The sequence below is a fragment of the Nonomuraea sp. NPDC059023 genome (assembly GCF_042740095.1).
In the GTDB taxonomy this organism is placed as follows: domain Bacteria; phylum Actinomycetota; class Actinomycetes; order Streptosporangiales; family Streptosporangiaceae; genus Nonomuraea.
This window is the reverse complement of sequence record NZ_JBHYIO010000011.1, coordinates 1-49,964: the sequence shown is the minus strand read 5'-3', so window position 1 is coordinate 49,964 and position 49,964 is coordinate 1. Positions and strand designations below refer to the sequence as shown.

72 protein-coding genes and 1 tRNA gene (1 of these 73 running past the window's edge) are annotated in these 49,964 nt (G+C 69.8%); 49 read left to right on the top strand and 24 right to left on the bottom strand.

The genetic code is table 11. The features are described from left to right. The 4 genes in view from ACFWYW_RS20060 to ACFWYW_RS20045 are tightly spaced (at most 15 nt apart) and all read left to right on the top strand, a layout consistent with a single transcriptional unit that may run on beyond the window. Positions 1 to 2,162 carry the 3' portion of an ATP-binding protein gene (locus ACFWYW_RS20060; RefSeq protein WP_379622758.1) on the top strand. It extends 673 nt beyond the left edge of the window, so 2,162 of the gene's 2,835 nt are visible here — the last part of the coding sequence; its start codon lies beyond the left edge, outside the window; the stop codon is at positions 2,160 to 2,162. A gap of 10 nt (positions 2,163 to 2,172) precedes the next feature. Then, entirely contained in the window at positions 2,173 to 2,766 is a 594-nt protein-coding gene (locus ACFWYW_RS20055; protein ID WP_379622756.1) for a thermonuclease family protein, read from the top strand. Between the two features lie 15 nt (positions 2,767 to 2,781). Beyond that, positions 2,782 to 4,011, top strand: a complete 1,230-nt coding sequence (locus ACFWYW_RS20050; RefSeq protein ID WP_379622753.1) for a MurT ligase domain-containing protein — start codon at positions 2,782 to 2,784, stop codon at positions 4,009 to 4,011. Next, on the top strand, positions 4,001 to 4,714 hold the full coding sequence (locus ACFWYW_RS20045) for a type 1 glutamine amidotransferase (RefSeq protein WP_379622751.1): 714 nt from the start codon (positions 4,001 to 4,003) through the stop codon (positions 4,712 to 4,714). The genes ACFWYW_RS20050 and ACFWYW_RS20045 overlap by 11 nt, the downstream gene beginning before the upstream one ends. 32 nt (positions 4,715 to 4,746) lie before the next feature. Here ACFWYW_RS20045 and ACFWYW_RS20040 read toward each other — a convergent pair whose 3' ends face one another. Then, positions 4,747 to 5,109 carry a DsrE family protein gene (locus tag ACFWYW_RS20040; RefSeq protein WP_379622749.1) on the bottom strand — a complete coding sequence of 121 codons (363 nt, stop codon included), beginning with the start codon at positions 5,107 to 5,109 and terminating at the stop codon, positions 4,747 to 4,749. Positions 5,110 to 5,198: 89 nt separating this feature from the next. Between ACFWYW_RS20040 and ACFWYW_RS20035 the strand changes: the two genes are divergently transcribed. From ACFWYW_RS20035 to ACFWYW_RS20020, 4 genes are all read left to right on the top strand, one after another. Further along, positions 5,199 to 5,687 (top strand): FABP family protein, encoded by a 489-nt coding sequence (locus tag ACFWYW_RS20035; protein ID WP_379622747.1) that lies wholly within the window; start codon positions 5,199 to 5,201, stop codon positions 5,685 to 5,687. A gap of 6 nt (positions 5,688 to 5,693) precedes the next feature. Then, positions 5,694 to 5,990, top strand: a complete 297-nt coding sequence (locus ACFWYW_RS20030) for a DUF2470 domain-containing protein (protein WP_379622745.1) — start codon at positions 5,694 to 5,696, stop codon at positions 5,988 to 5,990. A 283-nt stretch (positions 5,991 to 6,273) separates the two neighbouring features. After that, a complete protein-coding gene (locus ACFWYW_RS20025; protein WP_184958251.1) occupies positions 6,274 to 6,687 on the top strand; it encodes a Fur family transcriptional regulator in 414 nt (137 codons plus the stop codon). 10 nt (positions 6,688 to 6,697) lie between these two features. Beyond that, positions 6,698 to 7,636: a YgfZ/GcvT domain-containing protein gene (locus ACFWYW_RS20020; protein ID WP_379622742.1), complete on the top strand. Its 939-nt coding sequence runs from the start codon at positions 6,698 to 6,700 to the stop codon at positions 7,634 to 7,636. 26 nt (positions 7,637 to 7,662) lie between these two features. On the opposite strand, the gene ACFWYW_RS20015 is transcribed toward ACFWYW_RS20020, so the two are convergent. Continuing rightward, a complete protein-coding gene (locus tag ACFWYW_RS20015) occupies positions 7,663 to 8,079 on the bottom strand; it encodes a hypothetical protein (RefSeq protein WP_379622739.1) in 417 nt (138 codons plus the stop codon). Positions 8,080 to 8,155: 76 nt separating this feature from the next. Next, positions 8,156 to 8,581, bottom strand: a complete 426-nt coding sequence (gene dtd / locus ACFWYW_RS20010) for a D-aminoacyl-tRNA deacylase (RefSeq protein WP_379622736.1) — start codon at positions 8,579 to 8,581, stop codon at positions 8,156 to 8,158. A 50-nt stretch (positions 8,582 to 8,631) separates the two neighbouring features. On the opposite strand from dtd, the gene ACFWYW_RS20005 reads away from it, so the two are divergent. Beyond that, entirely contained in the window at positions 8,632 to 9,543 is a 912-nt protein-coding gene (locus ACFWYW_RS20005; protein WP_379622734.1) for an asparaginase, read from the top strand. Between the two features lie 9 nt (positions 9,544 to 9,552). Here the strand turns inward: ACFWYW_RS20005 and ACFWYW_RS20000 are convergent, their stop codons facing one another. Beyond that, positions 9,553 to 10,134, bottom strand: a complete 582-nt coding sequence (locus ACFWYW_RS20000) for an ankyrin repeat domain-containing protein (protein WP_379622732.1) — start codon at positions 10,132 to 10,134, stop codon at positions 9,553 to 9,555. Positions 10,135 to 10,341: 207 nt separating this feature from the next. Then, positions 10,342 to 10,848 (bottom strand): heme-binding protein, encoded by a 507-nt coding sequence (locus tag ACFWYW_RS19995; protein ID WP_379622730.1) that lies wholly within the window; start codon positions 10,846 to 10,848, stop codon positions 10,342 to 10,344. 178 nt (positions 10,849 to 11,026) lie between these two features. Between ACFWYW_RS19995 and ACFWYW_RS19990 the strand changes: the two genes are divergently transcribed. Together ACFWYW_RS19990 and ACFWYW_RS19985 are read left to right on the top strand one after the other, a co-directional pair. Further along, positions 11,027 to 12,067: a sensor histidine kinase gene (locus ACFWYW_RS19990; RefSeq protein WP_379622727.1), complete on the top strand. Its 1,041-nt coding sequence runs from the start codon at positions 11,027 to 11,029 to the stop codon at positions 12,065 to 12,067. Continuing rightward, complete coding sequence (locus ACFWYW_RS19985; protein ID WP_379622724.1) at positions 12,064 to 12,684, top strand: response regulator; 621 nt, start codon at positions 12,064 to 12,066, stop codon at positions 12,682 to 12,684. The genes ACFWYW_RS19990 and ACFWYW_RS19985 overlap by 4 nt, the downstream gene beginning before the upstream one ends. On the opposite strand, the gene ACFWYW_RS19980 is transcribed toward ACFWYW_RS19985, so the two are convergent. Genes ACFWYW_RS19980 through ACFWYW_RS19970 form a run of 3 tightly spaced genes read right to left on the bottom strand, consistent with a single transcriptional unit; the run spans position 12,679 to position 16,317 of the window. Then, entirely contained in the window at positions 12,679 to 13,773 is a 1,095-nt protein-coding gene (locus ACFWYW_RS19980; RefSeq protein ID WP_379622722.1) for a serine hydrolase domain-containing protein, read from the bottom strand. The two genes, ACFWYW_RS19985 and ACFWYW_RS19980, sit on opposite strands and share 6 nt — an antisense overlap. Further along, positions 13,766 to 14,710, bottom strand: a complete 945-nt coding sequence (locus ACFWYW_RS19975; protein ID WP_379622720.1) for an RNA polymerase subunit sigma-70 — start codon at positions 14,708 to 14,710, stop codon at positions 13,766 to 13,768. Before ACFWYW_RS19975 ends, ACFWYW_RS19980 begins: the two co-directional genes overlap by 8 nt. After that, positions 14,707 to 16,317 (bottom strand): DUF2207 domain-containing protein, encoded by a 1,611-nt coding sequence (locus ACFWYW_RS19970; RefSeq protein WP_379622718.1) that lies wholly within the window; start codon positions 16,315 to 16,317, stop codon positions 14,707 to 14,709. Before ACFWYW_RS19970 ends, ACFWYW_RS19975 begins: the two co-directional genes overlap by 4 nt. A 60-nt stretch (positions 16,318 to 16,377) precedes the next feature. Here ACFWYW_RS19970 and ligD point away from each other — a divergent pair, with 60 nt between their 5' ends. Further along, positions 16,378 to 17,283, top strand: a complete 906-nt coding sequence (ligD, locus tag ACFWYW_RS19965) for a non-homologous end-joining DNA ligase (RefSeq protein WP_379622716.1) — start codon at positions 16,378 to 16,380, stop codon at positions 17,281 to 17,283. Here the strand turns inward: ligD and ACFWYW_RS19960 are convergent. Further along, positions 17,273 to 18,352 (bottom strand): FAD-dependent monooxygenase, encoded by a 1,080-nt coding sequence (locus ACFWYW_RS19960; protein ID WP_379622714.1) that lies wholly within the window; start codon positions 18,350 to 18,352, stop codon positions 17,273 to 17,275. The two genes, ligD and ACFWYW_RS19960, sit on opposite strands and share 11 nt — an antisense overlap. Positions 18,353 to 18,463: 111 nt before the next feature. On the opposite strand from ACFWYW_RS19960, the gene ACFWYW_RS19955 reads away from it, so the two are divergent. Genes ACFWYW_RS19955 through ACFWYW_RS19945 form a run of 3 tightly spaced genes read left to right on the top strand, consistent with a single transcriptional unit; the run spans position 18,464 to position 20,204 of the window. After that, positions 18,464 to 19,366 (top strand): TetR/AcrR family transcriptional regulator C-terminal domain-containing protein, encoded by a 903-nt coding sequence (locus tag ACFWYW_RS19955; RefSeq protein WP_379622712.1) that lies wholly within the window; start codon positions 18,464 to 18,466, stop codon positions 19,364 to 19,366. 27 nt (positions 19,367 to 19,393) lie between these two features. Beyond that, positions 19,394 to 19,993 (top strand): DUF2975 domain-containing protein, encoded by a 600-nt coding sequence (locus ACFWYW_RS19950; protein WP_379622710.1) that lies wholly within the window; start codon positions 19,394 to 19,396, stop codon positions 19,991 to 19,993. Between the two features lies 1 nt (position 19,994). Further along, positions 19,995 to 20,204 (top strand): helix-turn-helix domain-containing protein, encoded by a 210-nt coding sequence (locus ACFWYW_RS19945; protein WP_379622708.1) that lies wholly within the window; start codon positions 19,995 to 19,997, stop codon positions 20,202 to 20,204. Positions 20,205 to 20,206: 2 nt separating this feature from the next. On the opposite strand, the gene ACFWYW_RS19940 is transcribed toward ACFWYW_RS19945, so the two are convergent. Further along, the gene (locus ACFWYW_RS19940) at positions 20,207 to 20,941 is read right to left on the bottom strand and encodes an alanyl-tRNA editing protein (RefSeq protein ID WP_379622706.1); all 735 of its coding nucleotides are present in this window, start codon (positions 20,939 to 20,941) and stop codon (positions 20,207 to 20,209) included. 30 nt (positions 20,942 to 20,971) lie between these two features. Here ACFWYW_RS19940 and ACFWYW_RS19935 point away from each other — a divergent pair, with 30 nt between their 5' ends. Beyond that, positions 20,972 to 21,673 carry an SGNH/GDSL hydrolase family protein gene (locus ACFWYW_RS19935; RefSeq protein ID WP_379622703.1) on the top strand — a complete coding sequence of 234 codons (702 nt, stop codon included), beginning with the start codon at positions 20,972 to 20,974 and terminating at the stop codon, positions 21,671 to 21,673. Here ACFWYW_RS19935 and ACFWYW_RS19930 read toward each other — a convergent pair. The 5 genes from ACFWYW_RS19930 to ACFWYW_RS19910 form a co-directional block, all read right to left on the bottom strand. Further along, on the bottom strand, positions 21,658 to 22,026 hold the full coding sequence (locus tag ACFWYW_RS19930) for a DUF2516 family protein (protein ID WP_379622701.1): 369 nt from the start codon (positions 22,024 to 22,026) through the stop codon (positions 21,658 to 21,660). The two genes, ACFWYW_RS19935 and ACFWYW_RS19930, sit on opposite strands and share 16 nt — an antisense overlap. Before the next feature lie 110 nt (positions 22,027 to 22,136). Continuing rightward, positions 22,137 to 22,556: a hypothetical protein gene (locus ACFWYW_RS19925; RefSeq protein WP_379622699.1), complete on the bottom strand. Its 420-nt coding sequence runs from the start codon at positions 22,554 to 22,556 to the stop codon at positions 22,137 to 22,139. A gap of 3 nt (positions 22,557 to 22,559) precedes the next feature. Continuing rightward, on the bottom strand, positions 22,560 to 23,051 hold the full coding sequence (locus ACFWYW_RS19920; RefSeq protein WP_379622697.1) for a helix-turn-helix domain-containing protein: 492 nt from the start codon (positions 23,049 to 23,051) through the stop codon (positions 22,560 to 22,562). Positions 23,052 to 23,111: 60 nt separating this feature from the next. Next, positions 23,112 to 24,020, bottom strand: coding sequence for a M56 family metallopeptidase (locus ACFWYW_RS19915; protein WP_379622695.1), 909 nt, complete (start codon positions 24,018 to 24,020; stop codon positions 23,112 to 23,114). Next, complete coding sequence (locus ACFWYW_RS19910) at positions 24,017 to 24,373, bottom strand: BlaI/MecI/CopY family transcriptional regulator (RefSeq protein ID WP_379622693.1); 357 nt, start codon at positions 24,371 to 24,373, stop codon at positions 24,017 to 24,019. Before ACFWYW_RS19910 ends, ACFWYW_RS19915 begins: the two co-directional genes overlap by 4 nt. A 54-nt stretch (positions 24,374 to 24,427) precedes the next feature. On the opposite strand from ACFWYW_RS19910, the gene ACFWYW_RS19905 reads away from it, so the two are divergent. Then, positions 24,428 to 24,952, top strand: a complete 525-nt coding sequence (locus ACFWYW_RS19905; RefSeq protein WP_379622691.1) for an O-acetyl-ADP-ribose deacetylase — start codon at positions 24,428 to 24,430, stop codon at positions 24,950 to 24,952. Positions 24,953 to 24,991: 39 nt separating this feature from the next. On the opposite strand, the gene ACFWYW_RS19900 is transcribed toward ACFWYW_RS19905, so the two are convergent. Together ACFWYW_RS19900 and ACFWYW_RS19895 are read right to left on the bottom strand one after the other, a co-directional pair. After that, positions 24,992 to 25,777, bottom strand: coding sequence for a class I SAM-dependent methyltransferase (locus tag ACFWYW_RS19900; protein WP_379622689.1), 786 nt, complete (start codon positions 25,775 to 25,777; stop codon positions 24,992 to 24,994). Continuing rightward, entirely contained in the window at positions 25,770 to 26,513 is a 744-nt protein-coding gene (locus tag ACFWYW_RS19895; protein ID WP_379622686.1) for an SDR family NAD(P)-dependent oxidoreductase, read from the bottom strand. The genes ACFWYW_RS19900 and ACFWYW_RS19895 overlap by 8 nt, the downstream gene beginning before the upstream one ends. Positions 26,514 to 27,049: 536 nt before the next feature. Here ACFWYW_RS19895 and mshA point away from each other — a divergent pair. The 3 genes from mshA to ACFWYW_RS19880 are packed head-to-tail and all read left to right on the top strand — an operon-like array spanning position 27,050 to position 29,571. Further along, positions 27,050 to 28,333 (top strand): D-inositol-3-phosphate glycosyltransferase, encoded by a 1,284-nt coding sequence (gene mshA, locus ACFWYW_RS19890; RefSeq protein ID WP_379622684.1) that lies wholly within the window; start codon positions 27,050 to 27,052, stop codon positions 28,331 to 28,333. A 10-nt stretch (positions 28,334 to 28,343) separates the two neighbouring features. Further along, positions 28,344 to 28,823 (top strand): YbjN domain-containing protein, encoded by a 480-nt coding sequence (locus tag ACFWYW_RS19885; protein ID WP_379622682.1) that lies wholly within the window; start codon positions 28,344 to 28,346, stop codon positions 28,821 to 28,823. A 10-nt stretch (positions 28,824 to 28,833) separates the two neighbouring features. Beyond that, a complete protein-coding gene (locus ACFWYW_RS19880; RefSeq protein WP_379622680.1) occupies positions 28,834 to 29,571 on the top strand; it encodes a phosphoglyceromutase in 738 nt (245 codons plus the stop codon). A gap of 49 nt (positions 29,572 to 29,620) precedes the next feature. Here ACFWYW_RS19880 and phoU read toward each other — a convergent pair whose 3' ends face one another. Further along, a complete protein-coding gene (gene phoU, locus ACFWYW_RS19875; protein WP_379622678.1) occupies positions 29,621 to 30,265 on the bottom strand; it encodes a phosphate signaling complex protein PhoU in 645 nt (214 codons plus the stop codon). A 123-nt stretch (positions 30,266 to 30,388) separates the two neighbouring features. On the opposite strand from phoU, the gene ACFWYW_RS19870 reads away from it, so the two are divergent. Beyond that, complete coding sequence (locus ACFWYW_RS19870; RefSeq protein WP_379622676.1) at positions 30,389 to 31,567, top strand: sensor histidine kinase; 1,179 nt, start codon at positions 30,389 to 30,391, stop codon at positions 31,565 to 31,567. Beyond that, positions 31,564 to 32,256 (top strand): response regulator transcription factor, encoded by a 693-nt coding sequence (locus ACFWYW_RS19865; RefSeq protein WP_184958198.1) that lies wholly within the window; start codon positions 31,564 to 31,566, stop codon positions 32,254 to 32,256. The genes ACFWYW_RS19870 and ACFWYW_RS19865 overlap by 4 nt, the downstream gene beginning before the upstream one ends. 65 nt (positions 32,257 to 32,321) lie before the next feature. Here ACFWYW_RS19865 and ACFWYW_RS19860 read toward each other — a convergent pair whose 3' ends face one another. Further along, a complete protein-coding gene (locus ACFWYW_RS19860) occupies positions 32,322 to 32,894 on the bottom strand; it encodes a copper chaperone PCu(A)C (protein ID WP_379622674.1) in 573 nt (190 codons plus the stop codon). Between the two features lie 242 nt (positions 32,895 to 33,136). Between ACFWYW_RS19860 and ACFWYW_RS19855 the strand changes: the two genes are divergently transcribed. From ACFWYW_RS19855 to ACFWYW_RS19840, 4 genes are all read left to right on the top strand, one after another. Then, a complete protein-coding gene (locus ACFWYW_RS19855) occupies positions 33,137 to 33,619 on the top strand; it encodes a CarD family transcriptional regulator (protein WP_030451583.1) in 483 nt (160 codons plus the stop codon). Between the two features lie 17 nt (positions 33,620 to 33,636). Beyond that, complete coding sequence (gene ispF, locus ACFWYW_RS19850) at positions 33,637 to 34,098, top strand: 2-C-methyl-D-erythritol 2,4-cyclodiphosphate synthase (RefSeq protein ID WP_379622672.1); 462 nt, start codon at positions 33,637 to 33,639, stop codon at positions 34,096 to 34,098. Positions 34,099 to 34,284: 186 nt separating this feature from the next. Further along, entirely contained in the window at positions 34,285 to 34,572 is a 288-nt protein-coding gene (locus ACFWYW_RS19845; RefSeq protein WP_379622670.1) for a GlsB/YeaQ/YmgE family stress response membrane protein, read from the top strand. 73 nt (positions 34,573 to 34,645) lie between these two features. Further along, positions 34,646 to 34,921 carry a GlsB/YeaQ/YmgE family stress response membrane protein gene (locus tag ACFWYW_RS19840; RefSeq protein WP_379622668.1) on the top strand — a complete coding sequence of 92 codons (276 nt, stop codon included), beginning with the start codon at positions 34,646 to 34,648 and terminating at the stop codon, positions 34,919 to 34,921. Here the strand turns inward: ACFWYW_RS19840 and ACFWYW_RS19835 are convergent. After that, positions 34,918 to 36,087, bottom strand: a complete 1,170-nt coding sequence (locus ACFWYW_RS19835; RefSeq protein ID WP_379622666.1) for a fumarylacetoacetate hydrolase family protein — start codon at positions 36,085 to 36,087, stop codon at positions 34,918 to 34,920. The two genes, ACFWYW_RS19840 and ACFWYW_RS19835, sit on opposite strands and share 4 nt — an antisense overlap. A gap of 72 nt (positions 36,088 to 36,159) precedes the next feature. After that, on the bottom strand, positions 36,160 to 37,002 hold the full coding sequence (locus tag ACFWYW_RS19830) for a DUF2637 domain-containing protein (protein ID WP_379622664.1): 843 nt from the start codon (positions 37,000 to 37,002) through the stop codon (positions 36,160 to 36,162). 55 nt (positions 37,003 to 37,057) lie between these two features. Here ACFWYW_RS19830 and ACFWYW_RS19825 point away from each other — a divergent pair, with 55 nt between their 5' ends. The 4 genes from ACFWYW_RS19825 (at position 37,058) to ACFWYW_RS19810 (ending at position 39,955) form a co-directional block, all read left to right on the top strand. Next, positions 37,058 to 37,444 carry a PPOX class F420-dependent oxidoreductase gene (locus ACFWYW_RS19825; protein WP_379622662.1) on the top strand — a complete coding sequence of 129 codons (387 nt, stop codon included), beginning with the start codon at positions 37,058 to 37,060 and terminating at the stop codon, positions 37,442 to 37,444. A gap of 42 nt (positions 37,445 to 37,486) precedes the next feature. Further along, complete coding sequence (gene cysS, locus ACFWYW_RS19820) at positions 37,487 to 38,878, top strand: cysteine--tRNA ligase (protein WP_379622660.1); 1,392 nt, start codon at positions 37,487 to 37,489, stop codon at positions 38,876 to 38,878. Between the two features lie 23 nt (positions 38,879 to 38,901). Then, positions 38,902 to 39,861, top strand: coding sequence for a 23S rRNA (guanosine(2251)-2'-O)-methyltransferase RlmB (gene rlmB / locus ACFWYW_RS19815; protein ID WP_379622658.1), 960 nt, complete (start codon positions 38,902 to 38,904; stop codon positions 39,859 to 39,861). Positions 39,862 to 39,882: 21 nt separating this feature from the next. Next, positions 39,883 to 39,955: transfer RNA gene (locus ACFWYW_RS19810), tRNA-Thr, on the top strand. A gap of 13 nt (positions 39,956 to 39,968) precedes the next feature. Here the strand turns inward: ACFWYW_RS19810 and ACFWYW_RS19805 are convergent. From ACFWYW_RS19805 to ACFWYW_RS19795, 3 genes are all read right to left on the bottom strand, one after another. Further along, positions 39,969 to 41,615: a hypothetical protein gene (locus tag ACFWYW_RS19805; RefSeq protein ID WP_379622656.1), complete on the bottom strand. Its 1,647-nt coding sequence runs from the start codon at positions 41,613 to 41,615 to the stop codon at positions 39,969 to 39,971. A 78-nt stretch (positions 41,616 to 41,693) separates the two neighbouring features. After that, complete coding sequence (locus tag ACFWYW_RS19800; RefSeq protein WP_379622654.1) at positions 41,694 to 41,948, bottom strand: hypothetical protein; 255 nt, start codon at positions 41,946 to 41,948, stop codon at positions 41,694 to 41,696. Positions 41,949 to 42,109: 161 nt separating this feature from the next. After that, the gene (locus tag ACFWYW_RS19795) at positions 42,110 to 42,604 is read right to left on the bottom strand and encodes a hypothetical protein (RefSeq protein WP_379622652.1); all 495 of its coding nucleotides are present in this window, start codon (positions 42,602 to 42,604) and stop codon (positions 42,110 to 42,112) included. Positions 42,605 to 42,752: 148 nt separating this feature from the next. Here ACFWYW_RS19795 and ACFWYW_RS19790 point away from each other — a divergent pair, with 148 nt between their 5' ends. The 19 genes from ACFWYW_RS19790 to ACFWYW_RS19700 form a co-directional block, all read left to right on the top strand. Further along, on the top strand, positions 42,753 to 43,016 hold the full coding sequence (locus ACFWYW_RS19790; RefSeq protein WP_379622650.1) for a helix-turn-helix transcriptional regulator: 264 nt from the start codon (positions 42,753 to 42,755) through the stop codon (positions 43,014 to 43,016). Between the two features lie 64 nt (positions 43,017 to 43,080). Continuing rightward, complete coding sequence (locus ACFWYW_RS19785; RefSeq protein ID WP_379622648.1) at positions 43,081 to 43,404, top strand: hypothetical protein; 324 nt, start codon at positions 43,081 to 43,083, stop codon at positions 43,402 to 43,404. After that, positions 43,401 to 44,189 carry a hypothetical protein gene (locus tag ACFWYW_RS19780; RefSeq protein ID WP_379622646.1) on the top strand — a complete coding sequence of 263 codons (789 nt, stop codon included), beginning with the start codon at positions 43,401 to 43,403 and terminating at the stop codon, positions 44,187 to 44,189. Before ACFWYW_RS19785 ends, ACFWYW_RS19780 begins: the two co-directional genes overlap by 4 nt. Then, a complete protein-coding gene (locus tag ACFWYW_RS19775) occupies positions 44,186 to 44,650 on the top strand; it encodes a hypothetical protein (RefSeq protein ID WP_379622644.1) in 465 nt (154 codons plus the stop codon). The genes ACFWYW_RS19780 and ACFWYW_RS19775 overlap by 4 nt, the downstream gene beginning before the upstream one ends. Beyond that, a complete protein-coding gene (locus ACFWYW_RS19770; RefSeq protein ID WP_379622642.1) occupies positions 44,647 to 44,970 on the top strand; it encodes a hypothetical protein in 324 nt (107 codons plus the stop codon). The genes ACFWYW_RS19775 and ACFWYW_RS19770 overlap by 4 nt, the downstream gene beginning before the upstream one ends. Further along, the gene (locus tag ACFWYW_RS19765) at positions 44,970 to 45,128 is read left to right on the top strand and encodes a hypothetical protein (RefSeq protein ID WP_379622640.1); all 159 of its coding nucleotides are present in this window, start codon (positions 44,970 to 44,972) and stop codon (positions 45,126 to 45,128) included. The genes ACFWYW_RS19770 and ACFWYW_RS19765 overlap by 1 nt, the downstream gene beginning before the upstream one ends. Then, the gene (locus ACFWYW_RS19760; RefSeq protein WP_379622638.1) at positions 45,125 to 45,247 is read left to right on the top strand and encodes a hypothetical protein; all 123 of its coding nucleotides are present in this window, start codon (positions 45,125 to 45,127) and stop codon (positions 45,245 to 45,247) included. The genes ACFWYW_RS19765 and ACFWYW_RS19760 overlap by 4 nt, the downstream gene beginning before the upstream one ends. 10 nt (positions 45,248 to 45,257) lie before the next feature. Beyond that, positions 45,258 to 45,464, top strand: coding sequence for a hypothetical protein (locus tag ACFWYW_RS19755; protein WP_379641027.1), 207 nt, complete (start codon positions 45,258 to 45,260; stop codon positions 45,462 to 45,464). Between the two features lie 68 nt (positions 45,465 to 45,532). Further along, positions 45,533 to 45,682 (top strand): hypothetical protein, encoded by a 150-nt coding sequence (locus ACFWYW_RS19750; RefSeq protein ID WP_379641025.1) that lies wholly within the window; start codon positions 45,533 to 45,535, stop codon positions 45,680 to 45,682. Beyond that, the gene (locus tag ACFWYW_RS19745; RefSeq protein WP_379641024.1) at positions 45,679 to 46,101 is read left to right on the top strand and encodes a hypothetical protein; all 423 of its coding nucleotides are present in this window, start codon (positions 45,679 to 45,681) and stop codon (positions 46,099 to 46,101) included. The genes ACFWYW_RS19750 and ACFWYW_RS19745 overlap by 4 nt, the downstream gene beginning before the upstream one ends. After that, a complete protein-coding gene (locus ACFWYW_RS19740) occupies positions 46,098 to 46,541 on the top strand; it encodes a hypothetical protein (RefSeq protein WP_379628148.1) in 444 nt (147 codons plus the stop codon). The genes ACFWYW_RS19745 and ACFWYW_RS19740 overlap by 4 nt, the downstream gene beginning before the upstream one ends. After that, complete coding sequence (locus ACFWYW_RS19735; protein WP_379628146.1) at positions 46,538 to 46,810, top strand: hypothetical protein; 273 nt, start codon at positions 46,538 to 46,540, stop codon at positions 46,808 to 46,810. Before ACFWYW_RS19740 ends, ACFWYW_RS19735 begins: the two co-directional genes overlap by 4 nt. Further along, on the top strand, positions 46,807 to 47,088 hold the full coding sequence (locus ACFWYW_RS19730) for a hypothetical protein (RefSeq protein WP_379628144.1): 282 nt from the start codon (positions 46,807 to 46,809) through the stop codon (positions 47,086 to 47,088). The genes ACFWYW_RS19735 and ACFWYW_RS19730 overlap by 4 nt, the downstream gene beginning before the upstream one ends. Further along, positions 47,085 to 47,855, top strand: a complete 771-nt coding sequence (locus ACFWYW_RS19725; protein ID WP_379628142.1) for a hypothetical protein — start codon at positions 47,085 to 47,087, stop codon at positions 47,853 to 47,855. Before ACFWYW_RS19730 ends, ACFWYW_RS19725 begins: the two co-directional genes overlap by 4 nt. Further along, positions 47,852 to 48,091, top strand: a complete 240-nt coding sequence (locus ACFWYW_RS19720; protein ID WP_379628140.1) for a hypothetical protein — start codon at positions 47,852 to 47,854, stop codon at positions 48,089 to 48,091. The genes ACFWYW_RS19725 and ACFWYW_RS19720 overlap by 4 nt, the downstream gene beginning before the upstream one ends. Beyond that, entirely contained in the window at positions 48,088 to 48,363 is a 276-nt protein-coding gene (locus ACFWYW_RS19715) for a hypothetical protein (RefSeq protein WP_379628138.1), read from the top strand. Before ACFWYW_RS19720 ends, ACFWYW_RS19715 begins: the two co-directional genes overlap by 4 nt. Further along, positions 48,363 to 49,271 (top strand): ATP-binding protein, encoded by a 909-nt coding sequence (locus tag ACFWYW_RS19710; protein ID WP_379628136.1) that lies wholly within the window; start codon positions 48,363 to 48,365, stop codon positions 49,269 to 49,271. The genes ACFWYW_RS19715 and ACFWYW_RS19710 overlap by 1 nt, the downstream gene beginning before the upstream one ends. Next, the gene (locus ACFWYW_RS19705) at positions 49,268 to 49,774 is read left to right on the top strand and encodes a hypothetical protein (RefSeq protein ID WP_379628134.1); all 507 of its coding nucleotides are present in this window, start codon (positions 49,268 to 49,270) and stop codon (positions 49,772 to 49,774) included. The genes ACFWYW_RS19710 and ACFWYW_RS19705 overlap by 4 nt, the downstream gene beginning before the upstream one ends. Beyond that, the coding region (locus tag ACFWYW_RS19700; protein WP_379628132.1) for a hypothetical protein at positions 49,771 to 49,964 on the top strand (194 nt) is incomplete at its 3' end. The genes ACFWYW_RS19705 and ACFWYW_RS19700, both read left to right, overlap by 4 nt.

Sequence of the window (49,964 nt, the reverse complement as noted above, 5' to 3'; positions counted from 1 at the left end):
TGAGCCTGAACCTCCAGGACCCGGGCGACGGCGCCGCCGCGCCGTTCGCGGCCACCGCGGGCGCGCTGGCGGCCCTCGCCGGGCTGCCCAGGCGGGAGGTGCCCGGCCTGCGCGTGCTGGACGCCGGATTCTTCGACGTCACCTCGGAGGCCTCCGAGGCGGGCGAGCTCGACCTGGGCGAGATCCTCGACGGCCAGGACCGCGGCGTGGGCGCCTTCCGGGTGCCGCTGGCCACGCTCAACCGCCACGCCTTCGTCACCGGCGCGACCGGCTCCGGCAAGTCGCAGACCGTCCGGCACCTGCTCGAACAGCTCAGCGCCGCCAGAATCCCCTGGCTGGCCATCGAGCCGGCCAAGTCGGAGTACCAGGCCATGGCCGGGCGGATCGGCACCCCGGTCACCGTGATCAACCCGTCGGCGCCGGACGGCGTGCCGTTCAGCGTGAACCCGCTGGAGCCCGAGCCCGGTTACCCGGTGCAGGCGCACATCGACATGATCCGGGCGTTGTTCATGGCCGCCTTCGACGCCGAGGAGCCGTTCCCGCAGATCATGTCGCTGGCGTTGCAGCGGGTCTACGAGGCGACCGGCTGGGACGTCGTCACCGGCGGCGCGGTGCCCGGCTCGAAGGTGCCGCCCAGCGTGCCGACGCTGGAGCAGCTCCAGCAGCACGCCATGGACGTGATCCGGGAGATCGGCTACGGCCGCGAGGTCCAGGCCGACGTCGAGGGCTTCATCTCCCTGCGGCTGCGCTCGCTGCGCGTCGGCTCGGCCGGGCGCTTCTTCGAGGGCGGCCACCCGGCCGACATCGGCGGGCTGCTCGAACGCAACGTCGTCCTGGCCATCGAGGACGTCGCCAACGACGAGGACAAAGCCTTCCTCATGGGCACGCTGATCATCCGGATCGTGGAGCACCTGCGGATGCGCGCCCGCGGCGAGAAGTCCGGCGGGCTGCGGCACGTGATCGTGATCGAGGAAGCGCACCGGTTGCTGCGCGACCGCGGCGCGGGCCGCGCCTCCACCCACGCCGTCGAACTGCTCGCCGGAATGCTCGCCGAGATCCGCGCGTACGGCGAGGGCATCGTCGTGGCCGAGCAGATCCCGACCAAGCTCGTGTCCGACGTCGTCAAGAACACCGCGCTCAAGGTCGTGCACCGGCTGCCCGCCGAGGACGACAGGCAGCTCGTCGGCGCCGCCATGAACCTCAGCGACGAGCAGTCCCGCCAGGTCGTCTCGCTGCAGCCCGGCGCAGCGGCGGTGTTCGCCGACGGCATGGACCGGCCGCTGCGCATCATGGTGCCGCTCGGGGAGTCGCGGGAGAAGGTGCTGCCGGGACCGCCGCCGCCGATCCGGGGGCGGCGCTCGGCGGCCTGCGGGGCGGCGTGCCGTACCGGACAGGCGTGCACGCTCGTGGAGCTGCGTGAGGCTGACGTGCTCGCCGGCGCGCCCGAGTGGGCGTGGCTGCGTATCTGGTGCGACACCGTCGTGCTGGCCTTCGTCGGCAACCGGCCGCTGCCCGGGGTGCCGCGCGCGCTGGCCGGGGTCTGGGCCGAGGTTCCCGCCAGGCGGCGCGAGTGCCTGCTGGCCACGCTGGTCGAGCGGGCGGTCAGCAGGCGGGCGTGGGCGCTGCGGAGCTGGTTCGACCCGGCGCTGCTGGTGGAGAAGGCCGCGGAGACGGCGGCCAAGCTGCTGAACGCGGCCGAGGGCGGCGGCGAGCGGCCCGGCCCGTCGTGGGTGATCCCGCAGGTGCGGTGGCTGCACGAGGTGGACAGGCTCTTCCCGTTCGGACAGCCGGCTCCCGACCTGCGCGCTCCCGCGCCGGCGCTGGAGTACGCGCTGTTCGGCACCGGCGCCTCCACCGAACTGGTGCGCAGCGAGCTGCTCGGCCACCGGGCCAAGGCGCTGCGCCACCACCCGCTGTCGATGGAGATCGACCACAACCGGGCGCTGGCCTGGCGGGTCATCCTGGGCGACGACGAGAACGAGGCCGTGCAGCGCGACATCCTGACCGTCGCGATCGGGATCGAGGCCGCCGCGCGGCTGCGGCACGTCGGGCAGATGATGGGCGCGGGGTGGCTGGAGAGCGTGCTGTCGTGGCCGCGGCGGTTCGTGCTGCCGTTCGAGAACGGCGGCGCCCCCGAGATCACCTTCGCCGAGTCTGGGTAGGTCTGCCCGTGTGCGACTGACCGTGATTGGAATACTGCTGGTTGTAGCCGCCCTGGGCGCGGTGTACGTGCTGGCCGACACCTTCGTCAGGCCGCCCATCACCGGACTGATGCCCCCGAGCCCGCCGCCGGTCGAGAGCGCGCGGGTCGTGTGGGTGAACGACGGCGACACCATGGTGGTCGCGCCGGTCGACGGGGAGTACGCGGGGCATGAGCAGCGCGTCCGGCTGATCGGGATCGACGCGCCCGAGCTGCGGCCGTCGCCGGAGTGCTGGGCCAGGCAGTCGGCGGACGCGTTGCTGAAGCTGGCGCCTCGGGGGTCGATCGTCACCATGGCCTTCGATACGCAGAAATTCGATGACTACCGGAGGCAGCTGCGTTATGTGTGGAACGCCCGGGGGGTGCTGGTGAACGAGAGCCAGCTCGCCGCCGGGAACGCCTTCTTTCTTCGCGTGTGGCCGAATGTGGCGTACGAGAAGGTGTTCCGGCAGCGGGCGGACCAGGCGCGTACCGGCAAAAAGGGCTTGTGGGGCGGTTGTCCCGATCCCCGGCCGCCCGTCCATGGCGGGAATTCGGCGGTGACGCCGAGTACCGGCCAGCCTTGACTAGGATCCATAACCATGACCCAGCTTCCCCTGCGGGCTCAGCTCGCGAGTGCCCTGGGGCGCAGTGCCGCCACCCTGTCCAGGATGACCGGACGTGGCGACGGTTCGGTGATCGGCGGCCGCGTGGGCCTGATGCTGGAGCCCGACCTGCTGCGCCAGCTGGCGCGCGACCGCAGGCTGGCCCTCATCAGCGCCACCAACGGCAAGACCACCACCACCCGGCTGATCACCTCCGCGCTGCTGGAGATGGGCGAGGTGGCCACCAACGCCTACGGCGCCAACATGCCCGCCGGGCACGTCTCCGCGCTGTCGCAGCACAAGGACGCGCCCTACGGTGTGCTGGAGGTCGACGAGAAGTACCTGCCCGAGGTGCTCGACACCACCGGCGCCGGCGTCGTCTGCCTCATGAACCTCAGCCGCGACCAGATGGACCGCGCCGCCGAGATCTGGCTGCTGGCCCAGAAGTGGCGCCGGGCCCTGTCCGGCAAACCCACCCACGTCATCGCCAACTGCGACGACCCCCTCGTCACCTGGGGCGCCTCCACGGCCGCCAAGGTCACCTGGGTCTCCGGCGGCCAGCGCTGGAAGGAGGACAGCTGGTGCTGTCCCGAGTGCGGTGGTCCGCTGGATCGTAAAGATCGGCACTGGGCCTGCCGCGAGTGCACCTTCCACCGGCCCGAGCCGCAGTGGATCCTCGACGACGACGCCGTGATCGACCCGCGCGGCCAGCGCTGGGTGCTCGACATCCAGTTGCCCGGCTCCGCCAACCGCTCCAACGCCGCGATGGCCCTGGCCGTCGCCGAGGCGTTCGGCCTGCCGGTCGAGCGCGCCCTGCCGAGGCTGCGCGAGGTCACCTCCGTGGCCGGCCGCTACACCACCGTCGAGCGCGACGGCCGCCACGCCCGCCTGCTCCTGGCCAAGAACCCGGCCGGCTGGCTGGAGGCCTTCGACGTCGCCGACCCGGCGCTGCCGATCATCCTGTCGGTCAACGCCCAGGGCCCCGACGGCCGCGACACCTCCTGGCTCTGGGACGTCGACTACCGCATCCTGCGCGGGCGGCCGGTGTTCGTCACCGGTGAGCGCCGGCTCGACCTGGCGCTGCGGCTCGACGTCGCCGACGTACCGTTCGCGCTGGCCGACACGTTCGCCGAGGCCCTGGGCACGCAGCCGCCCGGCCGGGTCGACGTGATCGCCAACTACACCGCCTTCCAGCAGATCCGATCGGAGTTCGGCCGTGCCGTCTGACAGCACCCTGCGCATCGTCTGGATCTACCCCGACCTGCTCAGCACCTACGGCGACCAGGGCAACGCGCTGGTGCTGGAGCAGCGCGCCCGCCGCAGGGGCATCGACGCCGAGGTCGTCCACGTACGCTCGGCCGACCCGGTGCCGGAGACCGGCGACATCTACCTCATCGGCGGCGGCGAGGACCGCCCCCAGATCCTCGCCGCGGAACGGCTGCGCCGCGACGGCGGCCTCCACCGCGCCATCGCCAGGGGCGCGGCCATGCTGGCCGTCTGCGCCGGATACCAGATCATGGGATCCACCTTCGGCGGCGAGGAGGGCCAGCCGGTCGACGGCATCGGCCTCCTCGACATCAGCAGCACCCGCGGTCCGGCCCGCGCCGTGGGCGAACTCGTCGCCGAGGTCGACAGCGCGCTCAACCTGCCCACGTTGACCGGCTTCGAGAACCACATGGGCGTCACCCATCTCGGGCCGGGGGTCAAGCCGCTGTCCCAGGTCGTCACCGGCGTGGGCAACGGCAACGGCTTCGAAGGCTGCTACGCCGGCCACGTCGTCGGCACCTACCTGCACGGTCCCGCCCTCGCCCGCAACCCCGCTCTGGCCGACCTCCTGCTGACCTGGTCGGCCGGTGACCTCGCGCCGCTGGACGACCGCTGGTACGAGGCCCTGCGCACCGAACGCCTCTCCGCGGTCCTGCCCCGCTGACAGGCCCTGGCGATGGCGCTGGGGGTTGAAGGTCAGTAGACCAGGGCCTGGGCGCCTTCTGCCACGGCTTCCTCGACGAAGGCCGGGGCTCCGGCGATGCGTACGCCGTCGATGAGGTCGTCCACCGTGATCTCGCGGCGGGCCGCGCACTGGGTGCAGACCGTGACCCGGCCGGCGGCCAGGACCACGTCCAGGAGGTCGGTCAGGGGGGCGGCGTGGGGGAGGCTGAACTCCTTGGCCCTTCCCGGCAACCCGAACCAGGAGGCCTCGCCGGTCAGCCAGAGCGAGACCGGGACGCCGCTGGCCAGGGCGGCGGCGGCGACGGTGAAGGCCTGGTTGCACCGCTCGGGGGCGTCGGCCCCCGCGGTCACTTTGATCACCAGTGATCGTGCCATGCAGGCCACCCTACGCCTCCTCCACCTGACCTCAGAACCTCGCCCGGTACCCCGGGAACAGGGGGCGACGGAGAGTAATGTTGGGCGGCATGGAAACCCCTGAGGCGCACCCCGATCTTGAGCACATCTCCTTCCTCCTGGGCAGGTGGGAAGGCGCGGGCGTGGGCGGTTACCCCACGATCGAGAGCTTCAACTTCGGGCAGGAGATCGAGTTCGGGCACAACGGCAAGCCGTTCCTGGAGTACGTGAGCCGGACCTGGCTGCTCGACCAGGACGGGAACCGGGTGCGGCCCCTGGCCACGGAGTCGGGCTACTGGCGGGCACGGCCCGAGCGGCAGCTTGAGGTGGTGCTGGCGCATCCCACGGGCATCGTGGAGATCTACCTGGGCGAGGTCGTCTTCCACAAGATCGAGCTGCGCACCGATGTGGTGGCGCGGACGGAGTCGGCCAAGGAGTACACGGCGGGGCAGCGGATCTACGGGCTGGTCAACGGGAACCTCATGTGGGCCTACGACATGGCCGCCGTCGGACACCCGCTGACGTCCCATATGTCGGCGGAGCTGAAGAAGGTAGCTTGAGCGGATATGACTACCCCTTTCACCCCTGATGTCGTCGAGGCGATCAAGCGCCACATGAACGACGACCACACCGACGACGCGCTCATCATCGTGCGCGGGCTGGGCGGACGGCCCGAGGCCACCGAGGCGGTCACGAGTGACGTGACGGCGCAGGCGATCGAGTTCACGATCGACGGGGGCGAGAAGCTCAACGTGCCGTGGGGGGAGACGCTGACCGAGCGTCCCCAGGTGCGCAAGGCGGTGGTGATGCTCTACCGCGAGTCCTGCGAGAAGCTCGGGATCCCCTGGCGGACCGAGCACTAGGCGGGAAAGGCAGAAGGGCCCCGGGCAGGTTCCGCCCGCTTGAGCGGGCGGGCTGGATGGGCCATGGGTCGGGATGGACCTCCCGCCCCCCCAGCAGCCTCGGGGCCCCGGTGGTTGCCTCGAATTTCGCCGAAACGACGCGAGACAATGGAGTCCGCTTCGTTAGCGGACAACCACCTCGCTAGCCCAACTATGAATCACCATTGTTTGGACCACCTCCTTTCCGCGTGCAGACGACGCTATGCGAGGCCCCCGAACCCGGGCAAGCGATTATTCTCAGGGCATGACGGAGACGCAGTGGCACGAGGAACTCCGCGCCAAGGGCTACCGGGTGACGCCGCAGCGGCAACTGGTGCTGGAAGCGGTCAAGGACCTGGAGCACGCCACCCCGGAGGAGATCTGCGTCAAGGTCCGTGAGACCGCGCGGGGGGTGAACATCTCCACCGTCTACCGGACGCTGGAGTTGCTGGAAGAGCTGGGCATGGTCACCCACACCCATCTCGGCCATGGCGCGCCCACCTACCACCTGGCGGCCGACGCCGACCACGTGCACCTGGTCTGCCGTGGGTGCGGCGAGGTCGGGGAGGTGGGGCCCGAGATGGCGGAAGGCCTGGTCAAAGGGCTGGACGACCAGCTCGGGTTCGTCGCCGACGTCCATCACCTGACCGTCTTCGGGCTGTGCCGCAACTGCAGATAGCCTGGAGGGCATGCGTAGCCCTCTGCTCGATCTCCCCGGCGCGGTCGCGGCCGATGCCCCCGACGCCGACGTGGCGGCGCACTACGGCGACCTGTTCGCCGAGCAGCGCGCGCTGATCAAGGGAGAGGCGGTCGTCGACCGCAGCAATCGCGAGATCGTCCGCGTGTCCGGGGCAGACCGGCTGAAATGGCTCAACGATCTGACCTCCAACAAGCTCGACACCCTCAAGCCGGGGGAGTGGACCCAGACCCTCATCCTCGACCTGCAGGGCCGCGTCGAGCACCACCTCACGCTGGTCGACGACGGCGAGGCCGTTCTCGCGCACGTGGAGCCCGGCACCTCCGAGGCGCTGATCGACTACCTCGACAAGATGCGCTTCATGCTGCGCGTCGAGGTGTCCAGCGCCGACGACGAACTGGCCGTGATCTCCACCGCCGACGGCGACCGTTACATCCCGCGCGCCGAGCTCAACGCGGGCCTGGGCCGCATGGCCGGGATCTGGGCGTACGAGGCGCTGCGCATCGAGCGTCACCAGCCGCGCCTCGGGCTCGACACCGACCACAAGACCATTCCCCACGAGGTGGGCTGGATCGGCGAGGCCGTACACCTGACCAAGGGCTGCTACCGCGGGCAGGAGACGGTCGCGCGCGTGCACAACCTCGGCCACCCGCCCCGCCGCCTGGTCTTCCTGCACCTCGACGGCAGCGTCGACACGCTGCCGCCGCACGGCGCGCCGGTCATCTTCGAGAGCCAGGAGGTGGGCGCGGTCGGTTCGTCGGTCCGGCACCACGAGCTCGGGCCGATCGCGCTGGCCGTGGTCAAGCGGACGGTCCCGGTCGACGCCCCGCTGCTGGCGGGCGGCGTGGCCGCCACGCAGGAGATCATCGTCCCGCCGGACGCGGGCCGCAACGTCAGCATCGACCCGGCCATGCGCCGCCGCATCCGCTAATCCTGTTAGGTACGGCAGGGCCGGGCTCAGCCTTCGGCGCAGGTCACCTTCGCGGCGCAGCTGATCCCCCCGGCCGCGCCGGTGACCGTGATCCGGGTCGACTCGGGCACGGTCAGCACGTAGTCGGCCGCGCATCCGTCGTCGCACGAGTAGGCGATGCGCAGCCGCCGGGCGTCCTCCCAGGCTTCCTCGTGGTGGCGCGCGCCGGTCCAGCTGAGTTCCCGCTTGATGGCGACCCGCTGCCGTCCTCCGGCCACGACGGTGAGCCGGATGGGCCCGTCGGCCTCGATGGCCAGGTCGGTCCCCGGGAGCTCGTGGTAGCCGAACGTCGTCTCCGTCTGCGGCACGGGCGCCGGGCCGGGCTCGCGGTCGAAGGTTTGCACGGCCAGCGCGGCGACGAGGAGCGCGGCCCCGGCCGGCACTGCCCAGAGGATCTTTCGCATACCTGAACGATAGGAAGCGCCGCCCGTCCGGGGACATGGCGGAGGATGGCCGGTTATGGGTGGGGCCAGCCCCACCCTAGACGTCGATCACCAGGGTGATGGGGCCGTCGTTGACCAGGGAGACCTTCATGTCGGCGCCGAAGCGGCCGGTCTCGACGTGCGCGCCGAGCGCCCGCAGCCCGGACACCACGGCCTCCACGAGCGGCTCGGCCACCGGTCCCGGGGCGGCCGCCTGCCAGGTGGGGCGGCGGCCCTTCCTGGTGTCGGCATAAAGGGTGAACTGGCTGATGACCAGCAGCGGCGCGCCGATGTCCGAGCAGGACTTCTCGCCGTCGAGGACGCGCAGCCCCCAGAGTTTGGCGGCCAGCTTGCGCGCCTGCTCCGCCGTGTCCGTGTGGGTGACGCCCACGAGCACGAGCAGCCCCGGCTCGTCGATCGCGCCCACCGTCTGACCGTCCACGACCACCGAGGCCGTACTCACTCGCTGCACTACCGCCCGCATGGGAACTCATTCTCGCCGATCCGTAGACTCCTGCTGAAAGGGGGCGGGGAATGTCGCTCGTTGTCGAGGTTGTCCGGTCCGGGTTCGTGGAGTCCACGCATCTGGCGCGGGTGCTCACCGTGGACGCGGACGGGACGCCGGTCGACGCGCAGGGCGCGGTTCACGTGCCCGCCTCGCCGCGCTCGTCGATGAAGCCGCTCCAGGTACTGGGCATGCTCCGCAACGGGCTCTCGCTGGAGGGTGAGCTGCTCGCGCTGGCCTGCGCCTCGCACGCGGGCGAGCCGTACCATGTGGACGGGGTTCGCAAGATCTTGGCCGGGGCCGGGCTGGAGGAGTCGGCGCTGCTGTGTCCCGAGGACTATCCCGAGGACCGGACGGTCACCGACCGGAGCCGCGTGTACATGAACTGCTCGGGCAAGCACGCCGCCATGCTCGCGACCTGCGTGATCAACGACTGGCCGCTGGGCTCCTACCTGGAGCCCAGGCATCCGCTGCAACGGGCGGTCCGGGCGACGGTCGAGGAGCTGACCGGGGAGCGCGTGGCCGCCTCCGGGGTCGACGGGTGCGGGGCGCCGTTGTTCTTCGTGTCCATGCTGGGAGTGACCAGGGCGTTCCGTGCCCTGCCGCTCGGCGGGCCCGGCAGCCACGAGCGGCGGGTCTTCGACGCCATGCGCGCCTATCCGCAGTGGACGTCCGGCACGCACCGGGACGAGGCCAAGCTGATGCGGGCCGTACCGGGACTGATGCTGAAGTCGGGGGCGGAGGCGTTCGACGCGTTCGTCTTCGAGGACGGGCGGGCCGGCACCGTCAAGATCGAGGACGGCTCGTCGCGCGCCCGCACGCCCGTCACGGTCGCCGCCCTGCGCGGCCTCGGTCTGTCGGGCTCCGGCCTCGACGCCCTCGCCACGGGTGTCCTGTACGGCGGCGGCCGCCCCGTGGGCGAGATCCGTGTGCGCCCATAGGGCCGCGCGTCAGCCGCGCAGGATGTCGGCCACCTCCCGCTGGCCCTTCTTCACCGCGTGCCGCAAGGAGGTGACTCCGTCACGGTCGGCCAGCTCGCGATCGGCGCCCGCGGCCAGCAGCAGGCGGACGATCTCCTGGTATCTGGCCGAGCCGTCACCCAGGATCACCGCCTCCAGCAGGCCGGTCCAGCCGAGGTCGTTGACGTGGTTGACGTCGATGTCCGTCTTCAGCACCTCGCGGACATAGTCCACGTGACCGCGCTCGCACGCCGGGATCAGGGAGACGCCGCCGTAGCGGTTCCTGATCGTCAGGTCCGGGTTGGCGGGCAGCAGGACACGCAGCATCGCCACGCTGCCGGTCACACCGGTCACCAGCCATGGGGTGTCGTGCTGGGCGTCCAGCGCGTCCGGGTCGGCGCCGGCGGCCACCAGGATCTGCGCGACCTCCACGTGATCGGCGGCCGAGGCCAGCAGCAGAGCGGTACGCCGGCGGCCGTCACGGGCCTCGAGATCGGCCCCCTCGGTGACCGCCTCGCGCACGGCGGCGGCCTCACCTGCGGCGGCGGCGGTAAGTAGTGTCTCGTCAAGCACGTCTGATCCTTTCACGGCTGTCGGGGAGGTAACGCCCGGAGCGGTCGAAACCGCCCGGCTGCCACCTCCACCACAGGCCGCCGCAACGAGCCCTAGACCCGCGAGCAGCAGCCCGCGCCTGCCAACCCCACCCACGCCCCCATCCTCTCTCCCTTTCTCACCTTTTTGGACAGAACGGGATATATCCCGCTAAAGGGGTCGGTGGCATCAGCCCAGTCGGCCCTGGACGGCCTTGAGGCCGGCCTGGGCGATGGCCTCGTCGATGGCGCCGCTGGGCGCGCCGCCCACGCCGATCCCGGCGATCGGCGCGCCGCCCGAGGCGACCGGGACGCCGCCGGCCAGCAGCAGGGTGCCGGGGATGGCGGCCAGAGCCTGGTTCTTGGCCAGGGCGCTGGTCGGCTGGCCGAAGGACACCGCGGTGAACGCCTTGCGCTTGGCCGACTCCTCCGTCTGCGGCCCGGCCCCGTCGCCCTTGAGGATGAGGCGGGTGGCGCCCGAGCGGTCCACGATGGCCACGGTCACGCGCTGCTTCTGCTTGGCCGCCTCCTTCTGCACCGCGTCGGCGATCTTGAGGGCGGCGTCCGCCGACAGCACGTTGGTCTGGACGACCGCGGGCGCGTCCGGCGCGGCGGCCTGCGCGGCGGTGCTGGTGACGCCACCGGCGACGGCGAGGGCGGCGAGCGAGGCGGCGGCGAAGCGGGTGCGGAGCTTCATGGTGTTCCTCCAGGTCAGTGGTCGGTTCGACGAGTTCCAGACTGCCGGGGCGAACCGGCCACGCCATCGGGAGAGCGGTCGATGCGTGGGAGAGAATCGGTCGAGGGGCGGGTCAACCGATCGGTTGATGCGGGTGCCGAGGGCCCCGCCTACGCTCGCACCACGGCGAGGGGGTGAGATGGAGCGGATCTGGCTCAACCGGGCGATGCACGCCGGCTTCTTCCTGTTGCTGGCCGCCTCCGCCTCCCGCCTGGTCGTACGCCACGCGATGGACCTCACGACCATCGCGACCCTGGCCGACGCGGGCCTGCTGGCACTCGTGTACGCGGGCGGCGTCCTGCTGTGGGAGCGCCTGGGCCGCAGAGGCCGGCTGGTCTGGCTGGCGGTCGTACTCGGGTGCTGGCTGGTGCTGGTGGAACTGGCGCCGTCGTTCGCCTGGTGCGCGATTCCGCTGCTGTACCTGTGCCTGCGGCTGCTGTCGTTGCGGATGACGCTGGTCGCCGCGGCCGTGCTGACCGTCGCGGTGATCGTGGCGCAGATCAGCCTGTCCGACCGGTTCGACCCCAGCCTGGTGCTGGCGCCGATCGCCGTGGCGGCCATGACCATCGTGATCTTCTGGGAGCTGAGGAAGGCGGGAATCATGCAGGAGCGCGAGCGTCTCTCGCGGGAGATCCACGACACCCTCGCCCAGGGCCTGACCAGCCAGCGCATGCTGCTGCAGGCGGCCGAGCGGGTCTGGGAGTCCGACCCCGCGCAGGCCCGTTCCTACGTCAGGACGGCGATCGAGGCCGCGGGGGAGAATCTCGACGAGGCCCGCCGGTTCGTGCGTGACCTCGGGCCCGCGCCGCTGGCCGTACGGTCGCTGCCGGAGGCGCTGACGGCGCTGGGCGCGGAGTTCCGGCTGGAGGGCACGGAGTTCCCGCTGGCCGACGGGACGCAGGCCGTACTGCTGAGAGTGGCTCAGGGAGCGGTCGCGAACGCGCGCGAGCACGCCCGCGCGAACCGGGTGATCGTGACGCTCGCCTATCTCGACGACGAGGTGACGCTGGACGTGTACGACGACGGGGTGGGCTTCGACCAGACGATGGCCGTGACCCGCCCGGGACGCGGGTACGGCCTGCGGGCCATGCGCGACCGGGTCGCGGAGGTGGGCGGCACGCTGACGGTGGAGAGCGCGCCGGGGGAGGGCACGGCGGTGGCTGCGAGGATTCCGGTATGAAGCTGTTCCTGGTCGACGACCATCCGGTGGTCAGGGCGGGCATCGCGGCGCTGGTCGGCGGCGAGGCCGACATGGAGATCGTCGGCGAGGCGGAGAACGCCGACGACGCGCTCCGGCTGATCGCCCTGCGCCGGCCCGACGTGGTGCTCATGGACCTGCAACTCGGCGACGGCCCCGACGGCGTCGCCGCGACCAGGAAGGTGCGCGCGCTCGACGACGCGCCGCAGGTGCTGGTCCTGACGACCTACGAGACCGACGCCGACATCGTGCGCGCCATCGACGCGGGAGCCACCGGCTACGTGCTCAAGGCCTGCCCGCCGGACGAACTGTTCCAGGCGATCAGGGCCGCCGCCAGGGGCGAGACGGCACTCTCGCCCAGGGTGGCGACCCGCATGATGCGTCGCATGCGCGATCCGGGCCCGGCGCTGACCACCCGCGAGATCGAGATCCTGGAACTCCTGGCCCGCGGGGCGGGCAACAAGGAGATCGCCAAGGCCCTGTTCATCACCGAGGCGACGGTCAAGACCCACCTCAATCACGTGTACGGCAAGCTCGGCGTCGACACCAGGACCGGAGCCGTCAGCAAGGCCGTCGAGCTCGGCCACATCCGTCTATAGGATCACCTGCCCGATCCTGTCCACCGTCCCGAACGGGTCACCGGCGCCGATGCGGTTCTTGGTGATCCCGATCGAGAGCCCGGTGGCCTTGTCGGCGAAGGCCGCGGTGCCGCCGCTGCCGCCCATGCCGAAGTAGGTGGGGCGGTCGAGCACCTGGGTCAGCCCGACGGAGTACCCGAGCCCCCAGGTCGCCGGCATGCCGACGACCTCGTCGGTCCCGGTGGCCTGCACCGAGGTGGCCTCGGCCAGCCGCGCGGGCGGGATCAGGCCGTTGAGCAGGGCGTCGTACATGCGGGCCAGGCCCCTGGCGGTGGCTGTGGCGCCGGCGTCGCTGGTCAGGACGTCGGCCCGGTTGCTGAAGGCGGCGTCGGGCAGGGCCGCCATCGGCGCGGCGGTGTAGCCGTCCACGACGCGGAAGAACGGGATCTGCGCCGTCATCTCCGGCGTCAGCTCCATCGGCGGGCCCTCGGGGTCCTCGATGACGGCCAGACGCGGCAGTTCGGCGGCCGGCACGGCCAGGAAGAGCTCGCCGGCGACGCCCAGCGGCAGCGCGACCTCCTCGCGCAGGACCTGGGAGACGGTCTTGCCGGACGTCCGGCGGACGATCTCCCCCATGAGGTACATCCAGGACTGCGGGTGGTAGCCCATCGTGGTGCCCGGCTCCCACCAGGGCTTCTCGTCGGCGACGGCGGCGCACATCTTGTCCCAGTTCGCGATGTCCGCCGCCGTGGTGTCCACGGGCACGCCGGGCACGCCCGCCCGGTAGCTGAGGGCATGCCGTACGGTGGCCCGCTCCTTGCCATGGGCGGCGAACTCGGGCCAGTACTCCGCGATCGGCGTGTCGTAGGCCAGGAGGCCCTGCTCGGCCAGCAGGTGCACGACCGTGGCGATCATGCCCTTGCCGGTGGAGGTCACGTAGACCGGGGTGTCCGAGGTCATCGGGCGGCCGGTGGCGGGGTCGGCGAGACCGGCGACCGCGTCCACGACGAGCTCGCCCTCCCGGTACACGGCGACCTGAACCCCGCGCTCCACCCCGGTCTCCACGAGCTCGTCGATCGTGGCCTGAACGTTCTTCTGCAGATCAGTCATGCCCATAAGACGAGGCATCGCCGGAAAAGGAATCGAGCAGACCCATCTGCGGGAAAAATTCGTGGTCGAAGGTGGTGATCTCGCTGATCAGCGGCCCTTCCATGCGGAAGACGCCGAGCCAGGACGCGGAGAAGACCTCCTCGCCCGGCCGGCGCAGGTACGCGGCGATCGCGGGCTGGCGGTTGACCCGGGCGGGCAGCACACGCCAGTCGCCCCACGAGGCCTCGCCGGACATCTGCGGGCCCCACGAGGAGACGAACGCCTCGCGGCCGAGGATCCACCCCGGCGTGGGCGGCATGGTCTGCCAGACGTCCGATGCGAGCAGCGCGGGCAGGACCGAAGGATCGCCCTGTTCGAGCGCGTGAATGTAGGCGCGCACCACGGCCAGCTCGTCGGCGCTGCCCGAGCTCATGCGCTGGGCGGGCAGGTGCTCGCGCAGCACCGGCCGGGCACGCTGCAGGGCGCTCTTGACCGCGGTGACGGTCGTGTCGAGCGCCGCGGCGGTCTCCGGCGCCGACCAGCCGAGCACGTCGCGCAGGATGACGATGGCCCGCTGCTTGGCGGGCAGGTGCTGGATCGCCACGAGGAAGGCCAGCTCGATCGTCTCGCGCTCGATGACGGAGTCGAGGAGGTCGTCCGGGTAGGGGCTGATCCAGGACACGTGGGTGGAGACCGGCCACGCCATCCCCGCGTCGGCCGCCATGGGCATGTCGAGCGGCTCCGGCCGCCGGGGGTTGGCGCGCAGGAAGTCGAGGCAGGCGTTCGTGGCGATCTTGTACAGCCACGCCTTCAGGTTGTCCGGCGGCTCGTCCCGCTTGCGCCAGGCGCGCAGGAACGTCTCCTGGACCAGGTCCTCGGCCTCGTGGTAGGAGCCGAGCATCCGGTAGCAGTGAACGTGCAGCTCCCTGCGATGGCGCTCCAGCTCCTCGGCGTTCACAGCGAGCGCAGTTGCCGGGTGGCGGAGATCGCGCCGGACGTGGTGGTGGTGAAGGTACGCATCGACCCGGCGAACTTGGACAGGTCCCATTCGGCCGGCCCGTGGTACCAGTACAGGTTGTCGGCCTGGTGACCGTTGCCGGTGACCGAGGCCACCACCCGCGACCAATGCTCCACGCCATCAAAAATCACGGCGTAGGGCAAATATCGCGAAAAAAGCTCGACTCGGTGCTGCTCGGGGACATTTCCCAGCTCGCCGGAGAAGAGGTACTGCCGGAAGCTCAGCGTGTGCGCCAGCGCCGCCGACCCCTTGGCGGTCTTGGCCGGCATGAACTGCCCGCCCACCGCCAGCGCCGCCCCGGCGATGATCAGGGCCAGGCCCAGCAGCCCGTAGGTGGTGAACCAGGCCAGGCCCACCGTGGCCAGGATCCCGGCGCCGATGAGCACGAAGCCGATCGTGGTCCAGCGCGTCCGCTCGGTGTCGGGCCGCCGGGCGAACCACCCCTGCCGCACGACATCGGCGTACAACTCATCCCGCACTTTCCCGAGATTTTTCGCGAAAGATCCGGACAACTCCGACAGCAGGACGGCGTCCCGGCCCTCGAACACCGCGTCGTACAACGCCTTCTCGTACGGCAGCAAGCCCTCGACCGGCGCGTTCGGCAGCCTGACCAACGTCCAGTCCGGCGCGTCGTAGGCCTGCCTGGACTGCTCGTCGATCCGCAGGTACCCGCGCACCGCCAGGTCCACGATCGTCGCGGTCACGTCGACCACGTCGGCCTGCTCGTCCACGAGCGTGCCGATCTGACCGGGACGCACCCCGTCCGGCGGTGAGAAGTGCCCGTTCTGCACGGGGTCGACGGCGCTCTCCTGACCGGCGATCCGCGCGTCCCGCCCCCGCGTCCAGTACAGGAGCCCGATCCCGCCCAGCATCAGCACCAGCAGCGCGGCCAGGGCGCCACCGGTGATCCCGTTGAGCGTGAACGCGGCGGCCAGCGAGAAGCGACGCTCCAGGATGGGGGTGCCGGAGCTGGTGCCCTTGGGGTAGCCGACCACGACGGTGAGGGCCTCGCCGGGCGCGAGGTTCTCCTGCTCGAAGTCGGCCTGGGTGGCCCCGTGGTCCATGGAGGCGCTGGTGCAGCCGATGGCCGAGGTCAGCTCGCCGGCGAAGCACGACAGGTTCTGCACCATGCCGGCGCCGGTGACCTTCACCGTGGCCTTGGAGACCGGGACGTTCCAGCCGTTGACCGCGAACCAGCGCAGCTCCTCCACGCCGCCGGACGGCGTGACCGCGCCCTTCACCTCGTAGGTGACGGTGGCGGGCGCCTTGACGGTGAGCACGTCACCGGCGAGCTGGCCGCCCTTGACGTTGGCGATCTGGTAGACGCGGTCGTTGCCGTCGTCGTAGCGGGTCCTGGTGAGGAAGGTCCGCTTGACCTCGCCCGCGCCGCCGATCTTCTCGCTGACCCGGAGCACGCCGTCCTCGCGCAGTTCCAGGTTGACCTGGTCGGTGATCGGTGCGGCGGCCGCGCTCGCCCATGCGGGCGCCGCGGTCAGCGTCAGGGCGGTGGCGCCCAGCAAGGCCAGCGTCAGCCTGATTCCGGTCATGGCGGCAAATCGTATCGGTTCGCCCTATGTCTGGCAGGGGTATGCCTCTGACCAGGGGGAATGATGCTGATCAGGCCGATGCTGGCGGTCAGCGGGGAGCTGCCCATCGCCGCCCAGGAGGCGGCCTGGGCCGCCGAGTTCAAGTGGGACGGGGTACGCGCCGTCGCCTACCTGCTCGACGGCGAGGTACGCCTGCTCTCGCGCAACGACCGCGAGGTGACCGGCGCCTATCCGGAGCTCCGCGCGGACCTGGCCGGTGAGCGGAGCATGGTGCTCGACGGCGAGGTCGTCGCGCTCGACTCGTCGGGGGCGCCGGACTTCGGGCGGCTCCAGTCGCGCATGCACGTCCGGTCGCCGAGCCGGTCGTTGCTGGCCACGGTGCCGGTCATGTACCACGCGTTCGACGTGCTGCACCTGGACGGGCGTTCGACGTTGCGGCTGCCGTACGAGCGGCGGCGGGTGTTGCTGGAGGAGCTGGCCCTGGATCGGGGGCGGGTGCGGGTGCCGCCGTCGTTTCCCGGCAGCGCCCGCGTGGTCATGGGCGTGGCCCGCGAGCACGGCCTGGAGGGCGTCGTCTGCAAGCGGCTCGACTCGCCGTACCTGCCAGGGCGGCGCAGCGAGCTGTGGATCAAGGTCAAGAACACGCTGATGCTGGACGTGCTGGTCGGGGGCTGGAAACCGGGTGAGGGCCGCAGGTCGGGGATGATCGGGTCGTTGCTGGTGGGGGTGCCCTCGGCCGACGGCCTGCGGTACGTGGGTCACGTGGGCACCGGCTTCACCGAGCACATGCTGCGCGACCTCGCGGCGCGCATGGCGCCGCTGGCCCGGACGGCCTCGCCGTTCGCGGGGGCGGCCCCCGAGCCGGCCCACTGGGTGGAGCCCCAGCTGGCCGGCGAGGTGGAGTACGCCGGCTGGACCAGGGACGGCGTCCTGCGCCACCCCACGTGGCGGGGCCTCACAGAGTGATCGCGTCGGCCGCGCGCCGCACGCTCTCCTCGGGGGCGGGCCCGGCCGGGTTCTCCTTGGCCAGCGCCTGGTTGAGCGTGACGAACTCGCGCATCCGCTCCTGGTAGCGCCCGAACCCGTCGCCCGCCGTCATCTCCTCGGCCAGCACGTACGCGCCGACCATGGCCAGGCTCGTCCCCTGCCCCGACTTCACCGAGGCGCAGTAGGCGGCGTCACCCACGAGCGCGACCCTGCCCTTGTGCCATGCGGGCAGGTGGACCTGCGCCATCACGTCGAAGTAGAAGTCGCCGGCCGCCCACATCGCCTCCAGCAGCTTGGGCGCGATCCAGCGCAGCTCAGAGCAGGCCGCCGCGACCAGCCGCTTCTGCTGCCCGGTGTCGCGGTGGTCGTAGGCGATCGGCCCCGACTCGAAGCCCATGTTCACCACCAGTTCGCCGTCTCCGGCCGGGTAGAGACCGAACCCGGCCGCCCCCTCGCGGTGCCACACCTGCCAGCGGTCGAGCCCGAGGAAGTTCTCGGCGCGGAACAGCCCCAGGTACATGCCGAGATGCTCCACGAACTGCTCCTCCGGGCCGAAGAGGAGCCCGCGGGTGTTGGAGTGCAGCCCGTCCGCGCCGACCACCCTGTCGAAGGTGCGCGGCGCGTTCCTCTCGAATCTCACGTGTACGGCGGAGCCGTCGTCGTCGAGCGAGGCGATCGAGTCGCCCCACAGGATCTCCACGCCCTCGACGGCGCCCAGGAGCAGCCCCATCAGGTCCTCGCGCATGATCTCGATGTCCGGGCTGTCCAGGCGGCCGCCGCTGAAGGTCGACTCCTCCGAGCGCATGACCTCGTCGCCGTCGCCGTCCACGACGGACATGCCGAGCATCTCGGTCCTGAGCGCCTCGGCCGCCTCCAGGACGCCCATGCGTTCGGCGACGGTCAGCGCCGCGCCGCGGACGTCGATGGCCTGCCCGCCGCCGCGCGGCGCCGGGGCCCGCTCGACGAGGGTGACCCGGGCGCCGCGCTCGCGCAGCCAGTAGGCCAGGACCGTGCCGCCGACGCTGGCGCCGGAGATGAGGACGTTCACAATGGTTCTCCCGTTCAGTCGTTGACGCTGTACGCAAGCTGAATGTACACCGTACGCACAGTCCGTGCAACAGGCATTTCTGCTACCTTCTGTACTAGAACAGGAGGCTCCATGACCCCGCCATACATCCGGATCGTGGCCGACATCAAGCGGCGCGTCGCAGAAGGCGAGCTGAAGCCGGGTGACAAGGTCCCGTCCACGCGCGGCCTGGCCCGCGACTGGAACGTCGCGCTGGCCACGGCGGCCAAGGCGCTGACCCTCCTGGCTCAGGAGGGCGTGATCACGTCCGAGCCCCGGGTCGGCAGCACCGTCGCCGGCGCCGCCCGCGACCGCGCGCCCACCCCCTCCGACCTCACCCGCGAGCGGATCGTCAGGGTCGCCATCGAGATCGCCGACGCCGAGGGCCTGGCCGCCCTGTCCATGCGCGGCATCGCCGCCAAGACCGGCGCCGCCACCATGTCGCTCTACCGTCACGTGGGCGGCAAGGAGGACCTGGTACGGCTGATGGCCGACGCCGCCTACGGCGAGTTCGACTACCCGGAGCCGCTGCCGGAGGGCTGGCGGGCCCGCTTCGAGCTGTCGGCGCGCGGCCTGTGGTCCCTGTACCGCCGCCACCCCTGGCTGCCGCACGTCACCGCGCTGACCCGGCCGCTGATCCTGCCCAACCTGATGCGGCATGCCGAGTACGCCCTGGCCTCCCTGGACGGCTACGGACTCGACGCCATGACCAGGCAGAACATCCACGTGCTCATCTACAACTACGTGCAGGGCGTGGCCGTACACCTGGAGCGGGAAACTCAGCAGGACGCGGCGACCGGCATGGGCGACGACGAGTGGATGGACGCGCAGGGGCCCGGCCTGGAGGAGCTGCGGGACTCCGGCGCCTACCCGCACTTCGCCGCCGTCGTCGCCGGGCTGGGCGACGACTACGACCTCGACCTCGACGCCTTCTTCGAGTTCGGCCTGACCCCGCTCCTGAACGGCCTGGCGACCCTCATCGAGCCCTCGACATAACGACTTTCGTTATTTACGATAATCGTTATGCGATGGATCACCAGACTTGAGATCACGTTCAGCATCGGCTTCGTCCTGGGCTGCCTGGGCGCCTTGGCGATGCTGGTCCAGGCGGCCGGCATGGCGTTCGCGGGCACGGCCGGCGGCATCGGGGTCGCCCTCAACGTCCCCGGCGCCCCGCCCGCCGGCATGCTGGCCGAGGGGGCGGCCTACGTGGGCTCCGGCGCCGAGGTGGTGGTGCGGCCCGTGGACACTTCGCCCGCGATCGCCGGCCTCTATCTCCTGGACACGCTGCCCGGCGTCGTCACCGGCCTGCTGGCGGTGGGGATCCTCATCCGCGTGCTGCGCCAGGCCAGGTCCGGCGACCGCGCGCTGTTCTCCGCCGGCACCGCCGGCCACCTGAGCAGGCTCGGCTGGGTCCTCATCGCCGGGTCGATCGCCGCCGCGCTCCTCGGCTGGCTGGCCAAGACGCTACTGTCGTCCATGTTGCTCGCCGAGAGCTTCATGTTCCAGCCGCTTCCCGGCGGCGGCCTGATCGGCGTCGTGGCCGGCGCGGCGGCCCTGGGCATCGCGGAGATCGTCCGCCGGGGCCTGGCCCTGCTCCAAGAGGTCGAGGCCACCATCTGACATGCCGATTCGCATCCGACTCGACGAGCTGCTCAAAGAGCGCGAGATGACGCTCACCGAGCTGTCGCACCGCGTGGAGATCACCGTCGTCAACCTGTCGATACTCAAGAACGGCCACGCCAAGGCCATCAGGTTCTCCACGCTGGTCCGCCTGTGCGCGGCGCTGGAGTGCCAGCCGGGCGACCTGCTGGCTTACGACCCGGAGGCGTGAGGTCAGTCGGAGATCGCGATGCGCAGGCGGCGGAAGCCCTTGCCCTTGCTCTCGATCTTGGTGACCTTGATCCGGCCGATCTGGGCGGTGGAGCCCACGTGGGTGCCGCCGTCGGCCTGGGTGTCGAGGCCCACGATGTCCACGATGCGTACCTCCTCGACCTCTTCCGGGACGAGGTTGGTGGCGGTGCGGATGATGTCGGGGATGTCGAACGCCTCCTTGCGCGGCAGCACCCGGATGTCGATGCGCCGGTCGGCGGAGACCTCGGCGTTGCAGGCGTCCTCGACCGCCTCCTTGAAGCCCGGCGGGACCTCGGGGAGGTTGAAGTCCATGCGGGCGGTGAACGGCTCCATGTTCCCGCCCGTGACCAGCGAGCCGTAGTCGCGGAAGACCACCCCGCACAGCACGTGCAGCCCCGAGTGCGTGCGCATCAGCGCGGAACGCCGCTCGTCGGCCACCGCGGCGCGCACCACCGTGCCCACCGGGGGCACCGGATCGCCCTCGGCCGGGATCAGGTGGAGATCGTCGCCTTTGCGTACCCCGGCGATCCGGGTTTCCACGCCCAGCCAGATCAGAACTCCGTGATCCGCCGGCTGACCGCCGCCGCCTGGGTAGAATGCCGACCTGCTCAACACGATCCCGTCGGGCGTCGAGTCCAGCACGACAGCCTCGAATTCGCGCAGGTTCTGGTCGGACAGCTCGAGACGCTCAGTGCGCCCGTAGAGGTCGGAGCTCATGTCCGGCAGCTTAGAGCCCATGAGGTGGTCATGCGCGGCCTGATGCATCGACGGCTGATCGCACCGGCCGCCCTGATGATGGCGTTTTGTACCGGATGCGGCAGCGCGGTGGGTGAAACGGCGGGCCCGGACCCGACTCCGGTCCAGCAGAAGTCCGCGCCGGTGCTCATGTTCGTCGGCGACAGCTTCACCGTCGGCTCCGGCCCCGTCCCCACCTGGAGCTCCTACGCCGCCGCGACCGCCCGCCTGCTCGGCTGGCAGCCCGTGATCGCCGGCGCGGGCGGCACCGGCTACATCAACAAGGGCCGCGTCGGCCGCAGCTTCCAGGACTCCTTCGACGCCGAGCTCTCCTGGCGCCCCGCCCCCGACCTGCTCGTCATCTCCGGCGGCCACAACGACCGCCGCTGGCCCACCCTGGGCGTACGGCGGGCCGCCGCCACACTCCTCTGGACCGCCCGCGCACGCTGGCCCGAGACCCGCGTGGTCATGGTCGGCCCGATCTGGCTGGCCGACGCCCCGCCCAAGGCCTACGCCGTACGCGACGCCCTGGCCGAGGTCGCCGCCCGCGAGGGTGTCATGTTCCTGGACCCGCTGAAGCAGCGCTGGGTCACCGGCCGCCGCTCCGAGGTCCTGCTCCCGGACGGCGTCCACCCCACCTTCACCGGCCACGCCCGCCTGGCCAAGTGGCTGTCGGCGGCGCTAGGCCCGGCGGTGGTTCACCAGGGGCCGTAGGGGCCGTTGTTGCCGCCCCTGCCGCCCATGCCCTTCACGGCGGGCTTGACGTCCACGATGTACACCGTGGCCGCGATCACCGCGAGGATCGAGAAGATGCCCAGGCCGATGCCGATGAACGCGGCCCCGCCGACCACCATGAAGGCGTTGAAGTAGGACCAGGCGCCGGCGGCCGAGAACAGGGTGGCCAGGCCGAGGATCAGCAGCCACAGGTTCTTCTGCAGTTTGCCGGCCGAGACGAAGGCGTTCGGCGTCACCCGCACCGCGTGGACCAGCGCGTAGACCGACATGCCGAAGATGCCCGTGGCCAGCACCAGGAAAAGAAGGTTGAGAACGCCGTTGATCATGCTCATGTTGGCTCCGCCCCAGGCTGCGTTGTCGGGCCCAGCCTAGTGCGCAACTCGGGCACGCGGGCAACGAAAGAGCCCGCCCCGGACCGGGACGGGCTCATCGCGCCGCACGCTCAGGCCTTGGCCTTGGGGGTGCGGGTGGTCTTCTTGGCGGGAGCGACGGGGGCGGCGGCAGCCGGCTCGGCGGCCTCGGAGACCTCTTCCAGCTCCAGCGCGGCCTCGCCGCTGACCTTGCTGACGACCTTGCGGCCACGGCTGGCGAACTCCTCGTAGACCTCGGTGGCCTTGTGACCGAGCTCACCGGCGTAGGCGCGGGCCTTCTCGGGAAAGTCCTTGGCGAAGCCCTCGGCCTTGCCGGTGAGCTCACGGGCCCGCTCCGGCAGGTCCTTGGCGATCTCGGTGCGGCGGGCCTGCAGCTTCTGGAGCTGCTCGGGCAGCTCACGCAGCTTCTCCACCGCGAAGTCGCCGGCGCCGGCGACCGCGTAGAACGGCTTGGACTCGGTCAGCTTCTTGACCTCGGTTGCAAGCGTCATGGGTTAACCTTCCTTGGTTTCCTGGGTGACGGTGCCGTTGCCGGGGTTCGCCGCGAAGGGCTCCAGGGCGGCGAGAAAATCCCCGGGCAGCGGTTCGTCGTCCGATTCCGGGTCACGCTGGGGATGGGCATTCTGGGAGGTCTGCTCGTCCCCGGCGTGGTTCTCCTTACGAAACGACTCATAGATATCAATGAGCACCTGGCGTTGCCGCCCGGTGATGTGCGTGTCGGCCCGGATCGCCGCTTCGACGTCGCTCGGCGGCTCTTTGTCCTCGATGAGACCCGCCTGCACGTAGAGCGCCTGCGCCGAGATGTGGAGACCCTTCGCGATCTGGTTGAGGATCTCCGCGCTCGGCTTGCGCAGCCCGCGCTCGATCTGGCTGAGGTAGGGGTTGGAGACCCCCGCCGCGGCGGCAAGCTGGCGCAGCGAGATCTTCGCCTGCTGCCGCTGCTCGCGGATGTACTCGCCGATCGAGCCGACCTTGGGTAGTGCCATGCCTGCATTCTGCCCCAAAGTGCTTGCAATTGCAAACGCGGAGCTAGCAGCTGCAAGCACTCAGAGCGGGATCACCCAGAGGCTGGCCGCGGAGGCCAGCAGCGCGGCCGACAGGCCGAGGTAGCCGTAGCGGAAGTGGGGCTTCAGCTCGGGATCGGGCTTGACCAGGCGGTTCACGCGGGCCATGACGTTGGCCGCGGTCACGCTGCCCAGCATTCCGTGTGGGGTGGGCATGGCGCCGGCCGTACCGAAGCGCAGGAGGGCGGTGGCGAGACGGCGGGGTGAGCAGTAGCGGCGGGCGCGGTCGTCGGCGGCCATCTCCACCAGCAGCTCGACCTGGGCCTGAGCGTCGCGCACGACCTTCGACCAGGGCAGCACGCGGCGCAGCGCGCCGAACGGCAGCAGCACCAGGTCGTGGCGCTCGCGCACGTGCGCGGCCTCGTGGGCGAGCACGGCGGTCAGCTCGTCGTCGGACAGCAGTTCCATCGCGCCGGCGCTGATCACGACCTGCGAGCGCAGGCCGGGCACGCAGTAGGCGGCGGCGCCGGGATGGTCGAGCACGCGCACGCCCGGCACGAACGGGTCGTCGCGCGCGATGAGCGCCAGCAGCGTGCGGTGGCGGCGGCGGGCGCGCAGCGTCTGCGCGGCCGCGGTCAGGGTCACGGCCACGAGTACGGCCAGCGCGGTCAGCCCCGCGACCAGCGCGAACAGATGCGGCCCGTCCCAGGGCTCCACCGGTTCGCGGCCCTGGGCGACGGCGATCAGCCCGTGCAGGAGCCCGCGGTCATAGGGCTGGACGGCGTACGCCAGCATCGAGCCGGTGGTCGCCAGCCCCCAGGCCAGCCCGAGCGCCTGCCACAGGACGATGGCCACGCGGGGCGCGCGGTAGGTCCAGCGCGCGGAGGTGAAACGCCAAGCACCGAGCGCGCACGCGGTCGCGAGCGCAGCCAGCGCGGCGGCGGTGATCACTCGTCCTCCAGCTCCGTAAGGGCCTTGCGCAGGATCTCCGCCTCGGAGGCGGGGACCGCCTGTGCGAAGCGGGTCAGGGCGGCCGAGCGGTCGCCCGTCATTTCCAGAGCCTCCAGCATAAGCTCGGCGATGTACGTGTCGCGGCTTTCCGCCGGTTCGTAACGCCATGCGCGCCCGTCGCGGATGCGCTCAAGGAAGCCCTTGCGGGTAAGACGGTCGAGAACGGTCATGACCGTGGTGGGCGCGAGATCGCGTTCGGCGATGAGCCGGCCGACCTCGCGGGCTGTCAGCGGGCTGCTCTGCGCCCAGAGGATGTCCATGATGCTGCGCTCTAGCTCGCCAAGACCCTTCACACGCTCCAGCGTAGTACTACAGGTTGTCGAGCAGCCATTCGGGAGGTCGGTGAGATGGACGTCACTCTGGTACAGGGAGATATCACCACGCAGGAGGTCGACGCCGTGGTGAACGCCGCGAACTCCTCGCTCCTGGGCGGCGGCGGAGTGGACGGCGCCATCCATCGGCGGGGTGGTCCCGAGATCCTGGAGGAGTGCCGTCGGCTGCGCGCCTCCTACCACGGGGGCGGGCTGCCCACCGGTCAGGCCGTCGCCACGACCGCGGGACGGCTGCCGGCCCGCTGGGTCATCCACACGGTCGGGCCCGTGTACACGCCGGGGGAGGACCGCTCGGCGCTGCTGGCCTCCTGCCACCGCGAGTCGCTGCGGGTGGCCGACGAGCTCGGCGCGCGTACGGTCGCCTTCCCGGCGATCTCCACGGGCATCTTCGGCTGGCCGATGGCCGACGCCGCGGGGATCGCGATGGAAGCCGTCACGGCCGCGGAGACGTCGGTGGTGGAGGTGCGGTTCGTCCTCTTCGACGCCGCCGCTTACGACACCTTCAGCGACGTGATTATGAAATTTGCCAGGGAATCGTGACATCTCACGACTTGTCGAGTGAGGAGGGGCTGAGGAAGATCAACCAGTGGCGGACCAGGGGATGGTCAGCTCCCCGAGCCGCCACCTGGTCCGTCCGCCCAGAGGCGCATGCTGGGGGACGGGCCAGGTGGCTCCCAGCACCTCCACCGCCGCCAGCCAGCGCTGACGCAGGCCGTGCGCGCCGTACGGGGCGCTGACCGCCCAGGCGTGATCCCAGTCCTTGAGTAAGGCGTGGATGCGCTCACCGGGCACGTTGCGGTGAATGAGCGTCTTGGGCAGCCGGTCGGCCAGGTCGGATGGCCGCTCGAAGGCGTCGAACCTGGCCGAGAACGTCAGCGTCCGCGGGCCGTTTCTGTCCAGGCCCACCCAGACCGCCCGGTGCCCGACCTCCGAACACGTGCCCTCCACCAGCACGCCGCCGCTCGCGAGCTTGGCGCACAGCTCCTGCCAGTAGTGCCAGGCGTCGGCCTCGCCGTACTGGCGAAGGACGTTGAAGGCGCGCACCACGTCCGGCGGGCGCGGGACCGGCAGCTCGAAGCCGCCCAGCCGGAAGGACAACCCCTCGCGCTCGTACGGCCGCGCCAGCGCCACCCGAGCCGGATCGATCTCGATGCCGATCACCTCGACGTCGGGGCGGATCCTGCGCAACCGGGTGAACAACTCCAGCGTGGTCGTGTGCGAGGCCCCGTAGCCGAGATCGACCACCAGCGGGCGGGCGGCGGCGCGCAGGACGTTGCCGTGCACGGCGGCCAGCCAGCGATCGGCCCTGCGCAGCCGGTTGAACCCGGTCGTCCCTCTGGTGATCTCCCCGACCGGCCTACGCACTTACGCGGTGCACCTTGTGCTGGGCCGCCTGGGCGCGGGGGCGGATGACGAGGCGGTCGACGTTCACGTGCGCGGGACGGGTGACGCACCAGGCGATGGCGTCGGCCACGTCGTCGGAGGAAAGAGGGTCGGGCACGCCGGCGTACACGCGGGCGGCGGCCTCCGAGTCGCCCCGGAACCTGGTCACCGCGAACCCCTCCGACCGCACCATCCCCGGCGCGATCTCGATGACGCGCACCGGGCTGCCGACCAGTTCCAGGCGGAGGGTCTCGACCATCGCCGTCTGGGCGTGCTTGGCTGCGCAGTAGCCGCCGCCGCCCTCATAGGAGACCAGACCGGCGGTGGAGGTCAGCATGACCAGCACGCCGTCACCGGACTCGACCAGCTTCGGCAGGATCGCCTGCGTCACCCGGAGCGAACCGAGGACGTTGGTGTCGTACATGTTCTGCCAGTCCTCCAGCCGCGCCTCGGCCACGCTCTCCGTCCCGAGTGCGCCGCCCGCGTTGTTGACCAGCACGTCACAGCGCTCCAGCCCGGCCACGAAGGCGTCCACGGAAGGGCCGGAGGTGACATCCAGCTCCAGGGCCCGGATACCGGGGACCTCGGCGGCCAGCTTCTCCAGCCGGTCGAGCCGCCTGGCGCCCGCCACGACCTCGTACCCCTCCGCGGCCAGCCGCCGCGCGGTCGCCGCCCCGATGCCGCTGCTCGCACCGGTCACCACTGCCGTCTTCGTCATGCCACCCATCCTTCCACGCACCCCCACCCCCCACCCGGCCCCAGAACTCCCCCCATGCCCCGCCCCCCTCCCCACCACACCTCCCTCCCCGAACCCCGAGGCACCCACGGGAAGGCCCTCCGTCACCCGGACCCCCACCGGGAGTCCCTCCGGGACCCGGGAGACCACCGGGAGGCATAGCGCGATCCCGAGAGGCGGTGTCCCAGGGCCGATCACCTCCCGAGAGGCGGCCCGGGACACGGGCTCCTCCGGGGCGGGAAGCGGCGTCTGCCGCGAGCCTCGGGTCTCGGGGGGTGTGTCACGGGGCGTGGGCTGCTGGGCATGCGGCGTCCCCTGGGGCGTGGGAGGTGCCGGGGGTGGGTGGTTGGCGGGGCTTGGGTGGGTTTTGGGGGTGGGTCTGGGTGGGGGAGGTGGGGGCTGGGCTGGGGTTTTCAAGGGGGCGTAGGGGTGCCCCTGGGTTTGGTCTGGATGTTGGGTTGTCGGTGTTTGTCGGGAATGCGGCTTAGGTCCGCCTGGTTGTAGCCAGGTTGGAGGTGGTGACGTTGAGGCGTCGACGGGTCAACCGCGTGGCGACCATCAGCATGCACACATCCCCCCTGGACCAGCCGGGCACCGGTGATGCGGGTGGGATGAACGTGTACATCGTCGAATCCGCCAGACGACTGGCGGAGCTGGGCGTCGAGGTGGAGATCTTCACCCGGCAGACCGGCAGCGCCCTGCCTCCGGTGGCGGAGATCGCGCCGGGCGTCTCGGTCAGGCACGTGACGGCCGGGCCGTACGAGGAACTGGATCGCGCCGACATGCCCGGCCAGCTGTGCGCGTTCCTGTCGGGCGTGCTGCGGACCGAGGCCATGTACGACCCGGGCCGCTACGACGTCATCCACTCCCACTACTGGCTGTCGGGCCAGGTCGGCTGGCTGGCCAAGGAACGCTGGGGCGTCCCGCTGGTCCACACCATGCACACCATGGCCAAGGTCAAGAACCTCCTGCTCGCCTCCGGCGACCGCCCCGAGCCCCCCGCCCGCGTGCTGGGCGAGGAGCAGGTGGTGGAGGTCGCCGACCGCCTGGTCGCCAACACCTCCGACGAGGCGCGCGAGCTCAAGGACCTGTACGGCGCGCCGGACGACCGCGTGGCCGTCGTCAACCCGGGCGTCAACCTCACCGTCTTCCAGCCCGCCTCCCAGGGCGCGTCCCGGCGCAGGCTCGGGGTGAGGCAGGACGCGCACCTGCTGCTGTTCGTGGGCAGGATCCAGCCGCTCAAGGCACCCGACGTGCTCCTGCGCGCCGCGGCCCGCATGCTGATCGAGGACCCGTCGCTGCGCGAGCGCCTCGTGGTCGCCTGCGTCGGCGGCCCGTCGGGCAACGGCCTGGCCCGCCCGGACGTCCTCGTCGACCTGGCCGCCGAGCTGGGCATCGCCGACGTGGTCCGGCTCGTGCCGCCGGCGCCGCAGGAGGAGCTGGCCGACTGGTACCGGGCCGCCGACGTGACCGTGGTGCCCTCCCACAGCGAGTCGTTCGGCCTCGTCGCCCTGGAGTCCCAGGCTTGCGGCACCCCGGTGGCCGCGGCCTCGGTGGGCGGGTTGCGCACCGCCGTACGCGATGGAGTGTCAGGACTGCTCGTCGACGGCCACGACCCGCACGACTGGGCGCTGGCGCTGCGGCGCTTCGTCACCGCGCCGCGCTGGCGCGACGGCCTCGCGTCCGGCGCGCGCGCCCACGCCGCCGCCTTCGGCTGGCAGTCCACCGCCGCGCGCCTCATGGAGGTGTACGCGGGCGCCATGGCCCACCTCCACCGGATGCCGGTCGCCGTCAACTCGTAGGGTGTGGCACATGCGTGAGGTTGTGGAGGCGGCGTTGAAGGCCGCCGAGGTGCCCTTCGAGGAGGAACGGCCGGGCGCTTTCGTGGTCACCCTGCCCGGCAAGCGCAAGCTCGCCACCGTCACCTGGTTCGTCATCGGTGACCAGGCCATGCTGGTGGAGGCGTTCTTCTGCCGTCAGCCCGACGAGAACCACGCCGAGTTCTACCGCTTCCTGCTGTCGAAGAACGGCGGCATGTACGGCGTGCACTTCGCCCTGGACCCGGTGGGCGACGTCTACCTCGTCGGAAGAATCCCCCTTGACGCCATCAGCGAGCCGGAGATCGACCGGCTGCTCGGCTGCGTCCTGACCTACTCCGACGACTGGTTCAACACGGCACTCGAACTCGGCTTCGCCTCGACCATCAAGCGAGAGTGGGAATGGCGGGTCAAACGGGGCGAGTCGCTCAAGAACCTCCAGGCGTTCGCCCACTTCGCCGACCCCGGCTCCTAAGATTGTCGCCATGGCGACATTGGTACTGCTACGGCATGGCGAGAGCGATTGGAACGCTAAGGGGCTGTTCACCGGCTGGGTGGACGTGAGCCTTTCGGCCAAGGGCGAAGAGGAGGCCGGGCGCGGCGGACGCCTCCTGACCGAGGCCGGCGTCCTGCCGGACGTGGTCCACACGAGCCTGCTCGTCCGGGCCATCCAGACCGCGCAGCTCGCGCTGGGCGCGGCCGGGCTGGCGTGGCTGCCGGTCAAGCGTTCGTGGCGGCTGAACGAGCGCCACTACGGCGCGCTGCAGGGCAAGAACAAGGCGCAGACGCGCGAGGAGTTCGGCGAGGAGCAGTTCATGCTGTGGCGCCGCTCCTACGACACCCCGCCGCCGCCGATCGCCGACGACGACGAGTTCTCGCAGGCCGGCGACGCCCGCTACGCCCAGCTGCCGGACGAGCTGCGGCCGCGTACCGAGTGCCTGAAGGACGTGGTGGATCGCATGCTGCCGTACTGGTACGACGAGATCGTGCCGGACCTGGCGGCGGGCCGTACCGTGCTGGTGGCCGCGCACGGCAACTCGCTGCGCGCGCTCGTCAAGCACCTCGACGGCATCTCCGACGCCGACATCGCGGGGCTGAACATCCCGACCGGCATCCCTCTGGTGTACGACCTGGACGCCGACTACAGGCCGGTCAAGAGCACCTACCTCGACCCGGACGCGGCCAAGGCGGCCATCGAGGCCGTGGCCAACCAGGGCCGCTGAAACATCCAAGGGGGCTACCCGCCGATCCGGGTAGCCCCGATCTGGTTTCCTAGCCGGGCCGGGAACCGGTGACGAGGTAGACGACGTCGCGGGCGACCCGTACCGAATGGTCGGCGTACCGCTCGTAGTAGCGGCCGATCAGCGTTATGTCGATCGCGGGCTCCACGCCGTGCGCCCAGTCCTTGGACAGGATCTTGCGGAACAGCCGCCGGTGCAGCCTGTCCATCGCGTCGTCGTCCTGCTCGAGCTCCAGCGCCGACTCCACGTCGCGGGAGGCGACGGAGCTGCCGGCCTTGGTGATGAGGTTCTCCGCGATCTGGCCCATCTCCAGGATGGTCGAGCGCATCTCCGGCGGGATGGCCGAGTCCGGGTGACGCAGGCGAGCGACCTTGGCCACGTGCCCGGCCAGGTCGCCCATACGTTCCAGGTCGGTGCCCATGCGCAGTGCGGTGATCACCATGCGGAGGTCGACGGCGACGGGCTGCTGCCGTGCCATCAGCTCGAAGATGGTGGTCTCGATCTCCGCGAAGAGCCTGTTCACCTCCTCGTCACGGGAGATGACGCTCTCGGCCAGCTGCAGGTCGGCGTCGAGGAGGGCGGTGGTGGCCCGCGAGATGGCGGACCGGACAAGCCTGGTCATTTCCACCAGTTTGTCCGTGAGGGAGTCAAGTTCTTCATGGTACGCGTCGCGCATGTCGTCACGGTACGTGTAGATCTGTGAACGAACCCCGACCGCAAGGTGAACTTTCCGGGAAAGGACCGTTCATCCGCAGGTAGAGGGTCTGTTACGTCTCCTGGGCCACCTACCATCGAAGACATGAGTGAGATGGCCCTGAGCTTCGCGGCCCTGGCCGGCTTCGTTGTCGGAGCCGTGGCCGTCCTCTTCTATCGCAACCAGATCGAGACGCGCGCCAGAGACGAGGACACCGACGACACCGAGACCGGTGCCCTGCCACAGGGCGTCGCCTCGGTTCTCGCGGTGCTGCCCTCCTCCGCCGTCGTCCTCGACGCCCACGACCGGGTGCTGCGCGCCAGCTCGGCCGCCCGCGCGTTCGGGCTGGTCAAGGGCGACCGCCTCATGGCCGCCGAACTCCTCGCGCTCGCCCGCCAGGTCCGCCGCGACGGCGAGATCCGGGAGAGCGAGATCGACGTGGCCGGCCACAAGTTCGGCCAGGAGACCACCTGCTTCGCGGTACGCGTGGCGCCGCTGGGCTCCCACGGACAGGTCCTGGTGCTGGCCGAGGACCAGACGGAACGCCGGCGGGTCGAGGCGGTACGCCGCGACTTCGTCGCCAACGTCAGCCACGAGCTCAAGACCCCCGTCGGCGCGCTCAGCCTGCTGGCCGAGACCATCCAGGACGCCGCCGACGACCCCGAGGCCGTCACCCGGTTCTCCGGCCGCATGCAGCACGAGGCGGCCCGGCTCACCTACCTCGTCCAGGACCTGATCACGCTCAGCAGGATCCAGGGCGCCGAACCCATCCCCACCCCCGGCCAGGTCGCCATCGACGAGGCCGTCAACGACGCCATCGACCACTGCAACACCAAGGCCGTCGCCAAGGACATCACCCTCGTCTCCGGCGGCACGGAAGGGCTGCGCATCTGGGGCGACGACGAACTCCTCGTCACCGCCCTGCGCAACCTCATCTCCAACGCCATCGCCTACAGCCCCGAGCACACCAGGGTCGTCGTCAGCGTCAGGCCGGCCGGCGACTCCGTCGAGATCAGCGTGAGCGACCAGGGCATCGGCATCCCGGAAGAGGCACTGGAGCGCATCTTCGAGCGCTTCTTCCGCGTCGACGCCGCCCGCTCACGCGCGACCGGCGGCACCGGCCTGGGCCTGGCCATCGTCAAGCACGTCGCCGTCGCCCACGCGGGCGAGGTGTCCGTGTGGAGCAAGGAAGGCTCCGGTTCGACGTTCACCCTCCGCCTGCCCGCGTTCGGCGGGACGGCGGTAGCCGTACCACCTTCGATTCCCCTGGAGGCAGTCCAATGACCCGCGTTCTCGTAGTGGAGGATGAGGAGTCGTTCTCCGACGCCCTTTCGTACATGCTCCGCAAGGAGGGCTTCGAGGTCTCCGTCGCCGCGACCGGCCCCGAAGCACTGGACACCTTCGACCGTAACGGCGCCGACCTGGTCCTGCTCGACCTGATGCTCCCCGGACTGCCCGGCACCGAAGTCTGCCGCTCGCTGCGCCAGCGCTCCAAGGTCCCGGTCATCATGCTGACCGCCAAGGACAGTGAGATCGACAAGGTGGTGGGGCTGGAGCTGGGCGCCGACGACTACGTCACCAAGCCCTTTTCCTCCCGCGAGCTGGTCGCCCGCATCCGGGCGGTCCTGCGCCGCCAGGGTGACGTCGTGGAGGAACTGGAGAGCGCCGTCCTGGCCGTCGGCCCGGTCCGCATGGACGTCGACCGGCACGTGGTCGCGGTCCGCGGCGAGCAGGTCCAGTTGCCGCTGAAGGAGTTCGAGCTGCTCGAGGTGCTGCTGCGCAACGCCGGCCGCGTCCTGACGCGTGGCCAGCTCATCGACCGGGTGTGGGGCGCCGACTACGTGGGCGACACCAAGACGCTCGACGTCCACGTGAAGCGGCTGCGCGCCAAGATCGAGGCCGATCCGTCCAACCCGCGCTGCATCCTCACGGTGCGCGGCCTCGGCTACAAGTTCGACGCCGTGGAGGAGTGACCGGCCTTCTCGCGCTCGCCTTCTCCGGTACGGCGGGCCGCCCGCCGTACCGGAGAAGAAGGCTTCTAGTGCCCGCCCGTCGTGGCCGTGTGGCTGGCGGAGGGCGAGGGGGACGGCGCGGGGGTGGCGCCGGGGGCCGCGGGGTAGGCGGCGAACTCGCGGCTGCGGGTGACCACCGGCACGTGCAGGTCGACCTGGCCCGCCTTGGCGAACTGGACCGACAACCGCACGCTCTCGCCGCCGTGCAGCGGCTTGGACAGGCCCTGGATGATGATCTGGGGCGTCGGCTTGCCGGTGCTGGTGAGCACGCCCGCCGGGATCGTGATGGGCGTCGCCAGCTTGGCCGCGCCGATGTCGGAGCTGACGGCCTGGATGGCGTCGCCCGCGGGGCTGATCACGTTGAGGTAGACGGGGGCCTGGCCGCCCTGGGCGAGCTGTGCGCCCGCGTCGGGGCCGAGGATGAACGCCTGGGGGATCTGGACGCCGCGGGCGCCGTACGCGCCGTTCTCGATGAGGGCACCGGCTTCGACGGGTGCGTACGGCTTGTTGGTGTTGGCGTCGAACCCAGCGGCACAGCCGGCCAGCACGGGGGCCGCGAGGAACGCGGCGGCGGCGACAATCCAGCGACGGCTGGTCACGGGGGTAACTCCTAGGTCTCGCGCGTGCGTGTGAGTGGGCAGCGCCCACCATATCCGGCCTATTCCATGGTCATATCCGCGCCCCTGCAGGTCATTCGGTATGTCAGCATTTGTGATTCACAGAGTTGAAGGGATGTCAACCCCTAATATGCGGCTTTGACCTGCAGTTATGGTGATTTCACTGTTCCGGGAGGCTGTGGATGCGTGGTACCCTGGAGTACAGCGGAAGGGGTACTTGTCACATGACTTTCCAGGTCGGCGACACTGTCGTCTACCCCCACCATGGGGCTGCTCGGATCGAAGCAATCACGACCCGAACCATCAAGGGTGAGGAAAAGACCTACCTGGTGCTCAAGGTCGACAAGGGCGACCTAACCGTCCAGGTGCCAGCAGAAAACGCAGAACTTGTCGGCGTACGTGATGTTGTCGGCCAGGAAGGCCTCGAGCGGGTTTTCGACGTTCTCAGGATGCCGCACACCGAGGAGCCGACCAACTGGTCTCGCCGTTACAAGGCCAATCTCGAGAAGCTCGCTTCCGGCGATGTCAACAAGGTCGCCGAGGTGGTTCGGGACCTGTGGCGGAGGGACCGCGAGCGCGGCCTTTCCGCGGGTGAGAAGCGCATGCTCGCCAAGGCCAGGCAGATTCTCGTGAGCGAGCTCGCACTCGCCGAGAAGACCAATGAGGACAAGGCCGAGGCCCTGCTCGACGAGGTTCTCAACTCCTGAACGCGCAACTTCCCCGGGTGGGCGTCGGTATCGACGTCCACCCGTTCGCATCTGGGCGCGAACTGTATCTCGCCGGCCTGCACTGGCCGGGCGAGACCGGGCTCGACGGCCATTCCGACGCGGACGCGGTCGCCCACGCGGCCTGCAACGCGCTGCTGTCGGCGGCCGGCATGGGCGATCTCGGCGCCGTCTTCGGCACCTCCGACCCCCGCTGGGCGGGCGCGTCCGGCGCGGTGCTGCTGGAGGAGACCGTACGCCTCGTGCACGAGGCCGGATTCCAGATCGGCAACGTGGCCGTCCAGGTGGTCGGCAACCGGCCCAAGCTGGCTCCGCGGCGCGCTGAGGCGGAGAAGGTCCTGAGCGCGATCGTGGGCGCTCCGGTGAGCGTCTCCGCGGCGACGACCGACGGGCTCGGCTTCACCGGCAGGGGCGAGGGAATCGGCGCCATCGCCACGGCTCTCGTGGTGAACCTCGCGTAGCCGTAAGGCGTCTTATGTCGGGATGCGTTGAGGTATCCCGGCGGGTGGTGCCCTTAGCCCGTCGACTCAGGGGTGCGGCGGTCCGTCACTGGCGCGGTACGGACCGCCGCTCTTCCCATGCGTAGCTCTCCGTGATGCCGGGTAAACCCTTTGTGAAGCGGCAAGTGGATCTGGGGGGACCTTGTCATGATCGGAGCCATCGTCTCGGCGATCGTCATCGGCGCCATCGTCGGCGCGCTCGGCCGGCTGCTGGTGCCGGGCAAGCAGAACATGTCCATCGGCCTGACCCTCATCGTCGGCATCGTCGCCGCGCTGCTCGGCACGCTGATCGCCCAGGTGTTCGGCTGGGCGGACACCCGCGGCATCGACTGGCTGGAACACATCCTCCAGCTCGCGCTCGCGGTGGTCGGCGTCTGGCTGGTCGCCCGCATGCAGGCCACGCGAGGCTCGGGAACGTCGGGTCCCGCCGCGTAGGCATATTCACGAACGACGGGGTAGACCTCAGGCTGTGGGTGTGAAGGTCTCACACTTACCGGGAGGTGCCCACATGACCATCCAGTCCATCCTCGGCGCCATCGTGATCGGCGCGGTGATCGGCGCAATCGGCCGGCTGCTGATTCCCGGCAGGCAGGCCATCGGGTGGATCCTCACCATCGTCGTAGGCATCATCGCCGCTCTGGTCGGCACGCTCATCGCCCAGGCGATCGGCGTCGAGAACACCTCTGGCCCCGACTGGATCGAACTCGTGATGCAGGTCGTCCTGGCCGTCGTCGGCGTCGGCCTCGTGGCGGGGCTGCGCCGCAGCCGCGGGGGCAAGACCTAGACGGCGGGATAGACGGTCCCCGCGACCCCGCCGAACCCCAGGCGCGAACCATCGGCCGCGGGGACGGAGGCGGTGACGCGCACCATGTCGCCGTCGCGCAAGAAGACCCGCTCGGAGCCGTCAGGCATCCCGAGCGGGTCTCTGCCGTTCCAGGTGAGGTCCAGGAGCGTGCCTGCGCCCCCGACGGGCCCCGTGGTCAGGAGATCGCCCGTGCGCACCGGAGAGCCCGTCACAGAGGCGTGCGCGAGCATCTGCGCGCCGGTCCAGTACTGCCCCTGGTACTCGGGCCTGGCGACCGTCAGGCCGTTCAGCCGGACGTCCAGCTCGGCCCGGATGGCCACGTCGTCCTTGATCGTCAGGTAGGCCGCAGGTTCGGGGTCCTGGACCGGCTGGGCCGTACGCGCGTGGTTGAGCGCCGACAGCGGCACCACCCACGGCGAGATCGACACCATGAACGCCTGCCCCAGGAACGGCCCCATCGGCCGCGCCTCCCACGCCATCAGGTCCCAGGCCCGCCAGGCGTTCACCAGCACGGCGCCGAAGACGTGGGCGGGGAAGTCGGAGGTGCTCAGAGGGTACGGCGGCGCCGACGGCACCCCGACCACGTATCCGAGCTCGGCCGACAGGTCCAGCTTGGCCGTCGGGCCCACGTGGCCGCGTCTCAGCTGGCCGCTCGGGCGAACGACCGGCGCCCCCGACACGGTGACGGCGGCGGCTCTGCCGTACTGGCCGACGGGCATGTGCCGCCACGTGCGGGGCAGCGGATCGCGCTCGGGCGGCAGGAACATGCGGCCCACGTTCGTGGCGTGCTCCAGCGATGTCTGGAACAGCAGCAGGTCCGCCACGTTGAACGGCAGGTGCAGCCGCACCTCCTTGAGCGGCGTCAGCGCGGGAAGGACGTGCGGCCTGCGGCTCTCGTCGGTGAGCAGCTCCAGCAGGTCGGCGCGGACGTTGTGCCACACCCGCGGACCCGCGGCGAGGAAGGAGTTGAGCGTGCCGCTGGCGAACCAGTACGCGGGCGGCAGCGCGCCCTGCGTCGTGAGCAGGTGCATGTCGAGGACGTATTCGCCGATCGCCACCCCCACCCGCGGCAGCTCCCCGCGGCGCGAGAACACGCCGAAAGGGAGATTGAGCAGAGGGAAGTCGCTTCTCTCGGGGACCGGCACCCACGACATGATCGCCACGGCTGGCTGATTCCCTCACCCGGGTCAGGGGGCCGTGGGCGTACGGTCAAACTTTCATTCCTCAGGCGGTAACGGGGTGCTGCGCAGGCGTCCCGAGGGCGCCGGGACCTCGTCCCGCTCGCTGTCGTCGGCCTGCTCGGGACCGTGGCCGGGGTCGGCGGCCTGCTCCCCTTCCTCTTCCCCTTCCGCTTCCTCTTCCACGAACACGCGTACCGGCTGGGTGTCGGCGTCGCGGTCGGTGACCTCCGGCGTCCTGGGGTGGACGAGCACGTCGGTCGGCTTGACGCGGTCGCCCCAGCGCACGGGCTCAGGCTCTTTCTGAGGCTCTTCTTCCGGCTCTGGTTCGGGGGGTGACCAGCGGGTGACCCGCTCCGACAGGGGCGGCAGTTCCTCCGTCTCCTCCGTCTTCGGTGGTTCGGGCCGGTGGAAGGGCACGATGTCCGGCTCGGGCTCCGCCTCTTCCGGTACGGCCGCGCGTCCCGCCTGCACGTGCTTGATCAGGAGCAGCCACAACCACAGCGCCACGGCCAGCATGATCCAGGGGGCGAGGGCCACGCCCAGGGCGGCCTGCCGTACATCGAAGGAGAAACGCAGCGCCGTCGCCACGTTGACCGCCGCGGCCGCGACGATCAGCAGCACGAGCGCGGTCGCGGCCTGGGCGCGCACGAGCGGCCGGGCCGTGCGCAGCAGCAGGACGCCGGTCAGCGCGACCACGAGCACCGCGTCGAACGCGGCCGGATAGAAGAACGCGAGCTCGGGCCGGGCCTCACCGAGGATGGCCAGCTCGCGCAGATCGTCGAAGGACAGGGCGCAGGCGGCGCCGGTCAGGGCGGCCACCGCGAGTCCGGCAAGGGCGAGGCCCAGGCGGCGCAACGTGGAGGGGGGAGTCACTTCCATGGCGAATTCGAGACTACAGAAGAATGGGTGACAGCAAGCGATCAAGGGAGATTCCATGGCAGAGCTCTCCGACGACGTGCGGAGGCTGTTCGACGGCCCCAACTACGCGACGGTGACCAGCATCAATCCGGACGGCGGGCCGCAGGCGTCGGTGATCTGGGTGCGCACGGACGGCGACGACATCCTGTTCTCGACCGTCAAGGGCCGGCGCAAGCCGCGCAACTACGAGCGCGACCCGCGCACCAGCATCGTCGTCATCGACCCGGACAACCCGTTCAGGTACGCCGAGGTACGCGGCATGGTCACCCTGGAAGAGGACCCCGCGGGCGACCTCATCCAGGAGCTGTCGCGCAAGTACACCGGTGCGGCCTGGGAGGAGCATGCGGGGGCGGAAAGGCTGATCGTCCGGGTACGTCCGGAGAAGGTCTTTCTCAAGGGGTGATTGTCGGCATGCGACGCCACCCGAGGCGTTAGCCTTTCTTTCGTGAGCCTGCACCTTTACGACACCAGCACGCGCGCCATCCGTGAATTCGTTCCGGTCGAAGCCGGCCGGGCGTCGATTTACCTGTGTGGGGCCACCGTGCAGGCGCCCCCGCACATCGGGCACATCCGCTCGGGCGTCAACTTCGACGTGCTCAGGCGCTGGCTGACGCGCTCCGGCTACGACGTGACCTTCTGCCGCAACGTCACCGACATCGACGACAAGATCATCAGGGTGTCGGCCGAGGAAGGCGTGCCCTGGTTCGTCGTGGCCGAGCGCAACCAGCGCGCCTTCACCTGGGCCTACGACACGCTGGGCTGCCTTCCGCCCACCGTCGAGCCGCGCGCCACCGGCCACGTGCCCGAGATGATCACGCTGATGGAGCGGCTGATCGAGCGCGGTCACGCCTACGCCTCGGGCGGCGACGTCTACTTCGACGTACGCTCCTACGCCGACCGCTACGGCTCGCTGTCGAACCAGCGGCTGGAGAACATGAGGCCCGCCTTCGACTGCGACGACGACTCCCACAAGCGCGACCCGCGCGACTTCGCCCTGTGGAAGGGCGAGAAGCCGGGCGAGCCGACCTGGCCGACGCCGTTCGGACCCGGGCGGCCCGGCTGGCACCTGGAGTGCTCGGCCATGGTCACCAAGTACCTGGGCCCGACCTTCGACATCCACGGTGGCGGGCTCGACCTGATCTTCCCGCACCACGAGAACGAGATCGCCCAGTCGCAGGCGGCCGGCGACGGCTTCGCCCGCTACTGGATGCACAACGGCATGCTCAAGATCGGCGCCGAGAAGATGAGCAAGTCGCTGGGCAACTCGCTGCTCATCCCCGACCTGGTGCAGAAGGTGCGCCCGGTCGAGCTGCGCTACTACCTGGCCGTGCCGCACTACCGCTCCTCCATCGAATACTCGGAGGAGGCGCTGCTGGAGGCGGCAGCGGCGTACCAGCGCATCGAGGGCTTCGTGACCAGGGCCGCGGAGGTCATCCACGACGTGGACGCCCACGCGCCCCTTCCCCAGGCCTTCGCCGACGCCCTCGACGACGACCTCGGCACCCCGCAGGCCGTGGCCGTCATCCACGAGGTCGTCAGGGAGGGCAACGTCGCACTGTCCAAGGGCGACAAGGAGGCGGTGGCCCGCCTGCTGGCCGAGACCCAGAACATGCTGGACGTCCTGGGCCTCGACCCCCGCTCGCCCCAGTGGCGTACCGGCGGCTCCGACCTCAAGCCCGTCGTCGACGCGCTGGTGGCGGTGGCGCTCGAGCAGCGCAAGGCCGCCAGGGAGCGCAAGGACTACGCGGCCGCCGACGCCATCCGCGACCAGATGACCGCCCTCGGCATCGTCGTCGAGGACACCCCGCACGGTCCCCGCTGGGAACTGGCGCGCTGAATTTCGCCGGTACCCTTGGTCCCATGGCAGCAGGTGGTAGGGCGTCCGGTCGACCGGCGAAGAAGAAGGGCCCGGCCAAGGGCACCGGTGGGCAGAAGCGGCGCAGCCTGGAGGGCAAGGGCGCGACGCCGCCCGCCCACATGCGCCACTGGTTCAAGGACAAGTCCCGCGAGGAGCGCATCGCCCGCGAGGCCAAAGGCGGCGCCGGCCGCCAGCCGGCCCGCCAGCGGCGCTCCGAGGACGCCCCCGAGTACATCGGTGGCCGCAACCCGGTCCTGGAGGCCATGCTGGCGGGCGTCCCCGCCAGCGCCCTCTACGTCGCCCAGCGCCTGGAGAACGACGACCGCGTCCGCGACTCCATCAAGATCGCGGCGGAGCAGGGCATCGCCCTGCTGGAGGTCAGCCGCGACAAACTCGACCGCCTGACCGAGGGCGCCGTCCACCAGGGCATCGCCCTGCAGATCCCCGCCTACGACTACGCCCATCCCACCGAACTGATCACCCTGGCCGAGGACGCCGCCGAGATCCCGCTGATCGTGGCCCTGGACGGCGTCACCGACCCCCGCAACCTCGGCGCCATCGCCCGCTCCGCCACCGCCTTCGGCGCCCACGGCATGCTCATCCCCTCCCGCCGCTCCGCCGGGGTGACCGGCGGCGCCTGGAAGACCTCCGCCGGCACCCTCGCCAACCTCCGCGTCGCCCGCGCGTCCAACCTCACCGCGGCGCTACGGGAGTACCGGGAGGCCGGCCTGTTCGTCGTCGGCCTCGACGGCGAGGGGACCGTGGACATCGGCGACGTCTCCCTCTTCACCGAGCCGCTTGTTGTCGTGGTGGGGTCGGAAGGGAAGGGGTTGTCCCGGTTGGTACGGGAGCAATGTGACGCGCTGGCCAGGATTCCGATGCAGGCGGCGGCCGAGTCGTTGAATGCGGGGGTGGCGGCTGGGGTTACCTTGTATGAGGTGGCTCGTCATCGGCGTGGGTGAGCGTCTACACTGATGGGCTGTGCCGACGTAGCTCAATCGGCAGAGCATCTGTCTTGTAAACAGAAGGTCAGGGGTTCGATTCCCCTCGTCGGCTCGCAGGTCAGGCCCTATGCGGAGACTCTTCGCAGAGGGCCTGACGCCTTTCTGGGCGATTTCTGGGCGATGATCTTGCCGCTTGAAGATCGGAACGGCGCGAGGAGTTCGTCGAGAACCCGGACCGGCGATCGAGGGCTCAACGCGAACCGCTGACGCAGCGAATCCAGCCAAAGCTCCTGAAGAGCATCTCTGAGGCTGCCACGCATCGTGTCGGACACATGCGTGTACACACCACGCAAACCCGGCACCGAGTGGCCCATCTGCTTCGCCTGAAGAATCTCAGGCGTCGCGATCTCCGACATCCACGTCTTCGTGCCATGCCGGAAGCCGTGAGGCGTCAGCCCCACGCGGATCGGTAGCCATGACGCGAGAACGGCCTCCGCACCGGTGATGTGGACCCAGCGCTCAAGGATCTCCATGCGTGTCATCGCCTCCGCCTCCGCCCGACTGAGTCCCCGTGACACGGCGAACGCCACCAGATCGGTGCGCGACGACGCGGCGTTCACGCCCAACCCCTGCGAGTGCCGCGGCTGGCGGCTCAGCCGCGGCGCCACGAACGGCACGCCTTTCTCCGCAGCGGGCCACGGGGACAGAGGGGCGCCAGGCCAGCCACCGGACAGATCCACGAGGACCGGCCGCGCGGGTGTGACCACCTCCTTGTGCCTGGTCGTCGCCGGATACCAGGCGTCGGTAGCCGGGTCCACGTACCGCCGCGCGTAGTTGCTGTTGCGGAAATGGCCCCCCTTGGGGCCAAGGAACACGAACCGCTGCCCGCCGGGGCAGGGCTGCTCCTCCTGGCCGTCGATGGTGAACGGCTTGTGCACGCACACCTGGCTGGCGCGGGCGGAGAGAAGCCAGGACAGCAGCCTGCCAAGGAACGGCGGGATGTCGATGTCCCGATAGGAGTCGTCCTTGGGTGGAAGGAGGTAGTGCTTGCCGCCGTCCTCCAGGAGCTGCCACTCCACCCGGATGGACGACAAGCGGACGAACTCGGGCTTCAGACCGATCGTCTCGCTCCACCGCAGTCCGCAGTAGGCCATGGTCAAGGCCATGATGAAGTCGTCGTCGCGCCCGGACAGGATGCCGACGCGCTCGGCGAAGAGCAGCATCTCCAGGGGCGATGGCCAGACCTTCTCCGGGCGGCGCTCGGACTTGCCGGCTCCGGACTTGCGCCCGCGGCGTCGGCCGACGCTGGCGGGGTTGCCGTCAATGCGGCCTTCCACCGCGGCGTCGCCGAGGATCGTCCCCAGCAGGGTTCGCGCCCGCTTGGGGACTCCGCCTCGCGCGTAGACCTGGCGCAGTCGCTGCTCCCACTTCGCGATGAGCGACGGGGTGATCTCCGACAGGGCGAAGTGGCCCCACTCCGGAAGGATGTAAGTGTTGATCAGGTAGATGTAGCCCTTTCGCGTCTTGAGCGAAAGGTCCTGGCCCGGCCACCAGTGGTCGACGATCCAGACCTCCAGCAGCATGTTGCCGCGATTGGGGTCTTTCCATCGCTGGCGCCGGATGTCCGATTCCTGATCGGTGCCCCACTGCTCGGCGGCTTCCTCCGTGAGGAAAGGGTTGCCGTCGTCGTCTGTGGAACGGTTCTTCCACTTGCCGTCGGGACCTTTGTAGAACGCTCGCCAGCTGTCTCCACGTTGTTGTCCATACGCCATCGCATGGTCCTTCGGTGGTTGGGGGAGTTGGGGGTGGCCGCCTGGTGGTGGGGACACCAGAGCGGTCGTTCGCAGCGCCTAGCAGGCCTCGGCGAGGTCGTCGCCGTCCTCATGGACACGCTGAGTCAGGCCGAGAACCTTCCCGCGCAGGTAGGCGAGCTTACGCTCGGACTCCTGTGCCTGGAGGGCTTCGGCGCGGCCCTGGGCGCGGCCGATGACGATGCCTTCCTCCTTGCCGACGACGAAGCCGGCACGGCGGTTGATGGCGGCGCTGACGAAGGTGCCGATGCCGATCGCGAGGGCTGCGATCGCCATTTCTCGGAACATCGACATTGGTGCTCCTTACTCCCCTTACACACCGGCCTGAGGTGTGACCGGTGGGGAGTATGACGCCTGAACGGTGCTGATTGGTTTACCTGAGTGGTTTGAGTTTTAACAGGAAATTCACCGTGTCATGATCGCACTACGTTACGTGGTCAATACTGTCCGTATTGTTATGGTTGGTCCGAATTCGAACTCTTGTCCAGAAGCAGCTTGCGCCACCGTTCGAGCCGCTGTCGATGAGCCCGTCCAGCCTCTTGCTCTTCCTCTTCGATCGCCCGCTCTACCAGATGACGCACATCCGGGGAGACTGTCTCTGCAAGCTGTGCGATCTCGTCTCTCAACTGCTCGATCTCGGTTTGGAGTCCAACCTCTGGGGGCGCGGCGAGTTGGGTGAGCGGTCCGCTTCCCGGAGCCGCGGATGGCAATGGCGTTGGATCGCCGCCAGTCAGGACTGTGTCAACGCTGCCCTGCTCCCACCGGAGTGCGGCCTCCAAGCCGGCCTTCATGAGTGGCGTGATGGCGGTCTCATTCTTGCGAATCCGCCTGAGGTGAGCGGTGGACATGCCGGCGAGGGACGCCACCTCGTCCCACTGCATCCTCAGAGCCACGCGCCGGCCATCCATCTGGGCGGTCAAACGCGCCCTGGCGCGCTCCTCGGTCATCATCTGGGGCTCCATCCGCGAGTGCACTTGAGTGCACTTTAGCGCACATGCGCAGGTCAGTCATGGTGTCTCGCTTGGCTCTTTCAGGCATAGTCGAATGAACATGAGCGCTCTATTGCGCCCGAGTGCACATGAGCGCTAATGTGCACCCATGGCGAGAAAACTCCTCCGCCTCCCCTTCGACGGGAACCGCCTTCGGGCCGCCCGCGAGGACGCGGGATACAGGCAACAGGACCTGGCAGATCTGTGTACCGAGCAGGGAACGCCCGTCTCTCGCTTCCAGGTGGTCCGGGCCGAGAGTGGCAAGTACATGCCTCAGCTGGAAGTCCTCGAAGCGTTCGTCCGAGCGCTCAACGTCGAAATTGACGATCTCCTGACTCCGCGAGATGCGATCAAGTCGGAGTGTGCCCGATGAGCGCTCTAGCGCTCTATGGCGCTCCCGCTACAGCCACCTACCCTGGGGCTCCAGGAGCGGTCCAATGATCGCGCCGCTCCTCGGCAAGCATCAGATGGCCGACCTGCTCGGCAAGCCCGTCTCCTTCGTCGAGGAGAACTGCCGCCTCCGCCGCTGGGACTTCTCCTTCGTCGGCGGCGAGTACAAGTTCACCGAGGCACAGGCGCAGACCGTCATCGACAGCTTCGCGGTGGCTGCTGCCACTCCGGAGCCCGAGAGGGTCGAGCAGCCCGCTCCGAAGCCTCCGCGTCAGCGCCGGGAGAAGCGCGCCGTCACCAACCCGAGCGGCGTGATCCAGCTCAAGGCACAGCCAGAGCGCTCCCGCCTGTACAAGCAGGGGGTGGCATGAACGAGATCGCCACCCGGTTGTCGCCGGTCGATGCCCGATCCCTGACCGACGAGATCCGCAACACCACGGAGCGGCTGTACGCGCTGCTGCTCCGCGCCTATGAGGGGCAGGCGTGGACGGCGCTTGGATACGGGTCGTGGCGCGACTACGCCATGACCGAGTTCGAGATGTCGCAGTCGCGTGCGTACCAACTGCTCGACCAGGCGCGCGTGGTCAAGGCGATCGAGGACGAGGCGTCCGTCGTCGAAGCCGAGGTTGACTTCGACGTCGAGGTGGAGGTCCAGCCCCGTTCCACAATTGTGGAATCGGCACCTCCGGTGCTGCCGACCGAGTCGCAGGCTAGGGAACTCCGTCCTCTTCTTGATGAGCCGGCGAAGCTGCGGCAGACCTGGCGTGAGGCGAAACGCGCCACCCAAGGGAAGCCGACGGCGTCCGCCGTACGCGAGGCACGCGAACGAGTTGAAGGGGCGGCGCGCGAAGCCGCCGAGCAGATCGCCGAGGTCAAGGCCGAGTTCGACGAAGCGGCCGAGCGGGAGCGCGAACTCGCCGCCATGCCCGGCATGCAGTCGCTGAACGAGCGGCTCCATCGCGAGCAGCCGTACGGCTTGGCAGCGGTCAGCATCCGGTACGCGATCGAGCAGATCCCGTTCGACATGGACCCTGTCGAGCTCGCCCACAACATCCCGTCCTACTCCGAGCACGACGTCGAGCGGCTTCCCGCCGCCCTCGCCTGGCTCGCCTCCTTCCAGTCCGCGTTCCAGGCGAGAAGGGCATCGGTCGCGTGAGCCGCAAGAACCTGTTCAGCCGCATGCTGCGCGAGTACATGGCCAAGGCCATGACACACCGCGACCAGCTAGTCGTTGCCGACATCGCCGACGAGTTCATCGACGCCTACCCGGACCTTGTGGAGCAGGCGACGCGCTCGCTTGTGGTGCGTGCTGTCGCTGCCGCGATGAAGGAGTTCTGTTCCCAGGACGACAAAGGCGGCGACCAGCCCACCCTGTTCGACGGCTTGCCGGTCGGCATTGTCATCGCCCCCGGCGTGATCAAGCCTCGCGGCAGGTGCACCTGGGCGGATCTCCAGGTCGGCAGGGAAGAGCGCGTCGCGAACATCGGCCATGCCCAGGATCGGCTGCGCCGCTACGACTTCGCGCTGAACAGGCTGCGGATGCCGATGCAGGGCGACCCGTCCCTGACGGCCGATGACGCCGCCGAGCTGCTGCTTCGAGAGGACGAGGAGTCATGACGGCGTCTGAGCAGATCGCCTGCTTGTTCGGCCGCCAATCAGACGGCTCCTACGCGATACCGCACGACCTGACTGGCGACACGATCGGCATCTTGCCCCTGGTAGATCGCCTCGCCGGAGCCACCGGAAAGTCCACCGATGAAGTGCTGTCCATGTCCTGGATCGACCTCATCGAGAACTGGCTTCGCGCGGTCGTACGGACGGAGGCACTGATCTTGCGCCGGTATGCCCGAGAGAACGGGCTCAACCATCTGGAGCAGACCCTCGCCGAGGCGCTGGCGGACTACGTCGAGCAGGCCATCCAGGAAGGCGGCGAGTGATGGCCGCGAAGAAGTCGAACGTCATCCCGTTCAAGCAGCGCCCGCTGAGCCCGAAGAAGGTCTTCAAGGACCGGATCGCCGCGCGCATGGACAGCACCTCGGTGTGCGGATGCGGCCAGGTCATCAAGGCCAGCACTACCTGCGGGCAGTGCCCATGACCGCCGCCGAGCTGTTCAACGAGCGCTGCGCCGAAGCGTTCGCCTGCCACGCCCTGCGCCTTGACGTCGATGACGCCCTTGAGCTGGCAGCCAGCTTCCAGCTCACCCCTGCCTTCTGAGGAGCTTCTCGTGCTCAACGACGACCAGCGTCGTACCCGCTACTTCGCTCAGACCGGCCGCAGCGAGCTGACGCCCCGTCAGCGCCGCCGGGTCCGGCACAAGGACAACCACCAGTCGGCTCTCGCGGTGATCGCGCGGGACGAGAAGACGAAGGCGAAGGTCGCAGCCGCCGAGGTGCGCAAGCGCAGCGCCCTGCTGCCCGCCACCAGCAAGTAGGTGGCCCCCGCCGGCGCACACCGGCGAAGGCCCATCCCGCTCAGAGATCCGAAGAAGAGGAGCAGGACATGAACACAAGCGTAATCCCCGCCGAGGATGACGTCGCCGGCCAGACCGAGGTGTGGGAGGACCTGAAGCGCCTCTCGCCGCGCGACTACCAGCAGGCCGTCCACAACATCGAGACCCGTCTGGGTGAGCGCCCGGCAGGTGCCCGATGATGCCCGCGCAGGACCGTGAGGGTCTGCTGGATGGCTTGATCGTGGCCGTCAACCTGTTGACCGCGCACCCGGAGCTGGCGCCGTCCGATGTCGGCTTTGCCGACCCGTGGCCGTTCTACGTGCACACCGTGGAGGACGCTCTCGCCTGGATCCGCGTGATGAATGGGCCGCCAAGGTCGGGCTTGATATTCGAAAGCACCAGCGACCGTCTCCGCCTGTTCGGGCAGATCCGCGGGCTCAAGGTGTTGGTGATCCTCCGCCAGCACGGCCTCGCGGAGCGGGCCGAGGAGCCACACCCTTCCGACCCACACGGCCAACGCACCTGGTGGCGTATCCCCAAGGCGCTCGCCGACGCCATCGACCTCACAGACGGCAACATCATCGCCCCTCTCGTCGAGCAGCCGGAGAGTGCGTCATGAGCAACACCGAAGCCAAGCGCGCAGCGTACACCGCAGGGCTTCGCGCACTGGCGGACATCCTCGACGCCAACCCCGACCTGCCCTTGCCGTACGCGGGCACCGACTCCACTCTCAACTGGATCGAGCTGGGCGACGAAGCGCGCCGCGGTGCGGCGGTCTTCGCCCGCCTTATGCCGGGTGCGGTCGAGAAGTCCGTGAGCGAGACCGCCGGACAGTTCTACCTGGAGTTCACCCTCCACGGGCTGAATCTGCGCTGGATCGCGACCCGGGAGGAGATGTGCGAGCGGGTTGTGGTCGGCACCCACGAGGTCGAGGTGGAGGAGCCGGACCCTGACGCTCTGGCGCTCGTCCCGAAGATCAAGCGGACCGAGATCGTCGAAGACGTGGAGTGGCAGTGCAGGCCGGTCCTCGCTGGCGAGCGTGCCGAGGTGGCGTCATGAGCACCCTTCTGGCCGTCGAGCAGGCGTGGGCTCCCGCTCCTGGCGCCACCGTCACCCGGGACGGCACCGACGGCACGTGGATCGTCCAGGACTGGGAGGACTACGACACCGTCTGGGTCCACCGGCCGGACGCGCGCATGTTCCCCACGATCGGCCGCTCTTCCGCCGGGCTGGTGGATCTCTCCGGCTGGCGCGAGGAGCCCGAGGACTCCGAGCTGGTCGCGGTCGCTGACCTTCGCCCCGTCGAGACAGCGCGAGGTGCGGCATGAGCACCGACACCCAGGCGTGGCTGACGCCCGCAATCCAGGCGGCTGCCCGCGCCGTGCACCACCTTGCCCAGGAGGCAGCTGCTCATCCGGGACGGGCGGGGTTGTGGCGGGACAAGAAGGCCACCAAGGCGGCGCTGCGCAGGCTGTGCGCACAGAGCGTGTATGCCGAGCATCCGGGCTGGGAGTACTTCCGCCAGTACCGGCTCTTCATGGAGCGGGAGCGGACGGTGCTGGCTGAGGCTGCCCGTCTCGCCGAGCAGGCGGGAGGCGCGGCATGAGTGTGGAACTGGATTCGCCGCTCGTCTTCGATGCCGCTCTGCGGAAGATCGAAGCGTACTGGGCCGTGCCCATGATTCTGAGGAACCGGTTCGAGATGGACCTGTTTCCGATCGTCGGCACCGAGCATGACCAGCTCGTCCCGTCCGGGATCGATAATCCGTACTGGGAGTTGATCCGCCGGCTTCCCTCCCGTAACGACGGCACCTGGCAGGGCGTCACCCCGTACGGCTATATCCGCGACCTGGACATTGGCCGGACGGCGCTCGTTACCACCTATGCGTGGTCGATCCCCAGCCCGGGTGACATCTCCTGGATCGCCTCCTTGCTTGATGGCCGCGCCGTGGTCGAGGTGGGCGCCGGGTCGGGCTACTGGGCGTGGCAACTCGCGCAGGCAGGTGTGGACGTCGCCCCGTATGAGCCTGAAGACCTGGCCGACAACACGTTCGTCGGCGCCGCCGAACCGTACGTCACCCTGCTCAAGGACGGCGCCTCCGCTGCACGTGAGCACCCGGACCGGGCCCTGTTCATGTCGTGGCCGTCCTACGGCGGCTCGTGGGCCGCTCACGCACTGTCGGTCTACCAGGGCGACCTGTTCATCTACGCAGGCGAGAGCGAGGGCGGCTGCTGCGCCGATGACCCGTTCTTCCACCTGTTGGGCGCCGAGTGGACCGAGGTCGGAGACAGCCTGCATCACCGCACCTGGTGGGGCATCAACTGCCGCCTGATGGCCTTCCGCCGCAAGAGCCAGGCGGAGGCGACGTCATGAGCTCCTCCACAGACTTCGCGATCAGGCGGCTGACGCTTGAGGAGATCGAGCGTCACACGGAGCGCGGTTACCGCTGCGCCTCCGGGGCCTGCTGGGACGTCGTCGCCTTCGACAGCTCTTTCCTCTACCGGACTGGCAGGGCTGGACGCATGGAGCGGCGCCACCGCTGGCTGTGCGGCAAGTGCGGCGGCAAGTTCGCCGCCAAGCACGACATCGCGCTGGAGGTGTCGTCATGACGGGCCGCTGGCTGACGGTCACCGAGGCAGCTCACCGCTTGGGTCTCACCGTCGCACAGGTCGAGAAGCTCCTGGATTCAGGCGTCCTGGCCTGGCGGCGACACGACGGAACCCACCTGTCCATCGCGGAGACGTCGGTAACCGCCCTCCTGGCCGAGCACGCGAAGGGCCCGTTCTGGTCGCCATGGAGCAGCGCTGACCACCCCGAGGACCGCGACGACCAGGCCGATTTCGACACCGGCACCCCCAACGACGAGGGAGACGAGCACTGATGGGCTTCACCTTCACGCCTGCCACCAAGGAGGAGGCGAAGGCGCGCGTGGCCCTGACCGGACCCTCCGGCTCAGGCAAGACGTACACGGCGCTCACGGTGGCCTCGGGCCTATCAGACAAGGTGGCCGTGATCGACACCGAGCGAGGAAGTGCCAGCAAGTACGCAGACGAATTCGAGTTCTCCCGTCTGAACCTGCAGTCGTTCGAGCCGCACACCCTGTGCCAGGCGCTCGCCGCGGCATCCGCTGCCGGGTTCGGCGCGGTCGTCGTTGACTCGCTGACACACTTCTGGTCTGGCACGGGCGGCATGCTGGAGCAGGTCGACGCCGCCGCGAAGCGCGGATATGGCGGCAATTCCTTCGGCGGGTGGAAGGAAGCTCGGCCGCAGGAACGCCAGATGATCGACGCGCTCGTCTCCTACCCGGGCCATGTCATCGTCACGATGCGGTCGAAGACGGACTACGTCATCGAGGAGGACCAGCGCGGCAGGAAAGTGCCGCGCAAGGTCGGCCTGAAGCCCGAGCAGCGCGAAGGAATTGAATACGAGTTCGACATTGTGGGTGACCTCGACCACGAGAACACGCTGGTCATCACCAAGTCCCGGGCTCGCACGATCGCTAACCGGGTGATCCCGAAGCCGGATGCCGAGTTCGCGCAGGAGATCGCCGCTTGGCTTGGCGACGGCAAACCCTCCCCAGACGCGCTGCACTTCAGGGATCTGCTGCTCGACCAGTACGCCACCCAGGAGGACGTGGCGACGGCCGGCGCGGACATCCGGGCGCGTGGACTCTTCGGCGCCCAGGTCGTCGACGAGCACGGAGACGCCGTCGCTCTCGGAGAGCTGGCCCGCCGCCGCTGGAACGAACTGGGCAAGGCCAAGCCCGCCGATGGCGGTGAGGCGGCATGAGCGACCTCACTCCGAAGGAAGCACGCCTCGTCTTCGCCCTGCTGAAGATGCGCGCCTCGCAGATTAGAGCCGTGCTGGACCTGGTCACCCCGTTCATCGAGCAGGAGCCTGGCGACAGGAACGCCGCCAAGCTCGGTTCGGCCACGCTCGGCAAGGTCACCAAGACCGAGCCCGAGGTGAAGGCCATCGTCACCGACCGGGAGAAGTTCACCGCCTGGGTAGCGGAGACCGCGGCGTCCGAGGTCGAACATGTGCCGACCGTCCGCGCTGCCTACGAGATGAAGCTCCTGGAGCAGGCCCTGGCCGCCGGAGCTCCGGTGGACGCCAACGGTCAGGAGATGCCCGGTGTGACCCTCGGGTACGGCTCCACTCCTCAGCAGCGCTTCTATGCCGACGAGGGTGCGGACCGGCTGTTCGCGGTCGTCGAGCCGAAGGACCTGCCGGAGATCGAAGGCGTAGACCTGGCCGCTCTTCTGGGCGTTAGCAGGGACGGCCAGTCATGACCGACGTCTTCCAGAAGGGTGCGTCCGGGTCCTTCGAGTTCCTGTCCGAGGACGCGGTGCTCACTCCCGCCGCCACGGACATGTTCTTGAGGCGGCTCAACAACGAGCTTGGGCTGTCGCAGCTCGCGGTGAAGCGTGCGCGCGAAGCCGAGCTTCAGGCCGAGTACAACTACATGACCGCGCGGGCGCC

Bases quoted from the DNA above. Each gene is read 5' to 3' on its own strand.
- ACFWYW_RS20050 (WP_379622753.1), top strand. From the start codon at position 2,782: ATGACCCAGCTTCCCCTGCGGGCTCAGCTCGCGAGTGCCCTGGGGCGC.
- ACFWYW_RS20040 (WP_379622749.1), bottom strand. From the start codon at position 5,109: ATGGCACGATCACTGGTGATCAAAGTGACCGCGGGGGCCGACGCCCCC.
- ACFWYW_RS20035 (WP_379622747.1), top strand. From the start codon at position 5,199: ATGGAAACCCCTGAGGCGCACCCCGATCTTGAGCACATCTCCTTCCTC.
- ACFWYW_RS20030 (WP_379622745.1), top strand. From the start codon at position 5,694: ATGACTACCCCTTTCACCCCTGATGTCGTCGAGGCGATCAAGCGCCAC.
- ACFWYW_RS20025 (WP_184958251.1), top strand. From the start codon at position 6,274: ATGACGGAGACGCAGTGGCACGAGGAACTCCGCGCCAAGGGCTACCGG.
- ACFWYW_RS20020 (WP_379622742.1), top strand. From the start codon at position 6,698: ATGCGTAGCCCTCTGCTCGATCTCCCCGGCGCGGTCGCGGCCGATGCC.
- ACFWYW_RS20015 (WP_379622739.1), bottom strand. From the start codon at position 8,079: ATGCGAAAGATCCTCTGGGCAGTGCCGGCCGGGGCCGCGCTCCTCGTC.
- dtd (WP_379622736.1), bottom strand. From the start codon at position 8,581: ATGCGGGCGGTAGTGCAGCGAGTGAGTACGGCCTCGGTGGTCGTGGAC.
- ACFWYW_RS20005 (WP_379622734.1), top strand. From the start codon at position 8,632: ATGTCGCTCGTTGTCGAGGTTGTCCGGTCCGGGTTCGTGGAGTCCACG.
- ACFWYW_RS19995 (WP_379622730.1), bottom strand. From the start codon at position 10,848: ATGAAGCTCCGCACCCGCTTCGCCGCCGCCTCGCTCGCCGCCCTCGCC.
- ACFWYW_RS19990 (WP_379622727.1), top strand. From the start codon at position 11,027: ATGGAGCGGATCTGGCTCAACCGGGCGATGCACGCCGGCTTCTTCCTG.
- ACFWYW_RS19985 (WP_379622724.1), top strand. From the start codon at position 12,064: ATGAAGCTGTTCCTGGTCGACGACCATCCGGTGGTCAGGGCGGGCATC.
- ACFWYW_RS19980 (WP_379622722.1), bottom strand. From the start codon at position 13,773: ATGACTGATCTGCAGAAGAACGTTCAGGCCACGATCGACGAGCTCGTG.
- ACFWYW_RS19970 (WP_379622718.1), bottom strand. From the start codon at position 16,317: ATGACCGGAATCAGGCTGACGCTGGCCTTGCTGGGCGCCACCGCCCTG.
- ligD (WP_379622716.1), top strand. From the start codon at position 16,378: ATGATGCTGATCAGGCCGATGCTGGCGGTCAGCGGGGAGCTGCCCATC.
- ACFWYW_RS19955 (WP_379622712.1), top strand. From the start codon at position 18,464: ATGACCCCGCCATACATCCGGATCGTGGCCGACATCAAGCGGCGCGTC.
- ACFWYW_RS19950 (WP_379622710.1), top strand. From the start codon at position 19,394: ATGCGATGGATCACCAGACTTGAGATCACGTTCAGCATCGGCTTCGTC.
- ACFWYW_RS19945 (WP_379622708.1), top strand. From the start codon at position 19,995: ATGCCGATTCGCATCCGACTCGACGAGCTGCTCAAAGAGCGCGAGATG.
- ACFWYW_RS19940 (WP_379622706.1), bottom strand. From the start codon at position 20,941: ATGAGCTCCGACCTCTACGGGCGCACTGAGCGTCTCGAGCTGTCCGAC.
- ACFWYW_RS19935 (WP_379622703.1), top strand. From the start codon at position 20,972: ATGCGCGGCCTGATGCATCGACGGCTGATCGCACCGGCCGCCCTGATG.
- ACFWYW_RS19930 (WP_379622701.1), bottom strand. From the start codon at position 22,026: ATGAGCATGATCAACGGCGTTCTCAACCTTCTTTTCCTGGTGCTGGCC.
- ACFWYW_RS19925 (WP_379622699.1), bottom strand. From the start codon at position 22,556: ATGACGCTTGCAACCGAGGTCAAGAAGCTGACCGAGTCCAAGCCGTTC.
- ACFWYW_RS19920 (WP_379622697.1), bottom strand. From the start codon at position 23,051: ATGGCACTACCCAAGGTCGGCTCGATCGGCGAGTACATCCGCGAGCAG.
- ACFWYW_RS19905 (WP_379622691.1), top strand. From the start codon at position 24,428: ATGGACGTCACTCTGGTACAGGGAGATATCACCACGCAGGAGGTCGAC.
- ACFWYW_RS19895 (WP_379622686.1), bottom strand. From the start codon at position 26,513: ATGACGAAGACGGCAGTGGTGACCGGTGCGAGCAGCGGCATCGGGGCG.
- ACFWYW_RS19885 (WP_379622682.1), top strand. From the start codon at position 28,344: ATGCGTGAGGTTGTGGAGGCGGCGTTGAAGGCCGCCGAGGTGCCCTTC.
- ACFWYW_RS19880 (WP_379622680.1), top strand. From the start codon at position 28,834: ATGGCGACATTGGTACTGCTACGGCATGGCGAGAGCGATTGGAACGCT.
- phoU (WP_379622678.1), bottom strand. From the start codon at position 30,265: ATGCGCGACGCGTACCATGAAGAACTTGACTCCCTCACGGACAAACTG.
- ACFWYW_RS19870 (WP_379622676.1), top strand. From the start codon at position 30,389: ATGAGTGAGATGGCCCTGAGCTTCGCGGCCCTGGCCGGCTTCGTTGTC.
- ACFWYW_RS19865 (WP_184958198.1), top strand. From the start codon at position 31,564: ATGACCCGCGTTCTCGTAGTGGAGGATGAGGAGTCGTTCTCCGACGCC.
- ACFWYW_RS19855 (WP_030451583.1), top strand. From the start codon at position 33,137: ATGACTTTCCAGGTCGGCGACACTGTCGTCTACCCCCACCATGGGGCT.
- ACFWYW_RS19845 (WP_379622670.1), top strand. From the start codon at position 34,285: ATGATCGGAGCCATCGTCTCGGCGATCGTCATCGGCGCCATCGTCGGC.
- ACFWYW_RS19840 (WP_379622668.1), top strand. From the start codon at position 34,646: ATGACCATCCAGTCCATCCTCGGCGCCATCGTGATCGGCGCGGTGATC.
- ACFWYW_RS19830 (WP_379622664.1), bottom strand. From the start codon at position 37,002: ATGGAAGTGACTCCCCCCTCCACGTTGCGCCGCCTGGGCCTCGCCCTT.
- ACFWYW_RS19825 (WP_379622662.1), top strand. From the start codon at position 37,058: ATGGCAGAGCTCTCCGACGACGTGCGGAGGCTGTTCGACGGCCCCAAC.
- rlmB (WP_379622658.1), top strand. From the start codon at position 38,902: ATGGCAGCAGGTGGTAGGGCGTCCGGTCGACCGGCGAAGAAGAAGGGC.
- ACFWYW_RS19805 (WP_379622656.1), bottom strand. From the start codon at position 41,615: ATGGCGTATGGACAACAACGTGGAGACAGCTGGCGAGCGTTCTACAAA.
- ACFWYW_RS19800 (WP_379622654.1), bottom strand. From the start codon at position 41,948: ATGTCGATGTTCCGAGAAATGGCGATCGCAGCCCTCGCGATCGGCATC.
- ACFWYW_RS19795 (WP_379622652.1), bottom strand. From the start codon at position 42,604: ATGATGACCGAGGAGCGCGCCAGGGCGCGTTTGACCGCCCAGATGGAT.
- ACFWYW_RS19790 (WP_379622650.1), top strand. From the start codon at position 42,753: ATGGCGAGAAAACTCCTCCGCCTCCCCTTCGACGGGAACCGCCTTCGG.
- ACFWYW_RS19785 (WP_379622648.1), top strand. From the start codon at position 43,081: ATGATCGCGCCGCTCCTCGGCAAGCATCAGATGGCCGACCTGCTCGGC.
- ACFWYW_RS19780 (WP_379622646.1), top strand. From the start codon at position 43,401: ATGAACGAGATCGCCACCCGGTTGTCGCCGGTCGATGCCCGATCCCTG.
- ACFWYW_RS19770 (WP_379622642.1), top strand. From the start codon at position 44,647: ATGACGGCGTCTGAGCAGATCGCCTGCTTGTTCGGCCGCCAATCAGAC.
- ACFWYW_RS19765 (WP_379622640.1), top strand. From the start codon at position 44,970: ATGGCCGCGAAGAAGTCGAACGTCATCCCGTTCAAGCAGCGCCCGCTG.
- ACFWYW_RS19760 (WP_379622638.1), top strand. From the start codon at position 45,125: ATGACCGCCGCCGAGCTGTTCAACGAGCGCTGCGCCGAAGCGTTCGCC.
- ACFWYW_RS19750 (WP_379641025.1), top strand. From the start codon at position 45,533: ATGAACACAAGCGTAATCCCCGCCGAGGATGACGTCGCCGGCCAGACC.
- ACFWYW_RS19745 (WP_379641024.1), top strand. From the start codon at position 45,679: ATGATGCCCGCGCAGGACCGTGAGGGTCTGCTGGATGGCTTGATCGTG.
- ACFWYW_RS19740 (WP_379628148.1), top strand. From the start codon at position 46,098: ATGAGCAACACCGAAGCCAAGCGCGCAGCGTACACCGCAGGGCTTCGC.
- ACFWYW_RS19735 (WP_379628146.1), top strand. From the start codon at position 46,538: ATGAGCACCCTTCTGGCCGTCGAGCAGGCGTGGGCTCCCGCTCCTGGC.
- ACFWYW_RS19730 (WP_379628144.1), top strand. From the start codon at position 46,807: ATGAGCACCGACACCCAGGCGTGGCTGACGCCCGCAATCCAGGCGGCT.
- ACFWYW_RS19725 (WP_379628142.1), top strand. From the start codon at position 47,085: ATGAGTGTGGAACTGGATTCGCCGCTCGTCTTCGATGCCGCTCTGCGG.
- ACFWYW_RS19720 (WP_379628140.1), top strand. From the start codon at position 47,852: ATGAGCTCCTCCACAGACTTCGCGATCAGGCGGCTGACGCTTGAGGAG.
- ACFWYW_RS19715 (WP_379628138.1), top strand. From the start codon at position 48,088: ATGACGGGCCGCTGGCTGACGGTCACCGAGGCAGCTCACCGCTTGGGT.
- ACFWYW_RS19710 (WP_379628136.1), top strand. From the start codon at position 48,363: ATGGGCTTCACCTTCACGCCTGCCACCAAGGAGGAGGCGAAGGCGCGC.
- ACFWYW_RS19705 (WP_379628134.1), top strand. From the start codon at position 49,268: ATGAGCGACCTCACTCCGAAGGAAGCACGCCTCGTCTTCGCCCTGCTG.